The 57,671-nt window shown below is 54.1% G+C and carries 44 protein-coding genes and 1 riboswitch (1 of these 45 only partly in view); of the genes, 6 read left to right on the top strand and 38 right to left on the bottom strand.

The genetic code is table 11. The features are described from left to right. The 5 genes from ltrA to GC101_RS09545 all read right to left on the bottom strand — a co-directional run. Positions 1–1,163, bottom strand: partial view of a group II intron reverse transcriptase/maturase gene (ltrA, locus tag GC101_RS09565; RefSeq protein WP_171717042.1) — the 5' portion only. It extends 166 nt beyond the left edge of the window; only the first 1,163 of its 1,329 coding nucleotides appear in the window; the start codon lies at positions 1,161–1,163; the stop codon falls past the left edge of the window. A gap of 732 nt (positions 1,164–1,895) precedes the next feature. Next, positions 1,896–2,246, bottom strand: a complete 351-nt coding sequence (gene spoVAE / locus GC101_RS09560; protein ID WP_042211352.1) for a stage V sporulation protein AE — start codon at positions 2,244–2,246, stop codon at positions 1,896–1,898. Beyond that, complete coding sequence (gene spoVAD, locus GC101_RS09555; protein ID WP_171717041.1) at positions 2,243–3,277, bottom strand: stage V sporulation protein AD; 1,035 nt, start codon at positions 3,275–3,277, stop codon at positions 2,243–2,245. Before spoVAD ends, spoVAE begins: the two co-directional genes overlap by 4 nt. A gap of 3 nt (positions 3,278–3,280) precedes the next feature. Further along, positions 3,281–3,778: a stage V sporulation protein AC gene (spoVAC, locus tag GC101_RS09550; protein ID WP_171717040.1), complete on the bottom strand. Its 498-nt coding sequence runs from the start codon at positions 3,776–3,778 to the stop codon at positions 3,281–3,283. A gap of 126 nt (positions 3,779–3,904) precedes the next feature. Then, positions 3,905–4,075, bottom strand: a complete 171-nt coding sequence (locus tag GC101_RS09545) for a hypothetical protein (protein ID WP_156118565.1) — start codon at positions 4,073–4,075, stop codon at positions 3,905–3,907. A 333-nt stretch (positions 4,076–4,408) separates the two neighbouring features. Here GC101_RS09545 and GC101_RS09540 point away from each other — a divergent pair, with 333 nt between their 5' ends. After that, complete coding sequence (locus GC101_RS09540; protein ID WP_042211349.1) at positions 4,409–5,482, top strand: M42 family metallopeptidase; 1,074 nt, start codon at positions 4,409–4,411, stop codon at positions 5,480–5,482. A 158-nt stretch (positions 5,483–5,640) separates the two neighbouring features. Here the strand turns inward: GC101_RS09540 and GC101_RS09535 are convergent, their stop codons facing one another. The 8 genes from GC101_RS09535 to GC101_RS09500 all read right to left on the bottom strand — a co-directional run bounded on the left by GC101_RS09535 (position 5,641) and on the right by GC101_RS09500 (position 15,689). Then, positions 5,641–6,786, bottom strand: coding sequence for a mannitol-1-phosphate 5-dehydrogenase (locus GC101_RS09535; RefSeq protein ID WP_171717039.1), 1,146 nt, complete (start codon positions 6,784–6,786; stop codon positions 5,641–5,643). Next, entirely contained in the window at positions 6,786–7,220 is a 435-nt protein-coding gene (locus tag GC101_RS09530) for a PTS mannitol transporter subunit IIA (RefSeq protein WP_039308269.1), read from the bottom strand. Before GC101_RS09530 ends, GC101_RS09535 begins: the two co-directional genes overlap by 1 nt. A 21-nt stretch (positions 7,221–7,241) precedes the next feature. Next, on the bottom strand, positions 7,242–9,308 hold the full coding sequence (locus GC101_RS09525; protein ID WP_171717038.1) for a BglG family transcription antiterminator: 2,067 nt from the start codon (positions 9,306–9,308) through the stop codon (positions 7,242–7,244). A gap of 202 nt (positions 9,309–9,510) precedes the next feature. Next, a complete protein-coding gene (locus tag GC101_RS09520; protein WP_171717037.1) occupies positions 9,511–10,950 on the bottom strand; it encodes a PTS mannitol transporter subunit IIBC in 1,440 nt (479 codons plus the stop codon). Positions 10,951–11,485: 535 nt separating this feature from the next. Beyond that, positions 11,486–12,349: an aldo/keto reductase gene (locus GC101_RS09515; RefSeq protein ID WP_171717036.1), complete on the bottom strand. Its 864-nt coding sequence runs from the start codon at positions 12,347–12,349 to the stop codon at positions 11,486–11,488. Between the two features lie 123 nt (positions 12,350–12,472). After that, positions 12,473–12,787: a DMT family transporter gene (locus GC101_RS09510; protein ID WP_042134787.1), complete on the bottom strand. Its 315-nt coding sequence runs from the start codon at positions 12,785–12,787 to the stop codon at positions 12,473–12,475. A 1-nt stretch (position 12,788) separates the two neighbouring features. Then, the gene (locus tag GC101_RS09505; protein WP_171717035.1) at positions 12,789–13,154 is read right to left on the bottom strand and encodes a DMT family transporter; all 366 of its coding nucleotides are present in this window, start codon (positions 13,152–13,154) and stop codon (positions 12,789–12,791) included. Between the two features lie 57 nt (positions 13,155–13,211). Further along, positions 13,212–13,324: riboswitch (guanidine-I (ykkC/yxkD leader) on the bottom strand. Between the two features lie 82 nt (positions 13,325–13,406). Continuing rightward, positions 13,407–15,689: a glycoside hydrolase family 3 C-terminal domain-containing protein gene (locus tag GC101_RS09500; RefSeq protein WP_171717034.1), complete on the bottom strand. Its 2,283-nt coding sequence runs from the start codon at positions 15,687–15,689 to the stop codon at positions 13,407–13,409. Positions 15,690–15,809: 120 nt separating this feature from the next. On the opposite strand from GC101_RS09500, the gene GC101_RS09495 reads away from it, so the two are divergent. Then, positions 15,810–17,111 carry a helix-turn-helix domain-containing protein gene (locus GC101_RS09495; protein ID WP_171717033.1) on the top strand — a complete coding sequence of 434 codons (1,302 nt, stop codon included), beginning with the start codon at positions 15,810–15,812 and terminating at the stop codon, positions 17,109–17,111. A gap of 148 nt (positions 17,112–17,259) precedes the next feature. After that, entirely contained in the window at positions 17,260–17,658 is a 399-nt protein-coding gene (locus GC101_RS35715) for a hypothetical protein (protein WP_216626532.1), read from the top strand. A 108-nt stretch (positions 17,659–17,766) separates the two neighbouring features. Here the strand turns inward: GC101_RS35715 and GC101_RS09480 are convergent, their stop codons facing one another. From GC101_RS09480 to GC101_RS09400, 18 genes are all read right to left on the bottom strand, one after another. Beyond that, a complete protein-coding gene (locus tag GC101_RS09480; RefSeq protein WP_216626531.1) occupies positions 17,767–18,207 on the bottom strand; it encodes a DUF5680 domain-containing protein in 441 nt (146 codons plus the stop codon). A 548-nt stretch (positions 18,208–18,755) separates the two neighbouring features. After that, positions 18,756–20,510: a prenyltransferase/squalene oxidase repeat-containing protein gene (locus GC101_RS09475; RefSeq protein WP_171717031.1), complete on the bottom strand. Its 1,755-nt coding sequence runs from the start codon at positions 20,508–20,510 to the stop codon at positions 18,756–18,758. 63 nt (positions 20,511–20,573) lie between these two features. Then, positions 20,574–21,272: a hypothetical protein gene (locus GC101_RS09470; RefSeq protein ID WP_246354239.1), complete on the bottom strand. Its 699-nt coding sequence runs from the start codon at positions 21,270–21,272 to the stop codon at positions 20,574–20,576. 3 nt (positions 21,273–21,275) lie between these two features. Continuing rightward, positions 21,276–22,235 (bottom strand): sugar phosphate isomerase/epimerase family protein, encoded by a 960-nt coding sequence (locus GC101_RS09465; protein ID WP_171717030.1) that lies wholly within the window; start codon positions 22,233–22,235, stop codon positions 21,276–21,278. Between the two features lie 37 nt (positions 22,236–22,272). Further along, positions 22,273–23,145, bottom strand: a complete 873-nt coding sequence (locus GC101_RS09460) for a carbohydrate ABC transporter permease (RefSeq protein ID WP_171717066.1) — start codon at positions 23,143–23,145, stop codon at positions 22,273–22,275. 25 nt (positions 23,146–23,170) lie between these two features. After that, positions 23,171–24,115: an ABC transporter permease gene (locus GC101_RS09455; protein WP_171717029.1), complete on the bottom strand. Its 945-nt coding sequence runs from the start codon at positions 24,113–24,115 to the stop codon at positions 23,171–23,173. A 33-nt stretch (positions 24,116–24,148) separates the two neighbouring features. After that, on the bottom strand, positions 24,149–25,762 hold the full coding sequence (locus GC101_RS09450; protein WP_171717028.1) for an extracellular solute-binding protein: 1,614 nt from the start codon (positions 25,760–25,762) through the stop codon (positions 24,149–24,151). Positions 25,763–26,099: 337 nt separating this feature from the next. Continuing rightward, positions 26,100–28,346, bottom strand: a complete 2,247-nt coding sequence (locus GC101_RS09445) for an AraC family transcriptional regulator (protein ID WP_171717027.1) — start codon at positions 28,344–28,346, stop codon at positions 26,100–26,102. Positions 28,347–28,826: 480 nt separating this feature from the next. After that, a complete protein-coding gene (iolE, locus tag GC101_RS09440; RefSeq protein WP_171717065.1) occupies positions 28,827–29,723 on the bottom strand; it encodes a myo-inosose-2 dehydratase in 897 nt (298 codons plus the stop codon). A 99-nt stretch (positions 29,724–29,822) separates the two neighbouring features. After that, positions 29,823–31,856 (bottom strand): 3D-(3,5/4)-trihydroxycyclohexane-1,2-dione acylhydrolase (decyclizing), encoded by a 2,034-nt coding sequence (iolD, locus tag GC101_RS09435; RefSeq protein WP_171717026.1) that lies wholly within the window; start codon positions 31,854–31,856, stop codon positions 29,823–29,825. Positions 31,857–31,878: 22 nt separating this feature from the next. Next, entirely contained in the window at positions 31,879–33,339 is a 1,461-nt protein-coding gene (locus GC101_RS09430; protein WP_171717025.1) for a CoA-acylating methylmalonate-semialdehyde dehydrogenase, read from the bottom strand. A 108-nt stretch (positions 33,340–33,447) separates the two neighbouring features. Further along, positions 33,448–34,464, bottom strand: a complete 1,017-nt coding sequence (iolC, locus tag GC101_RS09425; protein WP_171717024.1) for a 5-dehydro-2-deoxygluconokinase — start codon at positions 34,462–34,464, stop codon at positions 33,448–33,450. A 1,334-nt stretch (positions 34,465–35,798) separates the two neighbouring features. Beyond that, positions 35,799–36,809, bottom strand: coding sequence for a LacI family DNA-binding transcriptional regulator (locus GC101_RS09420; protein WP_171717023.1), 1,011 nt, complete (start codon positions 36,807–36,809; stop codon positions 35,799–35,801). A 308-nt stretch (positions 36,810–37,117) separates the two neighbouring features. After that, the gene (locus GC101_RS36490) at positions 37,118–37,252 is read right to left on the bottom strand and encodes a hypothetical protein (RefSeq protein ID WP_281365825.1); all 135 of its coding nucleotides are present in this window, start codon (positions 37,250–37,252) and stop codon (positions 37,118–37,120) included. A gap of 436 nt (positions 37,253–37,688) precedes the next feature. Then, on the bottom strand, positions 37,689–38,519 hold the full coding sequence (iolB, locus tag GC101_RS09415) for a 5-deoxy-glucuronate isomerase (protein WP_171717022.1): 831 nt from the start codon (positions 38,517–38,519) through the stop codon (positions 37,689–37,691). A 36-nt stretch (positions 38,520–38,555) separates the two neighbouring features. Next, on the bottom strand, positions 38,556–39,605 hold the full coding sequence (gene iolG, locus GC101_RS09410) for an inositol 2-dehydrogenase (protein ID WP_171717064.1): 1,050 nt from the start codon (positions 39,603–39,605) through the stop codon (positions 38,556–38,558). 262 nt (positions 39,606–39,867) lie between these two features. Further along, positions 39,868–41,007, bottom strand: a complete 1,140-nt coding sequence (locus GC101_RS09405) for a glycoside hydrolase family 88/105 protein (protein WP_246354238.1) — start codon at positions 41,005–41,007, stop codon at positions 39,868–39,870. 17 nt (positions 41,008–41,024) lie between these two features. Then, complete coding sequence (locus GC101_RS09400; RefSeq protein WP_171717021.1) at positions 41,025–44,210, bottom strand: alpha-mannosidase; 3,186 nt, start codon at positions 44,208–44,210, stop codon at positions 41,025–41,027. Positions 44,211–44,374: 164 nt separating this feature from the next. On the opposite strand from GC101_RS09400, the gene GC101_RS09395 reads away from it, so the two are divergent. Next, positions 44,375–45,286 (top strand): helix-turn-helix transcriptional regulator, encoded by a 912-nt coding sequence (locus GC101_RS09395; RefSeq protein WP_171717020.1) that lies wholly within the window; start codon positions 44,375–44,377, stop codon positions 45,284–45,286. 381 nt (positions 45,287–45,667) lie between these two features. Here the strand turns inward: GC101_RS09395 and GC101_RS09390 are convergent, their stop codons facing one another. Then, positions 45,668–48,490 (bottom strand): glycoside hydrolase family 3 protein, encoded by a 2,823-nt coding sequence (locus GC101_RS09390; protein ID WP_171717019.1) that lies wholly within the window; start codon positions 48,488–48,490, stop codon positions 45,668–45,670. A gap of 180 nt (positions 48,491–48,670) precedes the next feature. Next, the gene (locus GC101_RS09385) at positions 48,671–49,582 is read right to left on the bottom strand and encodes a helix-turn-helix domain-containing protein (protein WP_171717018.1); all 912 of its coding nucleotides are present in this window, start codon (positions 49,580–49,582) and stop codon (positions 48,671–48,673) included. Between the two features lie 136 nt (positions 49,583–49,718). Here GC101_RS09385 and GC101_RS09380 point away from each other — a divergent pair, with 136 nt between their 5' ends. Beyond that, positions 49,719–50,936 (top strand): sugar efflux transporter, encoded by a 1,218-nt coding sequence (locus GC101_RS09380; RefSeq protein WP_171717017.1) that lies wholly within the window; start codon positions 49,719–49,721, stop codon positions 50,934–50,936. A gap of 14 nt (positions 50,937–50,950) precedes the next feature. Next, positions 50,951–51,370: a response regulator gene (locus tag GC101_RS09375; protein ID WP_171717016.1), complete on the top strand. Its 420-nt coding sequence runs from the start codon at positions 50,951–50,953 to the stop codon at positions 51,368–51,370. Positions 51,371–51,443: 73 nt separating this feature from the next. Here GC101_RS09375 and GC101_RS09370 read toward each other — a convergent pair whose 3' ends face one another. From GC101_RS09370 to GC101_RS09350, 5 genes are all read right to left on the bottom strand, one after another. Continuing rightward, positions 51,444–52,142, bottom strand: coding sequence for an SDR family oxidoreductase (locus tag GC101_RS09370; protein ID WP_171717015.1), 699 nt, complete (start codon positions 52,140–52,142; stop codon positions 51,444–51,446). Between the two features lie 30 nt (positions 52,143–52,172). Further along, on the bottom strand, positions 52,173–52,628 hold the full coding sequence (locus GC101_RS09365) for a VOC family protein (RefSeq protein WP_042140871.1): 456 nt from the start codon (positions 52,626–52,628) through the stop codon (positions 52,173–52,175). A gap of 540 nt (positions 52,629–53,168) precedes the next feature. Then, a complete protein-coding gene (locus tag GC101_RS09360; RefSeq protein ID WP_171717014.1) occupies positions 53,169–55,406 on the bottom strand; it encodes a helix-turn-helix domain-containing protein in 2,238 nt (745 codons plus the stop codon). Between the two features lie 63 nt (positions 55,407–55,469). Continuing rightward, complete coding sequence (locus GC101_RS09355; protein WP_171717013.1) at positions 55,470–56,648, bottom strand: MFS transporter; 1,179 nt, start codon at positions 56,646–56,648, stop codon at positions 55,470–55,472. Positions 56,649–56,662: 14 nt separating this feature from the next. After that, positions 56,663–57,649, bottom strand: a complete 987-nt coding sequence (locus tag GC101_RS09350; protein WP_171717012.1) for an ROK family protein — start codon at positions 57,647–57,649, stop codon at positions 56,663–56,665. Positions 57,650–57,671 lie beyond the last annotated feature (22 nt).

The raw sequence follows: 57,671 nt of genomic DNA, 5'->3' as shown, positions 1-57,671 counted from the left end.
AATTCACGGTGCAGTTTACGGATTTTCCGCCAGCTTCTAAGTTGCACCGCTCTCAGCCTTCGCCGAATCCAACCATCCATCGCTCGGAAGAAGTAGAAGTCTTGGCCATGTCCGTAATAATTGCCCCAGCCGCGCAGGTATCCATTCAGCTTCTTCGCCACTAGCTCCTCCACACTTACCGTCTGGTTTCGGCGCGTAATCTCTTTCACCCGTTCCTTGAACTTACGCTTTGCTTTATCCGAAGGCACCATCCTCGAACCCTTCCTGAACTCATACCCTAGAAAGACAAACGTCTCTTCCATATTGTTCACGATTTTGGTTTTCTCTGGATGTACCTTCAGTCCCAGTTCCTTCTCTAGAAAGCGTGTCACCGAACTCATCACTCTCTCCGCTCCTTTTTGCGACTTACAGCAAATGACGAAATCATCGGCGTACCTTGTTATGCGGTGCCCTCGTTCTGTCATTTTCTTGTCTAGCGGATGCAGATAGATGTTCGCTAACAAGGGGCTTATCACACCGCCTTGCGGGGTACCTTGCTCATTCAGATGGAAGCTGCCGTTTTCCATGACCCCAGCTTGCAGAAAGCGCCGAATCAGTTCAAGCACACTTCCGTCCACCACTTCCTCACGTACCGCTTGAATGAGTTTCTCATGCGGAATCGTATCGAAGTACGCTTTCAGATCCGCATCAATCACGTACACATATCCGTCCGTTAGATCTCTGCGGATGTTCTCTAGCGCCATGTGAGCGCTTCTTTCCGGTCTAAAGCCATAACTGCAGTCCAAAAACGTTTCTTCAAAGATCGGTTCCAGGATACGCTTTACTGCCGCTTGCACGACACGGTCTTCTACGGTAGGAATGCCAAGAGGTCTTAACGTGCCGTCCGCCTTGGGGATATAGACTCTCTTCACCGGCTTAGGCCGGTAGGTCTTACTTCGCAGTGCGTGCTGAAGGGCTTGTACATGGCTCTCCAACCCCGACTCGTATGCCTTTATGGTCACTTGGTCTACGCCTGCGGCTCCCCTATTGCGTTTCACCTCTCCAAAGGCTTCCTCCAAGTTTGGTACTGCCCAGATCTTGTCAATTAGGCTATACCATCTGCGTTTCTTGCCACCTTGTACTCCCTCACGGAAGCGCCTGACGTTTTCCGTCTTTTCCTCCATGCCTCGTCTACTTCCCTTCTAAAACCCAGCGGATTAGCCTTAGCGGCACTATTCCAAGTTCCTTTTTGGTACATCGCCCCAGACGGTCTACCCTTATGTTCGACCCCGGTTCTACGCGCTTCCTGGCTCCCCGACTTCTGTCTGGTACATGGCAGTTTTTTTTTCAGCACTTCTCTTTCACGGTTTCGGGCTTCGCACCAGGTCCCTGCCTTTTCAAGTCAGCGCCTGCATCGGCGACGCTGCGCCGATTCACTTGCCTTTGCGGCCTTTCTGACAAGCTTGTTCACTACTATCCCTACGTCTGACTTCTTACCCTCCGTCCTTCCGTTCTTGACCTCACGATCTTAAACGAAAGTTACCGCTTTGCGGAGAGGATAAGATCTCCTTGGGTCACGTCATCGCACTTTCTCCCGAATCCAGTCCTCTTAACCTCCAGAGCTACGGATGGTATTGGACGTTCCTTTCTTTTGCAAGGTTGTCCTGCTCTGCCGGCCAACTTGGTTCTGCCGCCTGTTCCGGGTTTTGCCTTCTCATCCTCCGCACCCTTCCTCACGGACAGAGCACTATGAGTCAGCTAGGTACTTCCGCCATCTCGCGGTGTACTCGGGACTTTCACCCGTTAGCACGATGCGCTGCCAAGCGCACAAAAGACCGCCAAAGGCGGCCTTCCTAATTTACTTAGTTTTATTTCACTTAGTTTTATTTCACTTAGTTCCACTAAGTTTTGTTACCCTAGCCCTTCGGCCGGACAACAAGTGCCGCCAGGAATGAGAAAACAATCGCGGAGGATATCCCCGCACTCGTTACGTCGAAGATTCCGGTGACCACCCCGACCCAGCCGTCGCGCTCCAGCTCTGTCAGCGCGCCATGGACCAGGGAATTCCCGAAGCTGGTAATCGGAATGCTCGCTCCGGCTCCGGCAAACTTCACCAGCGGATCATAAATCCCAAACGCATCGGCCACCGCACCTAGTACGACCAGCGTACTCATGGTATGGGCGGGTGTCAGCTTGAGCACATCGAACATCAGCTGCCCGATAACGCAAATGGCTCCCCCGACCAGAAAAGCCCACAAATAAATCATGCTCCTTCACCTCCGCTCTCCAGGGCTACCGCATGGGCTACGCACGGAATACTCTCCCCTTGCTGATAAGACAGCGGTGATAGCAGTGCTCCGGTCGCCACAATCAGCACCCGTTTCAATTCGCCCTTTTTCAACCGGCTCAGAATGTGCCCGTAGGTCACTACCGCAGAACAGCCGCAGCCGCTTCCTCCGGCTATGACATATTTCTGCTTGTCCAGGTCATAGATCATAAGACCACAGTCGTTAAAGACTGTCTGCTCCATAGGAATCCCCTCTTTGGCCAGCAGATCTTTGGCAATCGGCAGACCGATGGAAGCAAGGTCTCCCGTCACGATCAGATCGTAATGGCCGGGCGACAATCCCGTGTCCCTGAAATGTGCAGTAATCGTATCCGCAGCGGCCGGGGCCATGGCGGTTCCCATATTGAACGGGTCCTTCAGCCCAAGGTCCATAATACGCCCAAGCGTCGCTGACACCACATAAGGCCCTTTTACAGTACCATCATTAACACCAACCACTGCACAGCCTGAGCCGGTAACGGTATATTGGGCCGTTGGGGGCTTCTGGGAGCCGTATTCTGTAGGATAACGGAATTGTTTCTCCACGGTACAGTTATGGCTTGATGTGCCGGCCAGTGCATACTTGCCGCCGCCGGAGTCGACAATCATGGAGGCGATAGCCAGACTCTCCATGGAGGTCGAGCAGGCGCCGAAGACGCCAAGATAAGGCACGCCGAGCTTCCGCGCGGCGAAGGAGCTGCTGATGATCTGATTCATCAGATCACCGCCGACAAAAAACTCCAGCTTCTCCTGCTCCAGATTCGCGTTCATGAGCGCGAGCTTGGAAGCTTTTTCGAACAATGCGCGCTCTGCCTTCTCCCATGTCTTCTCGCCCATTTCCAGTGAATCGTAGATAAAATCAAAGCTTGAAGCAAGCGGGCCCTCTCCCTCTTCCGGGCCTACCACTGCGGAGGAGCCGAGAATGACCGGACGGTTCGTGAATTCCCAAGTCTGACTGCCGAGCTGCTTCATCGTTTAATGTGCACCTCCCCAGCCCATAACGGCATACACAACACCTACAACAAATGCGGCAACCACACCGAACACAATGACTGATCCGGCCAGCTTGAACATATTGCCGCCAACGCCGAGTACGAGCCCTTCAGCCCGGTGTTCAAGAGCAGCGGAGCACATACTGTTGGCGAACCCTGTAACGGGCACTGCTGTACCTGCACCGCACCACTGGGCCAGCTTGTCATAGACACCGAAGCTGGTCAGAATGACCGAGAGCAGAATCATAATGGCTACCGTTGGGCTTGCTGCTTCGCGGGAAGTCATATCGAATATAGCCATGAAAGCTTCCTGGATGCCTTGTCCAAGCACACAGATCAAACCGCCGGATAGGAAGGCTCGCACACAATTCTTGAATACAGGACGGGAGGGCACATAAGGCTTGGCCAATTCCTGATAATCCTGCGGGGTCAAAGTATCAAGCCGCAGCTTGACGCCTGATTTCTTTGTTTTCGCCGGCAATACAGACACCTCCTGTAGGATACGAAAGGGAGCGGGCTGCGCGTTTCCCGTCCCTCCGGGTTGTGCTTCAATACAATGTTTTTCCTTATTGTTCACTATAGGCGGCCCCGTTATGTCCCCTTAAGCTCAGGAAAAATAAAGCAGCACAACAATCAGCAGCATAAACAGCACCAGTATCAGCACAGCTTCATTGTCCCGCCGGTACCGGCGGGGGTACCGCTTGTGCAGCCCGCGGGCCTGCACCTTCCTGGGCACTCCCCGATTGCCTGCTGCGGCTACACTTCCTGATAGCCACATTCTCCTCGCTTCCTTTCCCGGCTCCTGCCTGCAGAGCCCTTACAACATAGTATTCGCTTCCCGGGTCACTGTGTTCATATGCCCTCCTGCCATGGACAATCGGCGTAACAATGTTCATACTGGGTAAGATGAACAAAAGAAAATAACCAAAAGCGAGAAGGAACTGCAATAACACCTGATCCTGACAAGTGGAAACGGCCTTGCCGTCCTTTTTAGGACGGTACCGTTTCAGCGAGAAAGATAAGGATAATTTATGCGCGGAGCATATAAATTCTTATCTTTTACCGAAACTTAAGTTCATCCTATATAAGTGTAAAAAGGAGCGATATGTATATGAATCCAGAAACACTCGACTTGTTCAAAACATTGACTGAATTCCCTTCAGCCCCCGGCTTCGAGCGTGAATTACGCGCTTACGTCAAAGAGGCGATGACGCCTTACACCGATGAATTCGTGCAGGACCGCCTGGGCAGCCTGTTCGGCGTGCTGCGCGGTGAGGCGAACGGCCCCAAGATCATGGTCGCCGGACATTTGGATGAAGTGGGATTCATGGTTACCGGCATCACGGACAACGGAATGATCCGGTTCACGCCGCTGGGCGGATGGCTTGCTTCGGCTGTGGCTTCGCAGCGGCTGCAGATTATTACACCAAAGGGTACACTGAATGGCGTTGTCGGCAGCACTCCGATCCACCTGCTGAGCGCTGAAGAGCGGGGCAAGACCGGCGATATCGGCAAAATGTACATAGATATCGGCGCGGACAGCCGCGAGGAAGCGCAGAGCTTCGGCGTTGCCCCGGGGCAGCAGGTTGTGCCGGTCTGTCCGTTCACCCCGCTGGCCAATCCGAAGAAGATTATGGCCAAAGCCTGGGACAACCGCTATGGCGTAGGTCTGGCGATTGAATTAATGAAGGAATTGCATGGCAAAAAATTACCGAATACCGTCTATTCCGGCGCCACCGTCCAGGAAGAAGTCGGACTGCGCGGTGCTCGGACCGCGGCCAATCTGCTTCAGCCGGATATTTTCTTCGGCCTGGATGCCAGTGCTGCTGCCGATATGACCGGCGACCGCCAGGCCTTCGGCCACCTGGGCCAAGGCGCGCTGCTGCGCATCTTTGATCCTACGATGATTACCCACCGCGGACTGATTGAATACGTTCAGGATACAGCGGACACTCACCGGATTAAATACCAGTATTTCGTCTCCCAGGGGGGAACGGACGCCGGTCAGGTGCATGTCAGCGGGATCGGCATTCCTTCGGCGGTTATCGGGATCTGTTCACGTTATATCCATACGGCTACTTCCATTATTCATAGCGACGATTATGCAGCAGCCAAGGAGCTGCTGGTCAAGCTGGTTGAAGGCCTGGACCGCACTACACTGCAGACGATTCTGGAGAACAGCTAACCCAGCGCTTTAATTCGGCGGTTATGGTTGTGCAAGCCTTACTTACTACGGTGCCTCTCTTAAAAGGGGGCGCCGTATTTGTTATGCCGTGATTATACGCACCGGAAGCGCAAAAAGCCGCAGGGATAGGTTACCCCTGCGGCTGTACTTCTATAGATTTATTTCAGCTTCGCATATTGCTCCATCGCGGACTTATGAACCGGATGGTCAGCAGCAATGCCGGTGTATTTCGCCAGAGCAGCTTCTGCGCCAAGCTCGGCAATCGCTGCCTGCAGTTCGACCGCTTCCGGGTCATCACTCACATTGAACAGCAGTGCGCCGGCCATAGAGCGAGTCAGGGCAGCATAGCTGAGCCCTCTGTCGTAAGCCTGCAGCGCCGGTGACACGAGACGGTCATTCGGCGACAGCTTGCGCAGCGGCGAACGGCCTACACGGGACACTTCATCGGTCAGCGCCGGGTTGCGGAAGCGCTCAAGGATTTTGTCGATATACTTGCTGTGTTCTGCCTGATCGAAGCCATGCTTCTGGATCAGCACTGCGCCGGTTTCTTCCAGCACTTCACGGACCTGTGCAGTCAAAGCTTCATCTGCCATAGCCTGCTGGATGGTTTCGTACCCGCGCAGGAAGCCAAGATACGCTGCGGAGCAGTGTCCGGTATTCACGGTGAACAATTTACGCTCGATATAAGGCTCCAGGTTATCCACGTAATGCACACCTTCAACCGGTGTATAGCCCGGAATCATCTGGGAGGAATCTACGACCCACTCATAGAATGGCTCTACGACCACCTTCAGAATATCCTCATGCTGCTGCAGTGGAACAATCCGGTCCACAGCCGCGTTAGGGAAGGCTACGGACGCGTCCGCTTTGGCGCGGGCTGCTTCATCAAGCTTGGCATACACCAGCTCCTTGAGCTGAGCACTGCCGCCAATCGCGTTCTCGCAGGCAATCACATGCAGCGGTGCGGAAGAGACCGCTACCCGTCTGCTGATGCCATCAGCCAGCACACCCGCAATATGCTTCAGAATCGACACTCCGACAGCTGTGGTAACCAGATCGGCTTCAGCAATGGCTGCAGCAACTTCTTCACCTTGAGTTACGCTGCTGAGTGCAGTTACATTTTTGACGATTACCGTCTCCTGACCATCACTGGCCAGCGTTACCGGGTATTCGCCGCGCTCCTTAAGCTGGGATACAAACGCCTCATTTACATCCACGAAAGTTACTTCATACCCTGCCTGCGAGAGCAGCAGTCCGATGAAACCTCTGCCGATATTGCCCGCTCCGAAATGGACAGCCTTCATTATTCCATGCCTCCTTCGAAGATCGCGATCACATCAGCAGCCGTTGGTGCATTCATTACGCGCTCAATGGCATCATCTTCTGTGAAAATCATCGCCACGTTGGTCAGGACCTCCATATGCCCGTCGCCTGCGGCAGCAATACCGATCACGATGAATGCCGGCTCATCCCCGCCGAAATCCACACCGTCCGGAAAACGGATTACAGACAGTCCTGTGGATTTGATGAACGGCCGTGCTTCCTTGGTACCGTGGGGAATCGCCAGCCCTCCGCCCATATAGGTGGACACCACTTCCTCGCGCTCCAGCATCTTGGGAATATATTCCTCCGTTACATGTCCTGCATCGACAAGCAGCTTACCCGCCATAGTGATCGCTTCGTATTTATCTTTAGCGGCACCGTGCATAATTACTTTATTTTCTGACAGTATACTCATATGGTTTCTCTCACTTTCAAATTAAATTTTATTTTGGAAAAAATGAAGCAGCTCCGAGGACAGATATCCCCGGATCTCAGGCTCCGTACGCTCCTCCAGCAATTGTACCAGTTCGGAATTAAGCAGCAAAGCGCTGATCTCGCTGAGCACCTCCAGACTCTCCTTGGACAGTCTGCGCGGAGCCAGCATAAGCAGAATCACTCTAACCTCAGTGTCTCCCTCCAGAATCACAGGCTGGCGCAGCCGGTACAACGTAAGCGATGACAGATGAATATGGCTGCTCCGGGTATGGAAAAGCGCCAGCCCCGTGTCCGGTATCACCTGACTGGTCATCCGCTCCCGCTCCAGCAGTCGCTCCAGGACAATGTCCGCATCCCCAATTACGCCGCTTCCATTCAGCATTGCCAGCATTTCCACCAGTGTTGCAGACAAATCCATATCCTTGTTGTCAATGGGATGGAACCGGAACCGCTCCAGCAGGCTGACCATTTCATCAAGAATCCCCTTGTAGCTCTTCAGCCTCTCAAGTGAAGCCTCATCCCGCATAGTCCGGTCCTGCTCACCTAATGGGCCTGATTCCCGCTCACGCAGCGTTGTGTTCTGGATATAATTCAGCAGTTTCTCTATCTCTTCCCCTGTGAGCAGGGGGCTGATTTTGATATAACGTTCCTTATCAATCGGCAGATCAATGGTAGAAATAATCAGGTCGTAGTCCACATCCGGCAGCCGTGCGGCTTCATACCAGGAAATATTGCCGAGAATCTCAATCTGCGGCATTTCTTTGGTCAGCCGGGTGGCCAGCAGACGGGAGGAGCTGAGCCCGCTGGCACAGACCAGAATGGCTCTGACATTACGCCTTAGCTGATTAAGCCGCTCGACGGAAGCCCCGAAGTGCATTACCAGAAATCCGATTTCTTCATCCGGAATTTCAAGCTCAAGCTGCATATCCTCTACGGAGGCACGGACGATGTTGAACAGATACTCATAATCCCGGCGGATCGGCCCAAGCAGCGGATTGCGGATGCGTGTGCCTTCCCGAATCCGCTTCAGGGCGGGATCGATATGCTCCAGCAATCCTTCGCGCAGGGAACGGTCACTCTGGAAAGGAAGCCCTGTCCGTTTGACCACACTCTCCGTCAGCTTGTAGACGATCTCCATTAACTCAATATCACCGTAGGCAAAGCCGGCAGAAGAGAAAGAATCCTGCACCCGGTCGAATAATCCGGCGATATACAAGACCTCTACCCTGGGAATATCCATCCCAAGCGCCGCTCCGAGCTGCTGGACAAAGCTCTCGGCCCCGGCAATGTTGCGGTGATCGGACATTCTGGAATATCCCGCTTCTTCTCCGCTGTCAATGCTCCGGCCGATTTCGATCCGCCTGGTCGTCACGGCAAGACCCAGCAGCATTTCCATGTAGACAATTTCCGGAAGCTCAGCGGTCCATTTCCATTCCATATCCCACAGGGTATTCTCTACCTCCATGAGATTGGATTTCCCAACCGTAGACAGCAGAACACTGAAGACCGGGTTGCTCTCAGCCTGGGAGCCATGGCCAACCAGATCGGACAGATCCAGATGCTCGGCGGCCAGCCGGCCAATCGCCCGGCGCTTATCGATCTCACTGCCGGTGATTTCAACGCCGTAGCCTCTTCTGCGGACCAGCTCCAGGCCGAATTTACGGACCCATTGCTCCAGTTCATCCAGATCGTAGCTTACAGAGGCTACTGTCACCTTGAGTGAATGGGCGAGCGTAAACAGCTTCACCGGCTCTTCCGCCTCCAGCAGGGCGCAGAGTTCATACACCTTGCGGTCTTCTCCAGAATATTCCGCCGGCTTCTCTTCCCGCAAAAACAGGCGCAGCTCCGCAAGACCGGCCTCCGGGCCGTTCAATTGTATGCCTTTCCCCGATTTTTTGATCAGATTCACACCAAAATTCTTCAGCGCAGACTCTATGTCCTCCATCTCCCGGTGAACGGTTCTTACACTCACACCGGTAGCCTCAGCGATTTCAGCAGCCGTAATTTCTCCGCTGACTCCGAGCAGAAGCCATATAATCTGGCGCTGTCTGGCGGTAATTTTCCTCATATTCCGCGAACACCCTCCGCCCTACACCAAGTAGAAACGGCTATGCCGTCCTCTAAGGGACGGCATCCGTTTCAGCAAGAAATATAAGGTAAAGTATAGTGGAACATATACTTTCTTATATTTGGGGACAAACGCTGGCTTTGGCGGCCAGCGTCTCCTTATTTGACATTATGCTTATTAATTTATCTTACACTTCTGCGTCTTACTTCAAACGTTCCACGAGCTCATCGTATTTCGGGCTCTTCAGGAAGTTGTCAATCGAGATGTGCTCTGCGTTTGGATTCACGGCAATGGCACGGTCAGTAAGTGTCTTCTGCGTAACTACGATGTCAGCATCCGCAGGAATTTCACTGACAGCAGAGTTCACAACCGTAATGTTAACTCCGGCACCTTGCAGTTTCTTACGCAGTACGGAAGCGCCCATCGCACTGGAACCCATCCCTGCATCACAAGCGAAGACGATTTTGTTCACACTGCCTTTAGTGCGGACATTAGCAGCTACAGTTGCAGTTGCCGCAGTTTGAGCTGCAGTTCCAGCGGATTTCATGTCTTTAACCTTGGCTGCTGCTTCCTCAATATCCATTTCTTCTTCGTCGTTCTTCTTAACAGTCTTCAGTAACAGGGCCGCAAGAGCGAACGATACGACGGTTGCGACGATAACCCCGGCCAGCATTGGAAGATATCCGCCCTTAGGTGTCATCGCGAAGTATGCAAAGATACTGCCTGGAGAAGGAGAAGCTACAAGACCTGCACCCAGCATTTGGAAGGTGAATGTACCGGATACACCGCCACCGATAACGGCAAGGATCAGACGCGGATTCATCAGGATGTAAGGGAAGTAGATTTCATGAATACCGCCCAGGAAGTGAATGATGATTGCGCCCGGTGCGGAAGATTTAGCAGAGCCTTTACCAACCAGCCAGTAAGCAAGCAGGATACCAAGACCTGGACCAGGGTTCGATTCAAGCATGAATAGAATAGATTTGCCTACCCGTTGTGATTGTTCAAGCGCGATTGGTCCAAGTACACCATGGTTGATCGCATTGTTCAGGAACAATACTTTGGCTGGCTCAATGATAATATTGATGAGCGGCAGCAGATTATGATTTACCAGGAACTCAACACCATTGGACAAAATGTTGGTCAAGCCTTCAACCAGAGGTCCAATACCTTTAAGAGCTCCTACAGATAATACGCCACCGATAATACCGAGTGAGAAGTTATTAACGAGCATTTCGAAGCCGGCTTTGATTTTGCCGTCAACCGCTTTGTCAAATTGCTTCAATACCCAACCAGCCAGCGGACCGACCAGCATAGCTCCAAGGAACATCGGAATTGATGATCCGACAATAACCCCCATGGTAACTACTGCCCCGATAACACCGCCGCGTTTGCCGTGAACCATCTGACCGCCGGTATATCCGATCAGCAGCGGAAGCAAATATTTGATCATTGGATCAACCAGAGCTGCTAGGCTTTCATTTGGATACCAGCCGGTTGGAATAAATAATGCTGTAATTAACCCCCATGCGATGAATGCGCCGATATTCGGCATAACCATACCGCTGAGCATGCGTCCGAATTGCTGGACTTTTACCCGTGCACCACCGGATGAAGTTTGCTGAGTTGCCGTTGTGGCCATTTAAAATGCCCCCCTAATTAATTGAATGAGACCCCTTCGTTTACTTCTTCGTGAAAGGTTATCTCCTATGAACACATCGTAAATCAAAGCGCTTTCTTTGTCACCAAATTGAAAACACGGTTTCGTCATGAATGTTGTTGACATCATTTAAGAGTTCCTGCCAAGGGGCTTAAGTACGGTGTTTTCACTACTCCGAATGACCTATAGCTGGCCTGTTAACAAGGCTACTCCGCTCTGTTGGCAAACTTTCTGTCCGCCGCATTCCCCTTTTAGGATGCACCCGATTACCGTTATTTATCATATCCGCCAGCCTTGCTGTACAAAATAACCGCATAAAGTTGCTGGATTGCCAGTTGCTACTTATGCTCCTCATTTCTTCCAGGGATACAAATTGTATTCGGTTTTTCATATACATTTAGCCCGGTTATCTTTGCCGAATATCATGATTTCCTAATCAAACAAAAAAACTGCCCCCATTAAGAGGACAGCCTTGTCTTGTGATGCTTATCATGCTTATCATGCTTAGTTCACATTCTCAAATCATATCCAGCGGAACCTTCCACGATGGCTGCGGAAAAGCATCGTCCAGCTGCCAAAGCTCATCTGACGTAAGCACAAGCTTGCCGGCGGCTGCATTCTCTTCCACATGCTGGCGGGTGCCCGCCTTGGGAATCGCCAGCACATCCGCTTCACGGATGCTCCAGGCGAGCAGAATCTGCAGCGGAGTCGCTTCATGATTACGGGCAATCCTCTGCACGGTTTCATTCTCCGTCAATCCTTTTCTCAGCGTTCCCGCCTGGGCCAGCGGAGAATACGCCATTACCGGAATCTTGTGTCCGCTCAGCCATGGCAGGAGCTCATGCTCGATGCCTCTGGAGCCGAGATGGTAGAGCACCTGGTTCACTGCGCAGTGATTGCCGCCGGGAATACGCAGTAGCTCCTGCATGTCGGGCGTATCGAAATTGGAGACGCCCCAGCGCGCGATTTTGCCGGAAGCGACCAGAGCCTCCATTCCCTCTACAGTCTCCTCAAGCGGAAGAGTCCCCCGCCAGTGAAGCAGGTACAGATCCAGATGGTCGGTGCCCAGCCGCTTCAGGCTTGCTTCACAGCTGCGGATTAGTGCGGCTCCTGCAGCATTATGCGGATAGACCTTGGAGACCAGGAACACCTTGTCACGGATTCCCTGCACCGCTTCACCGACAAGCTCCTCGGAACGGCCGTCTCCATACATTTCAGCGGTATCAATCAGATTCATTCCCAGCTCAACACCGTGGCGCAATGCAGCAATTTCTTCAGCCCGGTTTGCTGCATGCTCGCCCATGGTCCAGGTTCCCTGGCCCAGTCTGGGCAGCACAGCTCCGTCCGGCATAAGGATAGTATCAGATACAGGTTTGCTCATAATAATGGAAGTCTCCTTATAGGATGAATGGTGTGGCTTGCTACTTACTATACTTACCATATTAACCTTCCCGAAACATCCGGCAAGTGTCCAAATCATAAACTTTCAGCAGAGACGGCGGAATCAGCCGATCAGCTTCAGCCCGGCTACAGCTCCAAGAATCAGCACGATGCAGAAAATACGCCGCGGATCGCGGGCCTCACCATAGAACACCATACCCATAATCGCGGCTCCAGACGCGCCAATCCCTGTCCAGATCGCATACGCTATGCCCATCGGCAGACTCTCCATTGCCAGTGACAGCAGCAGGAAGCTTGCACCAAAACCCAGGACAAGCAGGCCTGCAGACTGCCAGTTGCGGTTCTTATGCAGTTTACCAATCATGGCTACCCCGAACATTTCACATAACCCGGCGGCAATCAACATAACCCATGCCATATTAATTCAGCTCCTTTGCTTGCTTATCCGCACTATCCGCAGGCGTGGCCAGCTTCAGACCGACGACTCCGGCCAGCAGCACCAGTATCAATATCAGCTTCAGCGGACGCAGCGGCTCACCGAACAGGATTCCTCCGGCCAGAACGGTTCCCGCAGTCCCGAGCCCGACAAATACAGCGTAGACTGTACCGACCGGCAGCCTGCCGCTGGCCCATATGAGGGCGTAGAAGCTGACCAATATAGCTACTATCGTTATCGCCCATTCCCAGGGGGCCACAGCGTGCTTCAGCCCGATTACCCATACCACTTCAAAGCAGGCGGCACCTGCAATCATTGCCCATGACTTGCTGTTGTTATTTTTGCTCATTTCTCTTCTGCCTCCTGAAAATAAAATAAGCCCGGAAGGTTATCGTCGTATGACGATACCTCCCGGGCTTTTATCCCTCCGTGTATACACGGCCATGGTTCACTCCGTGCGTTCCCCCTCGGACCAGACCAGCATTGTACAACAGCTGCGGAACCCTAGAGAACATATAAAGCATTATTAAGTTACATCGTATGTTAGCAAATCGCGGTGCGAAAAGCAACCCCTATATTCTTCCGGCACTGCTGCTGCGTCTTACTCCTGTCCGGCCAACACGTTCAATTCACGCAAATCCTCAGCCAGATCGGCTTCGGTATATTTGCCCTGGCCGAAGCCGATCAGCGCGCGCAGCGGCATGTATTTCATCATGGCCAGGAACATTTCAGGATTATCACCCATCGCATCCTCCATCCCGAAGATACTGCCGTAATTCTTGGCTTTGCCCTCAGTCAGCGGATTCGCTAGCAGATCACCAACCGTAGAGTTACGGTTGAACCTTACGGCTAGCTTCGTCGTCGATACTACCTCCAGCTCTGCGGTGAGGCGGATGTCCCGTGAGGATGAGCCTACGGCGATAGTGAACACTCCGCTCTCCACATGCCAGTCGGCCAGCTTCACATTGTAATAGGCAAAGGAGCGCTTGTTCAATGTAAAGGTTATCTCGCGCTCTTCCCCCGGCTGCAGTTCAATCTTGTCGAAGCCCTTCAGCTCCTGCAGCGGACGGATGACACTGCTCTCTACATCGCTGACATAGAGCTGTACGGTTTCTTTGCCTGCTCTGCTGCCGGTGTTCTTAACGGTCACCGATACCTGTACGGTATCCGTATCCTTGATGCTGGTCTGATCCAGCGACAAATTGCTGTACTCGAATTCTGTATAGCTGAGCCCGAAGCCGAACGGGAACAGCGGCTCAATTTCTTTTTTATCATAATAACGGTAGCCTACAAACAAGCCTTCCTTGTACTCCACAGTATCGCCTTCCCCGGGGAAGTTCAGGAATGAAGGATTGTCGCTCAGCTTCTGCGGGAACGTCTCAGCCAGCTTGCCGCTTGGGCTTACTTCACCAAAGAGCAGATCGGCCACCGCGCCGCCAAAAGCCTGCCCCCCGAGATATCCTTCCAGCACGGCCTTCGTCTGCGGCAGCCAAGGCATTTCTACAGGAGAGCCGTTGCTGAGCACCACGATAATGTTACTCTGAACCTCAGCCACAGCATGGATCAGTGCCAGATGGCTCGCCGGAAGCGACAGATGGCTGCGGTCATATCCTTCCGATTCATAGCGGTCAGGCAATCCGAGGAACAGCACGGCAGCATCCGCCTTCCTTGCTGTATCCCGGGCTTCCTGCAGCAGCTCCTCATTAACCTCATCGCTGGCCAGCTCATACCCCTGTGCGTAGAGGAAGCTTGCCGCATCACCGGCAACCGCCTGCATCTCGATGAAAGCATCATCCAGCTTCGTCGGATTCACATGCGAGCTGCCGCCGCCCTGATAGCGCGGTGTCTTGGCGAATTCGCCGATAATTGCCAGGGTACCACTCTTGGCGAGCGGCAGAACACTGTCCTCGTTCTTCAGCAGCACCATGCTCTCCCGGGCCACCTCACGTGCCAGTGCATGATGTTTGTCCTGATCGAAGACGGCCTCTTCGTCCCGGCTGCCCGCACTCTTGAAGATAAAGGCCAGCATCCGCTCTACCGCAAGATCCAGAGTCTCCACGGACAGCTCCCCGTTGTTCACTGCAGCTACGATCTTGGCGTCGCCGATGCCTCCGCTTGACGGCATTTCCAGCTCCAGACCCGCCTGCAGCGCCTTCACCCGCTCATTGACCGCACCCCAGTCGGACACAACAAAGCCTTCAAAGCCCCACTCGTCGCGAAGCACTTGCGTCAGCAGCTTGTGGCTCTCTGAAGCATACTCACCGTTCACCTGGTTATAGGAACACATTACGCTCCAAGGCTGGCTCTGCTTCACCGTGCCTTCGAAGCTGGCCAGATAGATCTCGCGCAGGGTCCGCTCATCAATAACGGCATCCACGGACATCCGGCGGTGTTCTTGATTATTGGCGGCAAAATGCTTCAGTGAAGTGCCGACCCCCTGGCTCTGCACACCCTTCACATGATTCGCGGCCATCTCCGAAGCCAAATAAGGATCTTCCGAGAAATATTCAAAGTTCCGGCCATTCAGCGGTGAACGCTTGATATTATTGCCCGGCCCGAGCAGAACAGCGACATTCTCGACCTGACATTCTGCCCCCAATGCCTCGCCTACCCGGGCAATCAGCTTACGGTCCCAGGAAGAAGCCAGACCCGCTGCAGACGGAAAACAAGTCGCCGGTACGCTGTTATGCAGGCCCAGATGGTCCGCACTTCCCTGCTGCTTGCGGAGACCATGAGGCCCGTCCGTTACCATTAGTGAAGGAATGCCCAGCCGTTCAATGCCTTTGGTATTCCAGAAATCCAGTCCGGAGCAAAGTCCGGCTTTCTCTTCAAGTGTCATTTGTGAAATAAGCTGCCGGATATCCGCTGCTGTTGCCGTTGCCATAGTGTAGCCCTCCTAAGAATGCGTTTTCTTTTCTTTATTTTAAACGACTTGTTCCGGCATTTATGGCATTTTAATTGGATTTTTGGTAATTTGGTTATATAAGAAAAGGAAGTGTTGGTTATGCCCGGAGAAATGGAAGAACGCGAAGGAATAGAATATATCTGCAAGCTGATATATGAGGCTTACCGGGTTCCGGTCATGTGGCTGGATGCCGCAGACACTCCCCGGCTGACCCTGCCTCCGGCATTCGAATGCCGCCCGTCCGTCCAGGGGGCTCACTCCCTGCTTCACGAGGTCATGGATATTGCCCGCAGGAGCAGTCCTGCGGCAACAGCTGCCGGGAAGGCCGCCCGCACGACTGCTCCGCCGTATCTGCATACCACCGGCTTCCTGGAGAATTTCATCATTCTCCAGCTGCCTGAAGCAGATCGCGCCGGCGGAGCCATCGTCATCGGTCCGGTGCTAAGTGCACCGGTCACCGGAGATAACGCGGCCAGCCTGATGCGCGATTACAGCATTCCGCCGGGGGAGCAGGAAGGCTGGCTGCAGTATTACCGCAGCTTGCCTGTGCTCAGCCGGATGCGCTGGTATCATGCCGCGCTGCTGCTCTACACCCTCGCCACCGGTGAGGCATTGTCCATTACGGAGCTGCTGCTGGCTGCGGGCAAGTCGGGGCAGTCTGGCCCGCAGCCGGATGACGGCCCGGATCTGGACCTGTCCTACCGCCGCGAGAACACCTTGCTGCACCATGATCCGATGCTGGAGCGGGAGATGTTCCGCCATATCAGGAACGGGGACAAGGCAGGGCTGCTGCGGACCCAGGCTGCTTTTTCGGAAGAGAGTTACGGACGGTTGTCGAAGAAAAGCCAGCTGCGCAGCAAAAAAAATCTGGCCGTCTCCTCCATTACACTGGCGACACGCGCAGCGATTGAAGGCGGGCTGTTCTGGGAGATTGCCTATACCCTCAGCGACTTTCATATCCAGCATATTGAAGAGCTTCACGATATTCCGGCCGTGGACCGCGCCCAGCTTGCCGCTCTCTGTGACTTCGCCGACCAGGTGCTGGGCAGCCGCAGTTCGAAGCTCTCCCGTATCTCCGCGCTGTGCCAGAATTATATATACAATCATTTATATGAAGAGATTCCGCTCAGCAGGCTGGCCGAATTCACCGGACTGAACGCCAGTTATCTGTCCCAGCTGTTCAAGCAAGAGACTGGAACCGCCATCAGCGATTATATCCGGCAGGAGCGGATCGAAGAAGCCAAACGGCTGATGGAGCTGCCCGGCATTACGCTGTCGGACATCGCCTCCCGTCTGCATTTCAACGACCAGAGTTATTTCACCAAAGTGTTCAAGAAATACACGGGCCTCACTCCCGGACAATACAAGCAGGATTCAGAGCGGTTCTCCCGCTTCACCTAAGCAGACAGCTGAAATAAGCTTCTGATTATTCCGAGTTATTCCGCGCCTGCGCTCTGCCTTTCCGTACAATCACAGCATAGATTTGCAAAATTATGGTATGATCCGGTTAAGGACGCTTTTATACTTTCTTACAAAGGAGCGATTCAGCATGATCGGTAGCATTGTATTTGTTGGAGTAGTTGTATATGTCGCTGTGCTGGGTATTAATCACAGTAATCGTCTTCAACGCAAGAACAGGCATTACGGGCACAGAAATAATTCCGCTGATAATTATTTCTTTCCGGGGCCAGATCTGAACAACCCTGCCGGAGACAGCCGCGGCGATGATCACCGTCACAATGACGGGCACAGCGGAGCCAGCCATCATCACGGGCATCATAATCACAGCCATGGCGGCAGCAGCTGGGATAGCGGCAGCCATCACGGCGGCCACGGCGGCTGGGACAGCGGCGGTCATGGAGGACATGGCGGCGGTGATTTCGGTGGTGGTGGTGGCGATTCCGGCGGTGGCGGTGATTCCGGCGGCGGCGGCGGTGGCGGCGATTGACTGAACAACAGAGTCTCCTCTAGGCCATGAATGGGCTGCTTGGGAGGCTTTTTGTGTATGAGCATGATGGTTCGGGCGGGCGTTTGGCAGGAAAGGATGTTCCGCCTGCTACTCTTTAATTAGGCCGCCATGAAACATACATGTATAGACCATTGTATCTCCGGCCCAAATCACCTCTGACCCGTTGAACCAGGAGAAGTCCCCGTCTACTGAGCATTTATAGATGAGACGGCCATCCGTATAATGCTCCGGCCCGCGGAAGGGTTTATCCTCCGGCACCAGCAGCAGGGCGGCTTTCAGGAAGTCACCGCTGAAGCCTTCCGCAGTCACACGCCCGGCGTAATTCATCGCCCACAGCGGCTGATCATCCTCCCACATGGCTTCCTCTCCGGCAAACTTCTCCGAACCGAGGTAGGTATCTATGTATTTCAAGTTCCCGCGCACAAATTCCAGATCATGAGACGCCGGCCGGGACGGGATTAACTCCGGCCCCTTACCTGCATAAGTTGCTTGCTTGGCCTCTATCAGAAACTTAATCTTGTCCATCATAACTATCATCCTCCCGGAAAGTTAATCCAACCACTCCATAATAGAACATACGTTCTGTACAGTCAGTGACTTATCTCCTAATATATGTATCTAAATTGGGGAGAGTTAAAAATGTACCGGGCATGAGTGACAGGTCACTGGGAAGCAAGGTGTACTTGAGCTGGCACTGCGGAGTGCATAGCGGATAGTTGTATTTCGTACAGCTAAAAACCGGCGAATAACCGAATGAGCAGGAATAACTGCATTCTGTACAACTAAAAAAGGAAAAAGTGTCCTTTTATGGCATAGGAGAGTTAAATAAGTGTACAGAGTGCAATTAAACCTCCGCCTGCACAAAAATAGCCTGCTTTAGTTGTACAAATTACAGTTAAAACTCGATGAGAGTCCTAGAGTAGGCAACGGCCAATGGCAATTTATACGAGGGGCCTTGTGCGACCGGAGGGATGTCCGGTTCAGGCTGTATAACCAGGTATATGCACAAAAACACCAGTATCCGAAGATACTGGCATCTGTAAGGTAACTCCATTTCAACTGCAGTCTCTTATACTTTAATTGCCGCCTCCTATTATAGAAGGAGACAGTGTAAGCGTGAACGTCTTATCAAACGGGGTCATTAGATTGACCAGCACCGCCTTGCAGTTATTCTGCAGCCTCGCCTCGCGTACTGAAGTTGCCCGATGGCCCAACTCTCCGCCTGTCAGCTCGATCCAGTCCCCGCCGTAAGCATACCGGAGATTACCGCCGCTCCATAGATAGCACTCCTCTTCCACCGTCTGCAGTTCGCCTGAAGTGAAGCTTCCTTCCCGGCCAAAAATGAACGACAGCTGTGCCATAACCTCGCCCGGCTCCTCACAATGCAGCCGGATGGTCCAGCCCGTATCCGTACGCTGAACCTCCGTCTCTACGGAGAATGTCTGTTCATGCGTCAGCGCACGGCTCTGGTGCGGCAGCAGATACCAGGGGCTAACCGCTGTCCCGGCTGACGGCGGAAGAAGCGCCTCTTCAACCGGGCCATAGTACCCCTTCTTCTGCTCCCCCTTCAGACGGTAGCCGTCCGGCAGTCTGGCCATCTCCTGCATCGGCACAAATCCGGGATAGAAGTAGGAAGCCAGCTGCACAGCCAGCAGCCGGACAGCACCATGACGGAGCGCAAAGAACGATGGTGTCTCCGTGATCAGTGTCACGCTGGTGTCCTTGTCTCTGATCCGGGCGACGGGTGCCCCGAAATCGGTATGCAGCCGGCTGTGGAAGATCCGGCCCTGATGGCCTGCAGCCTCCATTCCCTGCAGATAGCTGTGCCGCAGGAAATCTCCGTTCAGGATCTTCTCATATTGCACAGGCAGTTCCGCCGTAGCCTCCAGCGGCTGCTGCAGTTCAGGTTCCAGCAGCATGCGCACCAGCACATTGACCGAGCACACGCCCGGGTCAACTAGAGCCCGCCCGGCCCATTCAGCCATCCCCGCGAGTACTTCGTCCTTGTCGGAACGGGCAAGAATGGCATACGGCAAATAATAGGGAGACAGATCATGCACACTCCCCAGATCCTGCCGCCCGGAATAATCGGTCACGACCTCGCCCGAAGGATGGACCAGGTAGACCATCATGTGCAGGTTCTGACGGACCGGTTCCAGCAGCTCCGGCCGGTTCAACAGACGGGCGGCATGAATCAGCATAATGTCGCTGACTGCACTGTAGATGCCGTTGCTCCGCTCCGTCCATTCCCCATCCGGCGTAATATCCATCCCTTCCGCCAGCCACTGGCCGGCACGCTGCACGGCCTCTTCCACGCCGAACAGCTCATGCAGAAACCCAAGTGCGGCGCATAACACCCAGCGGTGATTAGGCGTATGTCCACCGCCAGTGAGCATAACGGGCAGCGTCCGTTCAAGAAACAGGAGCATATTGTCCAGCACAGGCTGAAGCGGAGGCCACGCGTGCTTAGCCAGCAATTGATACAATTGGGCATAGCCTACAACGACGAAGGCCGTATCCGGCGGGGAATGATAGTTCGTCCAGCCGGGGGAAATGGAGCCGTCCTCATGCTGGAAGCGCAGGACAAATTCCGCCGCCAGCTTCAGCCGGTCCAGAAGCTGCTCATCCCGGTAGTATTTAGAATCGGGGTTTACTAGTGCTGCCCCCCAATAGCACATGTCTGTCGGCGTGCCGGTTGTATGATTGACCCAGGCTACACCCGTATAGGGATCAATGGTTCCTCCATAATAACGGTTCTGCGGATCAAGCACCTGCCGGGCTATGCCTTGTTCCACTGCTATGTCATTGCTGTCCACCAGCTGCTTATACATTGTGGTTCCCTCCATTACACTTTTTGCGCAGTGTTATACCCTAACCATGGATGACATGCACGTCTAGAGCCGCTCCAGTTCGCTGCGGACACGTCCGGGAATCTCCGCCAACAGCTGGCTCCAGGACACGAGCAGCTCTTCCCGCCCGCTATACTCCCACTCACTGTAAGAGAGGGAAGGCGTGAACCGGCAGGTCTGCAGATACCGCCGGACCTGCCAGTCAGTATCTTCATCCGCTGCCAGTATTCCGCGGAAGAAATCGCCATAGATCAGCCCGTCCGCCCCAGCCTCCTCCTGCGTGCAAGACGCGAAGCCCGGCAGCAACGCGAAGACTTCGGGAAGCGGCGAAAGCGCATGTTTGCCAGGCTGGACATACAGCGCTGCCCGCATTCCGCTCAGGTTGCTGCGGCCGGGCAGCAGCCCCTTCAGGTATTTGCCGTGAAAGCTGGCTTCCACATCTGCAACCTCACCATTCTGGCCGATATACACCCACATATGCTCCAGATCATAGAGATGCTGAATATCATAATCGTAATACATCGCGTATTCAATAACCGCTGCGGTCTCCGGCCGGCTGACGCTCAGGTTGCGCCGGAAGGAAGGGGATGCCCCGTCCTCCCGCAGCACTGTTACTCCGATGCGTACCGGAAAGAACGGCTCGTTCTGATCGAAGAACAGCCGTGGAGCGTATAGGGCCGCCAGCTTGCAGTCTTCATTGCTTAGCATCCAAACCGCCCCTATCCGCCAGCTTGCAGTCTTCATTGCTTAGCATCCTGCCTGTTCCCTCCCCGCCGCCAGCTTGGCCGTAAGCAGGCGGTGGCTTTCATGAATCTCTTCCGGACGGCAGGCCGCCTTCAGTTCATACACCTTAACCTGTGCCCGTTCAATCATCGGCAAATAGGCATCATAGAAATTGGGATTCCCGCTGTTCACATAAGGGCACCAGTGGTCAGAGAGGCCGATGGTCTCATGAATGTGGACACCGACAATATCGTCCATCAGCCCTGCCATTTCCCCCACACTGTCGTACAGACCGAGCCGATCCATCATAATCGCATGGCCGGTATCATACCAGATGCCGACAGGCGCTCCCTGCAGCGCATTTATAATGGTCTTGGCTTCCGCGAGCGTCGGAATCTGCTGCGGTCTGGAGCGTGTCTCGATGCCGAAGCGGACATTCAGCCCCTTGGACACCGCGCGGTTGCACACTTCATCCAGACTTTCGATAATAGTCTGTACATAACCTGCACTTTGCGCTTCCCGCCGTTCCAGCAACTCTGCCCATTTACGGCGGTAAGCCTCCGAATCCTTGCCCTGCCCGCTGTAGATTTGCTCCAGTTCCTTACCGAACTCATCCGGAAAAGGCACTTCGCCAGGATGCACCACCACGGCTTCACCGCCGTAGCGCCGGGCGTATTCAGCCGAGCGGACCAGCAGGTCCACCGCGCGCTTACGTTTCTCCCTGTCCGCGAAGCCGAGCAGCACGGAATCCGTGCCATAGTCAGGATCGGGAACATGCGGGAAGGTGTTGTGGACACTGGATACGCCAATCTCTCCGCGCTCAATCATCGGCTCAATCGTAGTCAGCATTTCTTCCGTCACATTATAGTTCAGCTCTACCTGCCGGAAGCCGAGTTCCCGGATTTCCTGCAGCATTCCGCTGCCGGTGGTGTGGCGCTTAATATTCCAGCAGGTTGAGAATGAGAATTCTCCTTTGTCCTCCATATCCACTTCTCCTCTCTCTGCACATTCAGTCCGCTGCTTAACCCTTGACGGCACCAAGCATAACGCCGCTGACGAAATACTTCTGCAGCCACGGGTAGACCAGCAGGATCGGCACCGTAGCAAATATTACCGTAGCCGCCTTGAGACTCTCCGGTGTCAGCGCTGTCCTGCTCGCGCCCTCCATCTGTGTCAGCTCGGAGACCATATTGTTCTGCACCATCTGGAACAGCTTGAGCTGGAGCGGATACAGATCCGGATTATTAATATACATCAGTGAATCCTGGAAGCCGTTCCACCGTCCGACTGCATAGAACAGAGCCAATGTTGCCATAACGGGCATGGATAACGGCAGTACTATGCTCATTAAGGTGCGGAAATGTGAGCTGCCGTCGATTTCGGCCGATTCTTCCAGGCTCGGCGGAATATTGTTGAAGAAGGAGATCAGGATAATCAGGTTGAAAGGACTAACCAGGCCGGGCAGGATAAGCGACCAGACCGAATCAATCATATGCAGGTCACGGATCAGCAGATATTCGGGAATAATCCCCCCGCTGAAGAACATGGTAATGATGATCACATACATAAATAACATGCGGCCCTTTAGTTTGCTTTTGGTCAGCGGATAAGCGGCGGCGATTGTAAAGAGCATGCACAGCACTGTGGTAGCAACCGTCAGGATAATCGTGAAGATTAGTGAGCGGATCATCGCGTTGTTAGTGAACACCTGTATATAGGCATTCCAGTTCACTTCAATTGGAAAAATCGTCACTTCCCCGGAGGTGATTGCCCGGTTGGAGCTGAGGGACACCGCGATCACATGTAAAAACGGAGCCAGACAAAACAGCACGAACAAGGTGACACAGGCAATGTTGACGATATCGAATATCCGGTTTGAGGTACGTTCACTCATCATACTCCGCCTCCTTCCTTCATTATCATAGAATGCCGTTTCCGGTCACTTTTTTCGAAATATAATTAGAGCCCAGGATGAAGATCAGCCCCACTACCGCTTGGAATAATCCGACTACGGTAGCCAGCGTATATTGGCCCGATTCCAGACCGATCCGGTAGACGAAGGTACTGAGCACATCGGAATATTCACGCACCGCTGTATTACCGATAATGTAAGGACGGTCAAAGCCGATGCTGACCATTTTTCCGAGATTAAGAATCAGCAGGGTCACAATAGTTGGTTTAATACTCGGGAGCGTAATGTAGCGGATCTTCTTCAGCCTGGTTGCGCCATCGACCTCAGCAGCTTCAAACAGCTCGCGGTTAATTCCGGTGAGCGCCGCCAGATAGAGGATGGTTCCCCAGCCGGCACTTTGCCAGACGCCAGTGAACAGGTAGGTAATCAGCCATGGATTCTTCTCAGTCAGAAACGGTATTGTATTCAGCCCCATACTCTCCAGTACACCGTTCACCATACCGGACTGGTTGCCGAATAATTGGTAGACGATCCCCCCGATAATCACCCAGGAAATAAAGTGGGGGATGTAGAGAATAGTCTGCGATATTTTTTTGAACCATACCGACTTGATCTCATACAGCATAATCGCCAGAATGATCGGGGCCGGGAAAGAAATAATTAAATCCAGAAAATTCAGCATAAATGTATTGCGCAGGGTGCTGTAGAACTCCCTCATGCCAAAGACTTCACGGAAGGCGTCGAAGCCGATCCACTCACTGCCGCCGATCCCCTTGAAGAGGTTGAAATCCTTAAAAGCAATCTGCACCCCATACATAGGACCGTACCGGAAAATCAGGAAATAGATAAGGGGCAGAGAAAGCAGTGCGTATAGCTGCCAATACCGTCTGAAGTAGGACGCTTTGCTCAAGGTCAGTCTCCTCCTATGGAGAAAAACCGGGCAGAGCAGCATGCCAGCTCCCCCCGGTTTTCACTTTATATTTGTTTATTGCGCCGGAATCTCGGTAAGTGCCTTCTCCAGCTCTGCCTTCAGCTTGTCTCCGCCCAGAGACATGTAATCCTTCATTTCCTGCTCGTATACAGTTTCGAATTGATCCGGCTTCACCATCGCTGTCTTAACGATAATTACAGCCAGCTTGTCATTCAGCGTGGTGCCGTACTGGGATTCTGCTTCGATCGGTTTGCCGAAGACAATCGGGCCGATGGTGTCGGTGTTGGCAATCGCAATGGACTGCTTAAGTGCTTCCTGGTTGCGTTCCGGGAAACCGCTGATCCAGGCCTTCTCGTTCGTGGCCTGATCACCTAGGTTCTTGCTGTTGGAGATGATTGCCGTGTCTCCGGCGTTGAACAGCCGGTCAGCGAATTCCTGGGCAACATCAGCCTTAACCACTGGAATTCCGTCGATCAAATCATAGTTCTCGCCTTCAACTCCGCTGTAGATATCAATCAGATTGTTGCCTGTAGCCATCCAGTCCAGATACTTCACAGCTTCCACCGCACGTTTGCTGCTCTTCGGAATCATGATGTACATGCCGTTTGAAGCATAACGCGATTTAATATGCTTGTTGTCAACGTTGGCGTTGGTCAGAACATCCACCGGCTGGACCTTGCTTCCCTGCACATTTTTGTAGAGATTATCAAGTGTGCCGTCGGCATAGAACAGCACGTCCACATCCTCCGACCAGTAGCCGACATTGCCGTTCTGAATATCCTTGGCCAGCTGGGTTTTGTCTTCATCCAGACTGAAGTCCTTACTGATTAGCCCTTCATTGTAGAGCTTGTTGAGGAATTGCATCGCATCCTTGAAGCCCTCATGCAGCGGCAGCTCGTAGCGCTGGCTGTAGGTCAGTTCCCCGCTGATCGGCTTCATGAAGGAATAGATCAGGGTCTCGAACTGGGCCGGAGCGAGCGCCATGCCCATCGGAATGTTTTTGCTGCCCAGACCGCCCGGGTCCTTCTCTTTAAACGCTTTCAAAGTGGTGTACAGCTCGTCGGTCGTTGTCGGCACCGGAAGACCCAGTTTATCCAGCCAGTCCTGGCGGATGTAGGAGCTGTAGCGGCCCGTGATCGCCCGTTTGCCTGGAATGGAGAACTGCTGCCCGTCAAGCTGGCCGAATGCCAGCGTATCCTCGCCTATGAACTTCTTCAGGTTCGGGCCATATTCATCGATCAGTGCGCCGACATCCGTCAGGCCGCCTTGCTGCGCATAGCGGTAAAATACGCTGGAATCATAAGTAAAAACAATATCTGGCACATCGGTATTACTGGCCATCAGTACATTCAGCTTCGTAACTTCCTCTGAGCGCTGAACAGGTACGAATTCGACATCAATATTATTCGGATCACCGAAATTGGTCTGAATCAGCTGGGACAGATAGTTGTTAGTAATGGTATAAGGCGCTGGGCTATTGCCCCGGTCAAAGATTTCAACTTTCAATGTAACGCGCTCGGCACTCTCTGTTGGAGATGCTGTACTTCCGGTTGCCGTATTTGTCTTGGAATCAGAGGAGCAGCCCGCCAGCAGGCCAACCCCCATCACTGCGGTCAATCCAATTCCTACTGCCCTCTTCAGAACTCCCTGGTTAACGTTTACTGTCATTGTTCCATCTCCTTCGCCTCTGCAGGCTATAATGGTGACTTTATGATACCCCCGAGCCTTAACTCTGACCTTACCTTTGCAGCGTCCCGTTCCAGCGAGTGTTGCCGCCAGCGTTCCTGGCTGCCTGATGTTCCGGGATGCCCACAGTATTCCATAACATTCAGGGGTCTGACAATAAACCTCTTTCGGATATTCCCCTTGCTGCAAATTCGGACTTCCGGTTTATCGGACCAACTATTTTCGTATGATAAACCGCTTTCATATCAGGGTAAAATAGAGGCCACATCACTGTTTGCATGCTCCTTGCGGAGGTTTGCGAGCAGGGATGCGGCCTGGGCTAACGGGAATAGGTCTGGCGTTTCGAAGAGCGGTAATCCCCCGGTGTGATACCGGCAATCCGTTTGAATACCCTGCCGAACGTTATGGCATTCGCGTATCCTACTTGAAGCGCAATATCCTGCAGTGAAGATTCAGTCTCCAGCAGCAGCTGCTCGGCTTTCTTCATCCGCAGATCCGTGAGGAAATCCACAAACTTCATTTTGAACTCCGTCTTGAACAGATAGCTGGCGTATTTACCGGATACCTGAAACCGGTCGCTTAAATGCTTGAGAGAAAGATCCGGATTGGTAAAATTCTCTTCGATGTAGTTCTTCATCTCATTGACCATGGCCCGGTAGCTCTTGGTCTCGCTGACAGAGACATAGGTGCGGAACACATCGGTTAAGTATTCGAACAGAATATTCTTCACTTCATGGATAGATTCGGCCTTGTCCAGTTCGTTCAGCCGGATCAACGCATTCTCCGCCGACAGCTCGTCCTGCAGCTGCTCCGACATGACGGCCACTTCCCGGCCCAGCATCTGCAGCATCGCCTGAATTAAGGAGCGGATATCATCGTCCTGCAGAAAATCCTGCTCAAACGCTTCGAAGATCCGCTCGAGCTGCTCCCGCCATTGCCCGCTCGACATGCGGAACTGCTTCACGAATTCAGCGATCATCTGCAGATATTTGTACGTTTCAAGCAGCGGCTGGCGCGCTTCCCCGCATTCCGCCAACGCGATATCCTCGTGGATCAGCAGCTTATGCTGCATGACATATTCGGCAGCGGCAAAAGACTCCCGGACCGCGCCCGGACCGGCAGCTGCAGAACCGATTCCGAAGCTGAGCGAGATCCGCAGATTCTGCTCTACCCAGGACCGGCAGTCTTCCGCGAAGATGCGGATCTTCGCCGCCATCTCCCCATCGCTGCCGGTTGCCACGAAGAGAATGGCTGCCCGCTCGGTCCCTACCCACTCCGCCCATCCCTGCAGCTCGGCATTCCGTGCCAATTCCTGAAACACATTCATCAGGGCAAACTTGAGGGTGTTCTGATCGCCCCGGGTATAGCGGTCCTCGAATACCTGCTCATAGCGGTTAATTTCGCTGAGTACAACCATGAAGCGGGATGATGAGTTGGCACCGGTAAGCGGGGACAGCTCCTCCAGCCGCTGGATCACATGGTCCAGCCGCTCGCTGTACAGCAGATCGGTGAACAGCTTGCTGCGCTGCAGCAGCAGGTTCTCCCTGCTTTTGGTATCATAATCGGTCATATGGTTGATCAGATCCTCCAGCACCCCGTCAATGAGCATCATTTCGTCCGGCCGCTCGGTCGACTGGTCCATCCTGCGGATCTGATGGCCTTCAATCCGGTTCATGATCACCTGGATGGGTTTATAATTGCGCCGGGTCACATAGACCAGATACAATATCGCACATATCACTGTCCCTATGGCAATCGCTACCCAGAGGTAGGAAATCACAGAGACCCAGCTGAACAGGTTCCCCGCCTTGATACCGCTTGAGAATGTCCAGCCGTTCCGCTCCAGATACAGCGTGTTCAGCTGCTTGCCGCCCGCGGCTCCTTCGCTGTCTGAATGTGCCTGGTATACTATATTCCCCCCGCTATCCAGAATGGTCATGAAAGAGAGCTGCTGGTTGACCATACTGTCGACGAGCTGTTCAATCCCGCTCATTTTGATATTGATGACCAGTACACCTTCAGATCCGAAAGGGAGCGGCATAGCTTTATTTATAGTGAGCACGCGTATGGGTGTACGCTGCACAAGTTCATATTTATATTCCCGGACAGGCTGCCAGCCTTCCGGTACCGGACCGGAGGTTATTGCTCTAATCCAGTCTTCGTCGATGAATCCGGTAAGCTCCTTCAACCCTGTCTCTGTTAAAACGCTTCCATTTGTCCGGTCATACAAATAAACCGATTGGATGTAGGAGGATTCATGGATCAGATTGCGCAGACTCTGGGCAACCGCGTAGATCGTCCCTGTATCTGTCTGGCCCAGATTATTAAAATACCGCTTGTAGGCATCACTTCGTTCAACCGCGTCCAGCACCGACAGCTCAACTTCCTTAATCGTCCGGTCCACACTATCCTTGAGATAGCTGGCAGAGATGCGGTCTGCTTTCTTCGTTTCCATCCGGGAAATATCATTGATAAACACAAATGAGGCAAAGATCAGGATCGTCACGGTCAGCAAAAAAATGGGGAAATACGATAGCAGCAATCGGCGATACCAGGTACGGAACAATAGACAACCCCCTTCACAACCGTTAAGATCCCGGGCCGCAGTCCGCCCGCTCAATATTTATGCTGCTCTGAAGCTCAGCTGCACTAACCACTCTCACAAATATAACTTCCGTCCGAATTGCTGCCATTATAGCACACGCGCTCCCGGTCCAGCCAACCAGGCAAAGATTGGTTCCTGTAACACCCTTTCCTTCTCTCTAGGGGATCTTCGGGGGCGTTTCAAATCCCCGATGAATCAAATTTGCATTTAGCACGTCTCGCACGTTCTCTGCGGGTGCTTGACGGGGCTTATCATAGCCCATCTGGATCATCAGCTAGTCAGAAGGACTGAAATGAGTCCGCTTCAGTCTACTGATGGTATGCTCATTTGCTATTCCAACAGCTGCTTGGCTAGGACAATAAAAAAGCGGAGTTTACTCAGCCGTAGCCGCGCAACCCCGCCCACCTTCCAGGCACAACCACAAATCAGCTGCCCAAGTCGTTATAAACCGCAGAGTTCCCGGATATAACGCCGCGCCTTGATAGCATATTCCAGCGGATCTGCAAGCGCCGGGTCCTGCTCCGCTTCCACTACGAACCATCCCGTGTAGGCGGATGCGGCCAGCTCGGCAAAAATCTCCGTAAAGTCAATGCAGCCGTCACCCGGTATGGTGAACGCGCCCGCTTTTACCGCCTGCAGGAAGCTGAGTCCCTCCGCAATCACCTGCTGCACAACCGCAGGGCGGATGTCCTTCAGATGTACATGCTTAATCCGCGGCAGATGGGTACGCAGCACCTCCAGGGGATTCTCACCGGAAAAGGCAAGATGTCCGGTATCAAACAGCAGGGATACCTCGCCGGGTTCCGTCAGCTCCATCAGTCTGGCAATTTCAGCGGCAGTCTGCACGCCGGTTCCCATATGATGGTGATACACAAGCTTCATGTCCTTCTCTGCAGCCAGCCGTCCCAGACCGCCCAGGCCAGCCGCGAGCGCCGCCCATTCCCCGTCAGTGAATATAGGCTTGCCGGCGAACAGCGGTGTATCCATTTGCCCCTGGATGCTCCGCCCCTGCTCAGAGACGACAATGACCTTGGCGCCCATCTCATGCAGGAAATCACGGTGCGCACAGAAGGCTTCAGCTGTCTCTTGGTACGGCCGCACCGTCAGGTGCGCACTGAACCAGGCGCTGGCGATCTGCAGGCCGCGCAGCTCCAGCGCCCGGTGCAGCTGTTCCGGGGAACGGGGGTATTTGTTGCCCACCTCGCTGCCCTGATACCCGGCAAGCGCCATTTCGCTGATGCACTGCTCGAAGGTGTTGTCACGCCCCAGCTCGGGCATATCATCATTAGTCCAGGCGATCGGAGCAATCGCCAGCCGGACCGCATGTTCTTTGAATATCATCTTGTTCTCCCCCTTCCATAATCGCAAGTATGGCAGGCACATTTATACGGCTGTTAGCCGGGCGGCCCGGCGGCCTTCCGCAGGACACCCGGGTCCTCAGTAGCTGCGGGCCTTCTCCAGCTGGCTGGTCTTCTGCCCGTAAGCGGCCTGCACCGCTTCACTGCCGGACACTTCGGCTACACCGACATTCCACCAGGCTCCATAACCGTGGGTCATCGTCTTGGGCAGCACCTTGATGTCGATCAGCGTAGAGCGTTCCGACCTCCGGGCCGCCGCCAGCGCACGATGTAGCTCCTCTACTGTCGCCGCACGGAACGTCTGAACCCCATAACCGGCTGCGCTCGCCGCATAATCGATACGCATCAGCTCACCGCTAAGCATGCCGTCCGTCCCCCGGCGGCGGAATTCCGTCGCCATGCTGTCCAGCCCCTGCTCCATCTGCAGGTTATTGATACAGCCAAAGCCTGCATTATCGAGCAGAAGGACGTTAATCTTCTTGTTCTCCTGCAGGCTGGTCACCAGCTCCGAATGCAGCATCTGATAGCTGCCGTCGCCGACCAGCGCGTATACTTCCCGCTCAGGCTCAGCCAATTTCACGCCGAGCGCACCGGAGATTTCATACCCCATACACGAGAATCCGTATTCCATATGGTAGGTATCCGGCACAGCCGAATTCCACATCCGCTGCATATCTCCCGGAAGACTGCCGGCGGCTCCAATGACGATCGCATCCTCCGGAATCATGTCATTAATGATTCCAAGCACCTGCGTCTGGGTTAGTGAGGTGTTCAGCACCTCCGCATACTCAGGCAGCTTCTCATCGAGATGCCCGGCAACCTCGGGTACGAACACTACCGGTACAAGCGGATCTGGGGGGCTGTTCGGCTCCGTCTCAACGCTGCCTTCCTTCACCCCACTACCCTGCATGCTGTCTCCATTCCCGGATTTGCCGGTATTCCCCGGATACTCCACATTGGCCAGCCTGCTTCTTTCCGCAGCCCATGCCTTCTTGGCCTCAGCGATTTCATCCGTGTAAGCTGAGCGGTAACCCCGCTCCTCCAGAGCAGCGGATAATGCTCTCAACCCATCGGCTGCATCGCAGACCACGGCAAGCGCGTCCAGCTTGGCCGCGTGATAAGGCGAGGCATTGAGCGTCAGATACTCCACCTCAGGATGGCCGAACAGGCTCTTCGAGCCTGTGGTGAAATCCGTAAACCGGGTGCCAACGCCGATCACCAGATCAGCAGCCTGAGCCAGCGAGTTGGCGCAGCCGTTGCCGGTGACGCCGATGCCGCCAAGGTTGTACTCGAAGCTGCCCGCTACCGCGCTTTTTCCGGCCTGTGTCTCCCCGAACGGGATGGCGAATTTCTCTGCAAAAGCGCGCAGCGCCACTCCGGCATCACTATACCGGACACCTCCGCCGCAGATCAGCAGCGGCCGCTGTTTGCCTGCGATAAGCTCAGCGGCAGCAGCGATCTCATCCGGGTGCGGAATCCGGGGGGTGACCCGGTGGACCCGTTTGCGGAAGAAATCAAGCGGATATTCCCAGGCTTCGCCTTGCACATCCTGCGGCAGCGCGATAGTCACCGCCCCGGTATCCGCCTGATCTGTCAGCACCCGCATGGCACTCAGCATGGCCGACATCAGCTGCTCCGGCCGGTAAATCCGGTCCCAGTATTTGCTCACAGCCTTAAAAGCATCATTGACTGTAATCGACAGATTATAGGTATGCTCCATCTGCTGCAGCACCGGGTCAGGCTGGCGGGTGGCAAAGGTATCCCCGGGCAGCAGCAGCACCGGAATCTGATTCGCCGTCGCCGTCGCGGCAGCCGTCAGCATATTGGCCGCCCCCGGCCCGACTGAAGCGGTACAGGCCATAATCCTCCGCCTACGGCTCTGCTTGGCGAACGCGGCCGCCGCATGAACCATCCCCTGCTCGTTCCTCCCCTGGTAGACCGTAAGTTCACCCGGCGCTTCCTGCAGCGCCTGCCCGAGTCCGAGTACATTGCCATGTCCGAACACGGTGAATACACCATGCACGAAGCGTTCCGGCCCGCCGCCAAAATCCACATATTGCTGATTCAGAAATTTAACCAGCGCCTGCGCTGTTGTTAATCTGATGCGTTCCACAGGATCTCCTCCTTCCTCTTGTCTACTGCCAGCGGGCGGTGACGACTTTTTTGCGTGTATAGAATTCCACCCCGTCGCTTCCGTTCGCATGAAGATCGCCGTAGAATGAATCCTTCCAGCCGGAGAACGGGAAGAAGGCCATCGGTGCAGGTACGCCAACATTGACACCCAGCATCCCGGATTCGATATGTTCACGGAAATAGCGGACTTTGCCGCCATCATTGGTAAAAATACAAGCCCCATTAGCAAACCGCGAACGGTTCGCGATCTCCACCGCCTCATCAACATCCTTAACCCGGATCACCGACAGCACCGGCGCAAAAATCTCCTCCTGCCAGATCCTCATCTCCTGCGTTACGCCGTCAAACAGCGTCGGCCCGATAAAATAACCCGCACCCTGCACCGCAGCGTCCTCCCGCCCGTCCCTGAGCAGCTTCGCCCCTTCGGCGATGCCCTGTTCGATATAGGCAGCGGTTTTATCCTTATGGCCTTGGCGGATCACCGGTCCAAGAAATGTATCTTCATCCATACCGTTCCCGATGGTCATCTGATTGCATTCCCGCAGCAGGATGGAGATCAGCTCATCAGCCACTTCCTCCTGCACGGTTACCACAGAGCAAGCCATGCAGCGTTCGCCGGCTGAGCCGAAGGCTGCATTCACAATCTGTGCTGCTGAAGCCTCCAGGTTCGCATCCGCCAGCACGATCGAATGGTTCTTCGCTCCTGCCAGCGCCTGAACGCGCTTCAAGTGCTCCGTTCCTTTTTTATAGACATACTCTGCCACCGGCTGCGATCCGACAAAAGAAATCGCCTTCACATCGGGATGCTCCAGCAGACCGTTAACCACCTCGTGCGCACCGTTCACCACATTCAGCACCCCCTTAGGCAGTCCCGCTTCCGCCAGCAGTTCCACGAGACGTGCTGCCAGCAGCGGTGTGCGTTCTGAAGGTTTAAGTACAAAGGTGTTGCCACAGGCAATCGCCAGCGGGAACATCCAGCAGGGCACCATCATCGGAAAATTAAACGGTGTGATCCCGCCGACCACCCCGATGGGATAGCGGTACATACCCGACTCGATGCCAGTCGCAATATCCGGCAGCTGCCGGCCCATCATCAGCGTCGGGGCTCCCGCCGCGAATTCTACACATTCGATGCCGCGCTGCACTTCGCCGTAGGCTTCTTTGAAGCTTTTGCCGTTCTCCAGTGTGATCGTCTGCGCCAGCTCCTCCCAATTCTCCACCAGCAGCTGCTGGTATTTGAAGAGAATCCGTGCTCTGCGCGGTACCGGAGTCTTGGACCAGCCGGCAAAAGCAGCTTTGGCCGCCGCCACAGCCCGCTCTACATCGGCCCGGCCGGATAGCGGAACTCTACCCAGCTCTTCACCCGTAGCCGGATTATACACTGCCTCCGTCAACTTCGTATCTGCATCTGTCCATTCCCCGTCAATATAGTTCTTCAGTATTTGTCTGACTGGCTCTGCCATGCTGTCACTCCTTCGGCTCTATTGGTGTAATGCTGCTATTGAATCGCTGCCTGGCGGCAGGGTCTAAGTCTTGCCTTGGTTTGATTGCTCCGGCCATCATCGCCCCGCTTATTGAGCGCCTGAAGTGAGCTTGATCTCCTCATTCGTCCGTAAGAACGCTCCCAGTTCTTCCAGGGTCGGCATTGCGTCCGAGCAGCTGTGGCGGGAGATAACGATGGATGCAGATGCACTGCCGCGCCGCATAGCTTCGCCGACACTGTCCCCGTTCATCAGACTGTGGATGAAAGCCGAGGCATAGGAATCGCCTGCACCGAACGTCTTAAGTACCTTGGCCGGATAAATACCACTTCTGTGGCTCTGCCCGTCCGCTGTGTAGGAGATCGATCCGCTGCCGCCATGCTTGATAACCACCAGCTCCGCCTGGTGCGAGAACCAGCGGGCTGCCGTGGCCTGATCATCAGCGCCTACCAGATTATAGAGACCTTCCATCATATCGAATTCGTCCCGGGTACCGATGATGCAGTGGCATTTCTCGGCAGCCAGGTTATAGTAGACAGCCGTCTCTGCGGCCGATGTCCAGGTATAAGGGCGGTAATCGAGATCAAAAAACACCGTAACCTTGTGCTTGCGGGCAAATTCCAGCGCCAGAAATACCGCTTCACGGGAAGGACTTTGCGCCAGGGCCGTGCCGGAGATCAGCAGCGCCTTAGAGCTACGGATGTAATCCTCCGAGATCTCCTCGGTATTCAGCAGCAGATCGGCCACATGGTCCCGGTACATCAGAATGCTGCATTCCTGCGGACTTTTAATCTCTGTAAAAGCCAGCCCCGTCACCGCACCGGTCCGGTCCACGCTCACTTGACTGTCGTCTATGCCGTTCTTCTGCAGATAGGTGCGGATGAACCGCCCCATCTGGTCATCGGCAAGCTTGCCGATGAAGCCCGTGCGCATTCCCAGACGCGCTGTACCGATTACGATATTGGCCGGGGAACCGCCGACATATTTGGTGAAGGTCATTGTTTCTTCCATCGGTCTTCCGGTTTCATTGGCATTCAAATCAATACAAAGCCGGCCAACAGCAATTAAATCCAGCGGCCGGGCAGGGTCAAACTGCAAACCGTTCATAGTGACGCCTCCTTGATCAAGGTTAGAGAAAAGATAAGTGAATGACCGGCGGGTTAGTGGATGGATTGATTGATTGATTGATTGATTGATTGATTGATTGATGGATTGATTGATGGATTGATGAATGATAGATAGATAATTTAATTGGATAATCTGTTGGCAGAGTGATTGATCTTGTCGGTTGACCAGTAGTCTGTTGATGGATCTGTTGATCGTTGATGGATCGGTTAGTACGTTGATTGATCGATAGATCAATTGAAGGTTGGTTTAGTTAATTAGTAAATTAGCTGATTGGTTGATTGGTTGCTGGCCGGTTCGTTCGTTGATAGATCAGCTGATTAATTGTTTGGTTGGCTGATTGATTGGTTCCTCGGTTAACAGATTAGCTGATTAGTAGAGCAGCTAGTTAATCGGTCGGTTCATTTATGAGCTGATTGGATAGTCGGCTGGCAGGCTGGCAAGAAGTCAATAATGTCTCTAATATTTCTTAGAACAATATTTCTATTGGGGGGAGGGTAAGCGCTTAACCTTATTTTCTCTTTCAGTATAGATTAGAACAATACATTTGGCAATCCTCAATTTGAAAGCGATACCACTCGGAGAAATGCAAGCCAAACTGAAACGGTATCATCTTTTGAAAGGACAGTATCGTCTCAGGAAATGTGCGGATGCTCAAGGGAATTTGACGGACGCTGAAGGGTAGGCTGAGAGAACGCCTGGGGTTACTGAGAGGGACCGGGGGGAACTGAGAGAACGCCGTGGTGGCTGTGAGGATGGGAGTGACTGAGAGGATGCCGGGGGTGGTTGTGAGGACGGGAGTGACTGAGGGAACGCCGAGGGAATACCTCCCCCCACAGAAATAAGTGGAAAAAAGTATATTAATTCGCCGGATTCACAGCATATTTCGGAAATAAGTGGAAAAACAACATCTACTATGCGTCAATTTCGTTACTTGGGTTAAAAAGGGAGGAATTAAGTGCTGTTTATCCAACTGTTATTGGAGCAGGGGGCTATCGTTCATCAGCAAGTGGATAAAATCCAACTATTTCCGATTGCCATAACATCCGGGCCGGCCAGTCCCGTTCGTATTATAGCCGTCTCTGGTTGCCACTTTTGCCCTCCCCTCCTTTGCCCTTCCGCCTTCCACTCTCCGCCCCTCGCCCCTCGCCTTTGGCTTAGCCCCTTGAGAGTGCCACTTCTCACCCGATTCATTAACATTCTCCAACCTGTCCCCTCCATTCCCTTAAGGAAAGCATCCATTTCATCAAAAAAAACCCACAAAGTCGGGTCTATCCTTGAGGGTTATTCTGGTGCCATCCAGGCGTATGAATATCTTATTGCGGAGCCGGCCCCGTAGAATGACGAATCACCAGCTCCGGCATCAGCATAATCTTCCGCTTGGGGCTGGCCGGATTGCTGATCGATTCATTCAACAGAATCATCGCCTGCTCTGTCATCTCGCGCAGGGGCTGGGCAATACTGGTCAAGGAGGGATGACAAATTTCAGCCAGCATCGTATTGTCGAAGCCTACTACAGACAGATCACGGGGAATGGACAGGCCTGCTCCGCGCGCCTCCTTCAGTACCCCGATCGCGAGCAGATCATTGCAGGCAAAGATGGCAGTAGGGCGCAGTTCCTCCGCCTGATTCAGCATCGCCGCTGCTGCTGTGCGGCCATTCTCCAGCGTAGCCGAAGTGTGCGTCATATTCGCCGGATTGTCAAAAGGGACAGCCGCAGCCTTCAGCGCATCCAGGAAACCTTCCGCACGCAGCTTGCTGCCCGGCAGGTTGTCCGAGATAATGCCCAGCCTGCGATGCCCGAGGGACAGCAAATATTCCGTTGCCTGATAGCCGCCCTTATAATCATCCACCGTGACACTATTGCTCTCCATCATGCGGATATCCGCCGAGAACAGCACGAGCGGCACATGGTCGGCCAGCAGACCGCGGATCAGCTCAGGATTTCCGGGGTGTGAGGCAATAATCAGGCCATCCACCCGTTTGCGCAGCAGCAGCGAGATGTACCGGGCGGCCTTCTCATCACTGCGGTCCGTACTGCACACGATTAAGTCACTGCCCTGTTCCTGGGCGTAATCCTCGATCCCCCGTGCTGTCTCCGCAAAAAAAGGATTGGCAATGTCGGGAATCATCAGCCCGATTGTTCCCGTCCGGCGGCTCGTCAGGGCAGATGCCACCAGACTCGGCTGATAATTCAGCGCCTCCATGACCCGGCCCACCTTCTCCCGTGTCTTGTCACTGATCCGTCCGCTCTTATTCAATACCTTGGACACGGTAGCGATTGAGACTCCCGCTTCCCGTGCCACATCATAGATCGTAGGTTTCATCGTATTAAGCCCGCCTTTGCGTTCATGCCTTCTTATAACTCGATTATAGGGAAGTCCTCCCGTGGTGTCTATTCAGCGGAGACCGCATGGTGCCCGCTGCGGCGGAAATCAGACGGACAGGTACGGGTACGCCGAGCGGAAACGACAACTCCTGCTTTAAGAGGACGATATCCGCTTCACCGAGAACTATATGGGCACACCTTAATATTTCAACAAACGATCCAATCTTCCCCTGCGACTATTCCGGCTTCCGTTTGGCTGCTGTTGCCGCAGGATTTTCCCTATTCATCCGCTCTTTGTGCCAGAACTCAGGTAACTTTTTCAAAATCCTGCACATAATACAACATTTTTCCGATTATATCTCCCCAAATCCAAAATTGTTGTACAAAATGCAGCATTTCACCTTTTCCGAGCGGCTTAGCGGGAGAATTGTTGTATTTCATACAACAATTCTCCCAAACACCCGGCTATCTATGAACCAAAGTTGCAAAACGTACAACATTTATGTCTACCACGCTACAAAGAAGCTTCGATACTGCCGGCAACAAGTCAAAAGTAAGGAATAGACGTTTTCCACTAGCCCCACCACGATTTACCAGTAACTTGTGTGGCGTTTGTCCAAATTCCGGTTTAATTAGAATGACAATTTACAGCGTAAGTCTATATGTATTTTTATAATTGCAGAAAAAGGCCTCCGCTACGCGGAAGCCTCCTGAATTAACTATTAGATCTAGTCTGGTCTGGCCTGGTCTGCCCTGGTCTACCTGGCATTGCTTTTACTTTGCCCAACCTTGCCCAACCTTGCCCAACCTTGCCCAGCCTTGCCTAGCCTCGCCCAACTTTACCTTACCTTGCCTTTGCCCAGCTGTCGGACTAAGTTCATTCCTCCCCCGCAGGTTTATGCGCCCCCGCTTCGAACAGCCACTCATGGTCCGGATCATTATGGAAAACCCAGGTGCGGACCGGACCTGCCATCACGTTGAGGTAATACGAGTCATAGCCCGGCGGCGCTGAGACCGGATGATAGCCTTCCGGAACGAGCACAATGCTCCGGTCAGGCACAGCCATGGTCTCATCGAGGCTGCGGTCGTCATTATACACCCGCTGCACCACAAAACCATGGGCGGGGTTCACCCGGTGGTAATAGATCTCCTCCAGATAAGACTCCTCCGGGAGATTATCCCGGTCATGCTTATGCGGTGGATAACTCGACCAGTTGCCGCCGCCCGTGCGCACCTCAACCACGAGCAGACTTTCCGCCTCACTCTGCTCAGGCAGAATGTTAACGACCCGGCGCGACATGCTGCCATACCCGCGGTCCTCAACTGCTGCATCGGACGGAGTGATGAGCCGCGCGGGGTATTTGCCCGTTCCCGGAGCAAGGCAGACCGCAATCTCCAGCTCTGTAAGCGCCGTAACCTCATAATGCGCTCCGGCCGGAACATATACGGCATAAGGAGCGTTATCTTCAAAGACAGACATTCGCGCGCCGATTCCGGCGAACAGCCGGCCGTCCACCCGCACATCTGCCTTGCCTGCCAGCAGCACCAGACAGATCTCGTTCGCTTCTGCACTGCGGTTCAGCGTATTCCCGGCCTGCAGCTCATACACCTCAAACCCGACATACTTCCATCCGGCGCTTTCCTTGCTGAGCGCAGACACCAGCCCATCCCTGCCTGGCGTTCCGGCCTTAATGATTAAATCGGACATCTTGCCGTCCTCCTCCGCCTTAAGATATGCATCCGCTTACATAGTTCGCATCTCCGATACTCTTGCCCCAGTCCCGGTAACGGCAGTCAGCTTGACCGGAAGCCCGGTCAGATGGGATTCCCTGGCAGCTTCGGCAATCAGCTGCGCCTGCTGGCCGTCGCGTCCGCTGCAGATCAGCGGCTCCTGCAGACGTACCGAACGGGCGAACGCGGCGATCTCGTCTATGAACGCTTGATTGTAGCGCTCCAGGAAGAAATGCTCCGGCTGGTCGCGGGTGACCGACGTAGCAGTGGATACCTCCACGGTCGTCGGGCGGCAGTTATCAGCCGCCGCCGAGCCGAGCGGGCCGAATACCTCGACCCGCTGATCATAGCCGTAGACAGCCTTCCGGCTGTTATCAATGACACAGATTGCTCCGCTGGCGAAGGTCAGCGTGATGACGGCTGTGTCGACATCACCGCAGCGTCCGAACATCGGATCAACCAGGTTGGCGCCCCGGGTATAGACTTCTGCCACCTCTGCGCCTACCAGATAGCGGGCCATATCGAAATCATGAATCGTCATGTCCATGAACATGCCGCCGGATGAGCGCACATAAGCCTCACCGGGAGGCTGCGGATCACGCGAGGTAATCTTCACAATATGCGGGCTGCCAAGCTCCCCGGACCGGACCAGCTGCTGAAGCTTGCGGAAGCTCGGGTCCATCCGGCGGTTGAAGCCGATCTGAAGAAGCACACCGGCTTCCTCTGCAATCTGCAGCGCCGAAGAAGTCTCTTCAGAGGAGAGGCTGACCGGCTTCTCGCAGAAAATATGCTTCCCTGCGCGCGCAGCACGCCCGATCCAGGATGCATGCGAATCTGTCGGTGTACAGATGAACACCGCTTCAATCTCAGGATCATTCAGAATATCTTCACCCTCGGCGAACACGGAGGCCAGTCCCCGGCTCTCTGCCCACGTCAGCAATTCCTCGCTCATCATAGCCTCTGCAATGGATTTCAGCTTAAAGCACGGCATCACACGCAGATTATCCGCGTGCAGGCGGCCGATTCTTCCGGCGCCGATAATGCCAACTACAATTGGTTTTATCATGTTTGCTTATCCTCCCCATAGGGTAAGCGCTTAACCATCCCGAGAACAGTATACTCCATGCTCCCGGAAGCTTCAAGACAAATCTTTGGCAGGATAGAATGCAGCTATACACACCAATCCCTGCTGTAAAGCCGCTGTCCCTTTTGGCAGCCCTCCAGGTCAAGCCCGGACTTTATCACAGCAGCTTTGCACCCCAGACCAAGCCCGGACTCAATCTCAGCAACTCTGCTCCTTCATAGGCCAACTCCGGACTCCTTTCTCAGCAATAATGCAGAGCTTCACCGAGCGCAACCAGAGCCAATGCCTGGCCATAGGCCATAGGGGCAATAATGATCCCTTTGTAATCTTCCTTGGCTGCACCGATTGGAGTACCGCTTGATACGCCAAGCACTGTGCCCTCACCATCGATTCTGTCCAGCACAGCCCGGATCGCTCTCAGCGCCGGTTCTGCATACGTCTCCGGCAGCAGTCCCCCGCGTACGCCGCTTAGAATACCAGCCGCAATGGCTGCCGACCCGGATGTTTCGGTATAACTGCCGGGATCATCCAGCAGCGTATGCCACAGTCCATCTGCGCTCTGGCAGGCTAATAAAGCATCTGCCTGTGACTGCAGAATCTGCTGGAGATAGGCGAAGATTCCGTCCTGCAGATACGGGCGCATCAGCTCCAGATATTCAGGCAGGCCCAGTGTGAACCAGCCGTTGCCGCGGCACCAGAAAGCCTCACTGAAGTTATGCTGCTCTGCAAAATGCCAGCCATGGAAGAACAGCCCGGTTTTTTTGTCATACAAATATTTAATATGCAGCAGCAGCTGATGCAGCGAGGTTTCCCGCCACTGTAGATTGTCATATTTCACACCCATTTTTGCCGTGAACAAAATAGCCATGAACAGGGTATCAATCCAGATTTCATTATCATGGAGTGATACCTCATGTTTGTCCGCACCGGTTGTGACATGCTGATAGCCTTGCTCCAGCGTCCGCGGCAGGCCATGCATCAGCCAATCCACCCATTCGAGGCTCAGTTCCCCGGCCTCCTCCAGTTCCATCAGCGACAGCAGCGGAGCTGTCGTATTAATGTTCCGGCTGGGCAGGCCTTTCTCCAGCTGCCGGGCCATCCACGGCTTGGTGTATGCCTGATAACGGCCGTCGCCGAAATGCCTGTCAAGCTTTTGCAGACCATACAGCCCGACACCCTGCGGCCAGTCCCATTCCTCCATGCCGAAATCACGGGCAAAATATCCCCGCCGTTCCGCATCCTCCCCCAGCTTCTGCAGTTCTGATTCGTTGTCCGGCCGGCTCAGCTTCATCAGCTTCCCCGTGACAAGGCCCAGCTTCCCGAGCACCTCATCCTTATTCAATCCGCTTACGTTCACCATATGCTTCTCCCCTGTTCCCATCTCACCTGGCTCCCCTCTCATGCTTGCGCCCCGCGCAGCTTAATTCTGAAAGTCCTGATTTCATACGGCTTAATCCGGAAGGCCAGTTCAACTTCCTGCCATTCTCCCAGCGGCTCCTCCAGCAAATTGCATTCCTGCCAGAACGCAATGGAGTAAACACTCTCCACATGGATCTGCGTCCGTGAACCGGCATACTCATGCAGGCGCAGCACCACATCATTACCGTCTTCCGAGCGTTTGACGGCATCAACCAGAACATGTCCGCCCCCGACGGAGAACAGCGGCGCTCCTTCCAGCCTTCCCGGTACGGTGCGAAGCGGATTATTCAGCTCCCAGGCCTCCTGGACCACTCCGCATTCCACGAAATCACCCGTATGCGGATAGAGTGCATATGTGAAGGCATGCTGTCCCTGATCCTGCTCCGGATCGGGATGGACCGCCGACTTCAGCAGTGTCAGCCGCAGCACACTGTCCTTGATGTCATAGCCGTATTTGCAGTCATTGAGCAGGGCTACACCATACCCCTTCTCGCTGACATCCGCCCACTGATGGCCTACCGTTTCGAAGCGGGCATAATCCCAGCTCGTGTTCCAGTGCGTCGGCCGCTTCACATTGCCGAACTGAATATCGTAAGTCGCCTCCAGCGCATGGATATCGGCCGGAAAGGCAACCTTCAGCAGCTGATTATGTCCATGCCAGTCGAGGGTTGTGCGGAAATCAACCCGGGCTGTATCCCGGTAGAAGATAATGTCCTGGGTAACCGCTGAGCGGTGATACGTCCAGGCCATGCGCAGCACCGCCCGCAGCGGGCCATTCTCGGCCAGCACACAGTCTGTCAGCTGAGCAATCTCCGTCATTTTCTCCTGATAGAAAATATCGATATCCCAGGCCTCATAATCCAGCGGCTTATCCTCGAACACTTGAAGTACATTGCCGCGCTGCCCCGGCACCAGAAGCTCGCGGTTGTTGCGGCGGTCGCGCATGGAAGTGAACTGTCCCTGTTCGTTCCACACCACTTCTATAAGCGGTGTCGTCAGCCTGTTGCCGCCGGATACCACCGCGAGCCGCTGAACCGCCTCCTCCGGAGCAACAGCTTCCGCAGCCTCCGCTTGCCCGCGGACAACCTGCAGCACCGCCGTGCCCAGTGCAGGCACAGAAGGAACATACACTAGCACTCCGCCGTCTGCCGTCCGCTGCTGCTGCAGCCTGTTCCCGGCGGCGTCGTGAATCCAAACAGATTCTTCAACGTCTCCGGTCATTTCTGCATAACGCGGCCGGTCCCAGGTTGAGCTGTTCAGCAAGGTATACGATTCTTCCTGCCGTCCTTGTTCTTGCCCTCCGGAAATGGAATTACTCCCGGTCTCTCCTTCAGCCGCTGCACTAATCAGGGCAAGTGACCGTGCCTCCCCTTCCGCGTATTCAAGATCACTATCCTCGTAGACCTCTTTAATGGAAGAACCGGGGATGATGTCGTGGAACTGGTTGCGCAGCAGAATCTCCCAAATCCCCCGCAGCTCAGCCGCAGGATAAGCGGTTTCAAGATTCCCCTGTCTCACACCGGTCAGCGTGTGCAGCCACTCCGCATCACGCAGCAGGAGCTCAAGGCGGCGGTTATATTTCTTGTTGCGGGCCTGCGAGGTATAAGTCCCCCGGTGGCATTCGAAATATAACTCACCGTTCCAGGTATGAACATAAGCCTCAGAACTTCCGATACGCTCATGCAGTCCGGTGAAATATTCCCCTGCGCTGCCCATCTTCAGCTTCGGCATTCCCGGAAGCTTATCGAAGCGCCGCCGGAGCTCCAGCATCTCCCGTGTAGGCCCGCCGCCCCCATCGCCCCAGCCGTAAGCAAACAGCAGGTGGTCATTGATCTCCTTGTCCTGGTACGAATTCCAGATTCCGCGCAGCAGCGCTGCAGTCATCCGGCCGTTATACGTATACGCATCCCCGTTCTTCTCTGAGGTTGTGATGAAATGCGTAAGAACCTCCGAACCGTCCATCCCCCGCCACCAGAAGGTGTCATGCGGCATCCGGTTGAACTGGTTCCAGCTGATTTTGGTCGTCATAAATGTATCGATGCCTGATTTGCGCAGAATCTGCGGCAGCGCCCAGCTGTACCCGAACACATCCGGCAGCCATAGGTACTTGCTCTCTATGCCGAATTGTTCACGGAAGTAGCGCTTGCCCGTCATAATCTGCCGGACCAGCGACTCACCGGACGGGATATTGCAATCCGCCTCCAGCCACATCGCCCCCTCCGCTTCCCAGCGTCCTTCCTTCACCTTCTCGGCAATCCGCCTGAACAGCTCGGGATAATCCTGCTCCAGATAGGCATACAGCTGCGGCTGTGTCTGCAGGAACTGATATTCCGGGAATTCCTCCATCAGCCGCAGTACGGTGGAGAAGGAACGGGCCGTCTTTTCACGGGTATGCTTCAGCCTCCACAGCCAGGCGACATCAATATGGGTATGGCCTATAGCTGTAATCGTCATGTCAAAAGTTTTCGGCATTCCCTCTACCGCCTGGTTCAAGCTCGAGCCTGCCCGGTACAGCGAGGTAATATGCTCTTCCGAACCGGGCTCCGACCAGTCGATCAGACGGAACGCGTCGTTCAGCGCTTTCCTCAGCCACTGCTTCTCCGGCTGTTCGCTGCCCAGATAACGGAAGGTGTCCAGCGCCGCCTGCGACATATAGAACAGGTCATCAACCTTATCGTCCAGATAGCCAATCATAGCTTGGCTAATCCGGTGCTCCTGCAGGACAGGCGGACCTCCGCCCTCCAGACCTGACCACAGCCGGAAGACCAGCTCTACCCTCTGCCCGCCTAATTCATCGCCAAAAATAACCTCCTGATGATTCGTATCCACTCCCTGATAAGGAACCCCGTCCACAAACAGCAGCGATTCAAAGCCGGAGTTATTGAAGCTCCCCGATTTCCCGAAATCAAATCTGCCGGCGATCCGGAAGCCCGCCTTCCTTGGAGGCAGTACTGCCACTGCGCGCAGCCAGACATAACGGTCACGCCCGCGCCAGTGCTCCTTCAGCCTGATTTCGCTTTCAAAGACCACCGCTTCCGGATACAGACCGTTTGCCCCGTCTTCATCCTCTGCAAGCGCAAACTCCGTAAGCTCCAGAATTTGGAGATACCTATATTTGCCGATTTCGGCCTGGCGCCGGATCAGCTTTTCTTCTGTCAAAAACATGCCCTCACCCCTTGTATCCGCTTTCACATTGCCACTATAGCAAATCCCCCTCTTCAAAAACTAGTTTGCTTTTGCTGTAATTCCCCATCTTTATTGCACATTTTGCTTTTTTGGACCTATAATAAATAAAAATCATTAAACAAGCGATAGTGAGGTGAGGGCATATGCTAGAAAGTGACCTGATGTATGAGCAAGGCTATAGCGTACGCATCAATACTCCGGCTGATCCGCTGTTTTATTATTTTGACTACGATCAGCGCTCCCACGATATCAACATGGAATTCCAGCATGATCATGACTTTTACGAAATTCACATTCTGCTTGATTCCAGCGCCACCCATATTATTGAAGGCAATGTGCATGCCCTGCAGCAATATGACATTGTTCTGCTTGCTCCGTACCGTCTGCATATGACCCAGTATCCGGTTGGCCCGCCGCATAAACGGCTGATCATCAACTTTAACATGCCTAAGAACATACCCGGACTCGAAACCGCTTACAATAAAATGCTGCACCCGTTCGCCGGGGAAGTCCCGATCTACCGGTTAACGGGCGGACCGCGCAGTGCCGTATTCGAGCCGCTTAATGCCATCTTTACCCTGTCACACAGCGCCTCACCGCTGAATCCGGTGCTGATTCACAGCCTGTTCCAGCAATTCCTGTGCACCTTATCACAACAGCAGGACATGAACGCTTATGTGCTTGAGGAGATCGGAAACGCAATGATGCAGAAAATCTATTCGATTACCGCACACATTCACAGTAATTACAGCAGCGAGCTGTCCCTTGATTCTATCTCCAAAGAATTCTATATCAGCCCCTATTATTTATCGCATCAGTTCAAAGCAGTCACCGGCTCTACCCTGACGGAATACATCCAGATGACCCGGGTCCGCAAAGCCCAGCAGCAGCTGCTTCATACCCGGCACAAGATTTCCGCCATCGCCGGGCAATGCGGCTTCAACAGCTTCTCGCAGTTCAACCGTATCTTCAACAAGCTCAGCGGCATGTCCCCGTCCGCGTTCCGCAAGCAGCAGAACTTATCCGGCACAGCTTCGGCCACACTTTCCTACTAATTGCACTTTCTGCAATAGATCCTGCGTGATCGTGTGCTAAAACCATTTCTGTTGTATTTCATACAATAGATTTCTTGATATCTGCTCAAATTTATTCATTCCGCGGAATTCTACTGTATAAAGTGCTACAGATTCTATTTTCCGGCGGATTTTAGAGCCATCTGCTGTACAAAGTACAATAGGAATAGCATTCATCCATTCCTGGTGTTTGAAGATGCTTGTGGTTTCAAGCCTTCAGGAGAACTCCCCTCCATCCAGTGATTCTCAGGATAAAGTCAAAGCCCCTGACCATAAAGGCCAAGGGCTGAAAATTCTTAATGTCATGCGGTTTCTTAACGCTGCAAAAAACATGCGGCAAGGGTTGCTGCTAACCGCTACCTTTTACAAAGTAAACTGAAAGCGGCTGAGCAATACCTCACCAGTAAATACCAGGTACACATCATCGGTTCCGGCATCCACGCCCGCAATCGCAGACTGGCTATGCCATTTCTGGGCTTCGCCTGCCGGGATCTCCAGCGTTGCTGCCAGCTTGCCTGAAGGGCTTCCGGTTCTGACTTCAATGCTGCCGCCCTTCACGGAGGACACGAGCACTTCGACGCCAGCTGCGCCTTTGGCAAACTGTACATTATTGAAGGCAATCCAGGCCCCATCCTTCACCGGATGTACCGAAGCTCCGCCTGCCTTGCATTCATCCAGGAATACCGCTTCATAATCATCGTAGTTCTCGGCTTTGACGGCTGTGTACAGGTTACGCGCCGGTACAGTGTCGCCGTGTACTCTTATCTTGGCCGACAGCTTGATGTCACCGGAGGAACGGCCCACAAGAATGTTGTATTCTCCGTCTTCTACACAGTATTGCTCACGGCTTACATCCCAGAAGGCGAGATCAGACACCGGCAGAGTAAAGGCTACGGTCTGCGATTGTCCTGCGGCCAGATGAATTTTGTCGAAACCCTTCAGCTGCTTGAGCGGACGTCTGATCCGGGTCGACAAGGACTGCACATACACCTGAACCACTTCAGCGCCGTCTACGCTGCCGCTGTTCTCCAGCTCTACCGTCAAGCTGATCGTGCCGTCCTCCTGCACTTCTTCTGCTTCCAGCGACAGCTTGTTGTAAGCCACCTGTGCATAGCTCAGACCATGGCCGAACGGATACAATGGCTCCCCGTCGAAGTACAAGTAGGTTCTTTTGCCTTTGATGATGTCGTAGTCCATGAATTCCGGAAGCTGATCCACAGAGCGGTACCAGGTCATATTCAGTCTGCCGGACGGGCTGTAATCGCCGAACAGGACATCTGCCACCGCATTGCCGAGCTCTTGCCCGCTATGGGAGGTGTACAGCACCGCCGGGATATGTTCATCGATCCAGGTGGAAGAGATCGGGTAGCTGCCGACAATCACAACTACTGTATTCGGATTGGCGGCATAGACGGCCTTAACCAGGTTCTCCTGTTCTACGGGCAGCACGATATCCGGCCGGTCGATCTCTTCCTTCCCGTTCAGCAGCGGGTGGTTGCCGACGAATACGACTGCAACCTCGGCGGCTTTGGCCGCTTCTACCGCAGCTTCTACGCCGTTCACTACAACGTTCTTATGGAATAACTCAGCTGCGGCAGATGTTTCTTCTTCAGCTGCGCGGATGGTTCCGTCCTCGGCGCTAATAAACAGCGGCTTATTATTCCAGGTCCGCAGGGATACTGCACCCTCTGTTTCCGGCACCAGATTCAGCGATTCCTTCACATACCAGCCGTAGATCTCATCAGCGGAAGCTGCCAGTGTACCGGCATCCGTCAGGGTGACATATTGTCCCCGGCTTGTAGCCTCCAAGGTATTAGCAGTCCAGCCCCAAGCCGTATGACGGAACAATTCACCGCGCTCCGGCTTGTCATGCAGCGCCGCCAATCGTCCGTCTTCACCGGTGATGCCCACCGTCCGGCCGCTGGCCGCTGAGGTTAAGAGAATCCGGTCACTGCCGCTCTCGAAGGAGACCTGCTTGCCTGCCAGCTTCTTGGTCACTCCCTGCAGAGGTGTCACCGCATAAGGCAGTGTGCCGGAATACCAGTCTCTGAAGGCTTCGTCCCCAAGCGGGCCGATTACGGCTACCTTGGACAGCGCGGATGCACTCAGCGGGAGCGCTACGTTGTCATTCTTCAGCAGGACAATGGATTCCTTGGCCGCTTCAAGAGACAAGTCGCTATGCGCTTTACTGAGAATGACGGAATCATCAATTGCCGCATAAGGATTACCTTCCTCCGGATCGAACTCACCCAGCCGGAAGCGGATGCGGAAGGTGTTCGCCAGCGCACGGTCCAGATCCTCCTCGGTCAGCAGGCCTTCACGGAGCGCCTCATGAATGACTTTAATGGTCTCCTCCGTCTCTTCGGTTACACTGTCAATCCCGTTCTTGATCGACTCGGCCATCGACTGGGCGAATGAATCGTAATATTTATGGTCCTTCACAATCCCGAACAGGTCCCCGGCATCGCTTACAATGAACCCGTCCATTTCCCATTCGCCCTTCACAATCTCCATCACGGCCGGGTGCAGGATTACCGGCACGCCATTCACGGAGTTGTAGGCGGTCATCATGGATTGTGCTCCGCCTTCCTTGAAGGCCGGCTTGAAGGCTTCCAGATAATATTCACGCATGTTCCGCGGATCAATGCTGGATGAAGCCACACCGCGGTCAATTTCATTGTTATTGCCGAGGAAATGCTTAAGGGTTGCTACCGCTTTCAAATACACCGGATGATCGCCCTGGATGCCTTTGACAAGCGCGGTGCTCAGCTGGCCCGTCAGCTCAGGATCTTCCCCGTAGGCTTCCTCGGTTCTGCCCCAGCGCGGGTCCCGCTCCATGTCCACGGTCGGTGCCCATAGGGTCAGGCCGTTAACGGTTGGATTCTTCCGGTAGAACGCTCTCGCCTCATCGCCGATCGCTGAACCGATCCGCTGCAGCAGCTCCGGGTTCCAGGTGCAGGCCAGTCCGCTTGGCTGCGGGAATGAGGTTGCTTTGCCCAGCCACGAAATCCCGTGCGCCCCTTCTGTACCATGCTTGTAACCGCCTACACCAAGACGGTCAATCGCCGCCTGATATTGCGGCATCAGACTTACCTTCTCCTCCAGCGTCAGCCGGGAGAGCAGATCCTGAACACGTTCATTCAGCTGTACTTCAATTTGCTTAAACGGATATGTAGCTGTTTCCATGAATAATCGCTCCTTTAATCTTTATGATAACGGTTTCATTACATCCAAAGCCAGGCGTTCACATTCCTCCGCACAGCCCGGTTGTTCTATCCTTCCTCATCATAAAAGATTAGCGCTTACAGCAACACCTAAACAATTAACATAAAAATCAGTTCATAATTAGAGAATCCTCAGCTGAAATCAGGAGTTGCCGGGCTGCGGGGGATCTCCGTGCGGATAATGAAACCTCAGCGCATCAGCCGACAATCCGGTAAATTTAAGGTCTCCGCTCGTAATTACATAATCCCCTTCCGGCTTGTTCTCCAGCGGCCGCTTGCGGATCTCTTTGGGGGAGATGCCGTACCTGGCCTTGAATACTTTGTGGAAATAGGAATAGGTCGCGAAGCCGCAGGCATTCGCAATATTCTCCAGACTGAAGTCGGTATAGCGGATACGCTCCAGGGCGTTCGACAGCCGGATTTCCTGCGTGTATTGAATGATGGTATATCCCGACAGCTCTTTGAAAAGATGCACGGCACGCGATACGCTGAGCCCGGCATGATCCGCAACATCCTCTACCCGCAGCGGACTAAGCGCATACTCGTTAATGTAGCGGCGCATTCTCATCACCATTTCATTGGACCGCTTCGGCGCATCCTCAACAGAGACGGCTTCCACCGACAAGCGGTCAAGCGACAGGCAGAGCGCGCAGAGCAAATGGCGGATCAGCTCGGGGCTGTCCTGGACGATCCGGTGCTGCTCCATGCTGAGCTGCTGCCACAGGGACAGCATGCCGGCATCCAGATGGATCCGCTGATGCAGCAGACGGGGCCGCGATTCCCACCACTGCTGAATCCACGAGCCTTCACAGAGCAGGTAATAATCGCCGCTCTCAATCCTGCCGTCCATTTCCTCCACCACCAGATGATAGGGCTCCCCGGGCTGGTAGATCAGCAAATCGCCGGGTTGAATTCTTGTCATTCTCCCGTTGACCAGCGCCTTGCAGCTCCCCACCACCTGCAGCCGGAAGAGAAAGAACGGCGGGGGAGTGAAGGAGGTTTTGAAGGGCAGCGTATGAAAAGAATACGCGCAGGCATGCAGTCTCACGTCCACAATCGTCACCATCCCAGCCAAATAGTATATTTTTATGATCAGATAAAACATTCAATATTCCCAAATAATTAACTATACTATAACCAAATCAAAGATAAGTCTGCAAGCTTATGCCGAAAGGAACTTCACTGCCTCTATGTTGAAAAGAACCTATGCCCTGCTTCTGATTCCAACCTATCCGATATTCATGCTCTGCATGCTGCTGCAGGGAATGGCCATCTCGATCAGCGCCCCATTCCTGGCTGTCTACTTCACGGAAGAGCTTGGCGTATCCGCCGGAACCTTCGGAATCTTCACTGCCGTGACGCTCATCAGCGGTGTCGCTATAAGTATGTTAATTGCCAAACGCTCGGATACCGGCCTGAGCCGCCGCAAGCTTATGGTCATCTGCATGACGTTTAATGCCATCGCTTTTGCCGGATATATATTTATCCATGACTTCTATCCGCTGCTGATCTATATGACTGTGTTCACCGCAGCCGGCGCTCCGGCGATGCCGCAATTATTCGCTAGTAGCAGGGAAGCTGTGAACGCCAGCGCGTCCGCTGACCATGCCTTTGCCAATTCTACCTTACGCTCTATGTTCTCACTCGGATTCATTAGCGGTCCGCTGGCAGGAGCCGTCCTGCTGGGCCATTTCGGATATCAGGGTGTGTTCCTGTCTACCACCATAATTTTCTTACTCAATGCGCTGCTTGTATTTAGTTTCGTACGTTCATCCGCAGCCGCAGCCGTCAGACAGGTCAGCAAAAGTGGACACAAGCCGGTACGGCTGCACCGGAATACCCGGGTGCTGGTGCCTTTTCTCGTCCTGACCCTGCTCTATGCCGGACACTGGGCCAATAACCTGAACATTTCACTCTTCATCATCAATACGCTTGGAGGCAATACGCAGAATGTGGCTTCGGTTGCGAGTATCTGCGCACTGCTGGAAATCCCGTTCATGTTCATGCTTGGCTTGTTATCCGCCAAATATTCTAACAAGCTGCTGATGGGCTGGGGAATCGTGCTCGGTGCAGTCTATTACCTGCTGGTGCTTGGAGCTGGAGAGCTGTGGCAGCTCATTGCCGGACAGGTGCTGCTGGCTTTCTTCGTAGCCGTAATCTCAGCGATTGGAATCAGCTATATCCAGGACCTGCTGCCGGACCTCCCGGGCTACGCATCAACGCTGTATACCAATGCTACAACGATCGGCAGATTGACCGGAAGCCTGGCAGGCGGAGCAGCCGCACAGTGGGTCGGCTACCGGCATTCTTACTGGCTGTGCCTGGTCCTTATTGTAGGTTCACTGGGACTGCTGCTATGGCCGCAGCGTTCCCCGGAAGAGAAGATTACCCATCAAATGGCATCCTGACAGGAGGCATTCCTATGCAAATACTACTTATTGACGATAACCCTCATGTACGTGATCGCCTGAAGCACATGCTGGGGCAGCTCTTCCCCGAAGCGGCGGATATTCTGGAATCCGGCTGCGAGCCTTCTGCCCTGCGGCTTATTCAGAAGCATAGACCTGAACTCATTATTACAGATGCCAGGCTGCTGCTGCTGAGCGAAGCCATGCCGCTGGACCAGTGGTATGATCAGCATACTCACGGCAGAATCATCGTCACCAGCAGCCATGAATTTGTCCTGAAGGCCTTCTGCCAGGGGGGCATCGATTCTCTGCTGAAGCCTATTGAACTTGGTGCGCTGGAAGAGGTGCTGCTTGGATCAGCAGGCATGAGCGGCGGTTATGATCATCCCTATCTCGAACAAGCGGAGCTCCAGCGCTCAGACCAGATGATATGACCTATAATTACGGCAGCACGCAAAAAGAGACCGGCGGTGAACGATCCGCTGATCTCTTTTTCAATATATACGACTAAATCTCCATATCCTTACCCGTGTAATCCACGAACATGAAGTGCCCCTCCGGCGCGGTGCGCTGCTCAATCAGGCTGATAATGCCTTCGGCACTGGTGCGCGGGCTCGTTGGCGCTTTCGCTCCGCCCATATCAGTGGGCATCCAGCCGGGATGCACGCTGAGCACATGTACACCGCGCTCCTTCAGGGTAACATGCAGCTTCTGCGAGAACATATTAAGTGCTGTCTTGGAGATGGTGTACGGGTAGCTGCCCGGGTAAGCATTCGTAATGCTGCCTGCTTCGGACGAAATGTTGATGATCGACGCATCCGGCTCTGTAAGCAGCGGCAGGAAGTGCTTGACCACCCGCATCGGCCCATACAGGTTAATATCGAGCGCAAGCTGCATCTCGGCAATATCCAGCTCTTCAAGCGGAGTATCCGAGGCATTCAGCACGGCAGCATTATTAACAATGGAGCCCAGCGTCCGCCCCTCTTCCTTCAGGCTGGCCGCAAGCGCCGCGATCCCCGCTTCGTCCGTAACATCGAGCGCAGCCACCGTCAGCTTGTCTCCATAATCTGCGCTAAGCCCGGACAATGCGTCCTGCCCCCGGCTTAAGTCACGCACACCGGCAATGACTGAATGTCCGCGTTCCAGCGCTATCGTAACCAGATCCAAACCCAGTCCCCGTCCGGCCCCGGTAATCAGTATATTCATATGATCGTTCCTCCTCTATAACACTCTTACTTATTTATCGTTCTCCAGCAGCTCCAGGATCACCTTCAACTCCTTGAACGTATCCATATAAGCATAACGTCCTCCGGTGTACTCCCCCTTCTGTTGAAGCGGGAAGCCCTTGCCTTCGAGCAGCATAATCTTCTCCTTCATTCCCTCCACTGCAAAAGCAATGTGGTGAAGCCCTTCTCCGTGCTCATTCAGATAGTCGCGCCATGTGCTCGGCTGATGATCCGGTTCAATCAGTTCCAGCTGCAGTGAGCCCATATCGAAAAAAGCAAGCTTCGCCCGAGCCTCCGTCGCCCCGCCATTATAGTTAGTCTGAGCAATATCTGCCGTATCTGTAATGCCGATCTCCGGTTTCTCGATGCCAAAGAAGTCCGCATATGCCGCGCTTACCTTCTCGATATCATTCACCAGAATTCCAATCTGCGTAATGAAGTGATTCCCAAGCAATCCTGACATCAGGCTATACCTCCTTCTATTCTGACCAGACTACCATACCCAAACGATGAAAGGGCTGTCAAGCCTGGCACAGAGATGACTCCCCGTAAAAGACAACAGATTCTGCTCTTCAGAGCAGCAAATCCTTGCACTTCAGGTAGACTGTGCCGCAAGAATCACCGGCTTAACCCTCCTGATGTGCCGGAGACCCGGTGACTGCCGACAAAAGTAATGAGCCAATCTGAATTCCTGCACAGAATACAACATTCTGCCCGTCAATACGGCCGTAAGCAGGAATTGTTGTACGAAATGCAGCAATTCTCGCCATCCAAGCCGATTATTGGAACAATTCTTGTATTTCGTACAACAATCTGCTCAAATACTCCGGCATCTGCGGACTAGAGTTGCAATATATACAACAATTCTCCAGTCGTCAACTTGAGAGGCCCTCATTATAAGCTAATTAGATGCCGGCACACGACTTCTCCCATTCCCTATGGATTGGCACTTGGCTGGCTGGTTATAGTCTTAAGTGTTATGCACCAGACACCCTCATCCGTTGTCTTAATCCTCCGCTCCCGGCTTCATCCGGTGCTTGCGGTAGTCACCCGGTGTAACCCCGACGACCCGCTTGAAGACACGGCCGAACGTGATCGAACTGGTATAGCCCAGCTTCAGGGCAATATCCTGCAGATTATCGCTGGTTGTCGCGAGCAGATATTCCGCGCGCTGCATCCGCAGCTGAGTCAGGAAATCGACGAATTTCATATCGAATTCCTCTTTGAACAAATGGCTGGCATATTTGCCCGAGATCTGGAACCGGTCGCTTAGATGCTTAAGCGAAAGATCGGGATTATCGAAGTTCTCTTCTATATATACCTTCATCTCGCTGATCATTGCCCGGTAGCTCTTCGATTCATTGACGGAGACATAGATCCGGTAAATTTCCGCCAGCCACTTCAGCATTACTGTATGAACCTGCTCCAGCGTGGCCTGCGCCTCGATCTCACTGTAATACCCCTGTAGACTCGGCCCGGCAAAAATCCGCCGCAGGCTGTCCGACAGCTGCCCCAGCTCCCGGTCAAGCATCTGGATCAGCATATGCAGCAGCATATGAATCTCTTCATCCCTGATCTGATCGCCGCTGAACCAGACGAACAGCTCATCTACCCGCTTCCGCCAATTCTCATCGGCGATCCGGAATTCACGGACAATCTCGCTTAGCATCTGCAGGTACTTGTAGGAATGCAGCGTGGAACGGTCCGGCAGGCTGTCACTCAGCACCACCATATCTTTGCCGAGTGACAGCTTATGCTGCAGTGCCGTTTCCGCTGCCTTGCAGGAATCCGAAATGGCCTCCAGTCCGGTAACAACCGGACCTACTCCAATCGCCAGCGACAACCCCAGGTTGTCACTGACCCAGCGTAGATAACGTTCCGCGAGTTTACGCAGAGTAATTTTGTCATCCTTCAGACTGTCATCACTGCCGATAATGAGTCCAATCCGGTTGCCGCTCACCCACTCGGCCCAGCCCTGCAGGCCTTCTTCCGCCGCCAGCTCCTGGAACAGGTTCATCAGCGTCAGCTTGAGCATATTCTGCTCCTTGGCCGGATATTTGCGGCGGAACCCGTCATATTGGTTCATCTCTGCGGCAATGAACGCATAGGCTTCAGCCTCTTCCGTGAACGGCTTGAACCGCTCCAGCTTCCCGTCCGGGGAATCGCCCCGCTCACCTTCCATCAGATCCAGGAACAGCTGGCGGCGCTGCACCAGCAGGTTCTCGTCATATTGCTCCTGATAGCTTACCGTCTGGTTAATCAGCGTCTCCAGCGCCTGATCAATCAGCACAAGCTCGCTGCGCGACTTGCTGTCCAGACTCTCCTCGCGGAACTGCAGCGCCTGAATCCGGTTCATCATGGCCTGGATCGGCCGGTAGTTTTTGCGGGTGATATATAGAATATAGAGCGTGCCCAACACGACGGTCAGGATGCCGATAATAATCCAGACATACGACACGACCGACATCCAGGCGAAGAGCTCGCCCGCACGGATGCCGCTCTCAAAGGTCCAGCCTGTATTATCCGAATGGATGCGGGTGAGCACGCTGCCTTCCTGCATATTATTGTCCCCATGCGCCGTATAGATCAGCTGACCCTGTCCGTCTACCACACGCATGAAGGACACCTGGCTGTTCGTCATGCTGTCAATCATCTGTTCCAGCCGGTACATGCTTAAGTTGACGACGATCATCCCCTCAGCTCCGAAGGGAAGCGGCAGCTTCTTCGGCATACTGATCACCCGCACCGGCTGGTCAGAGCTGAATATCCGCAGCGTACGCACATCACTCCAATTCCGCTCACCGCTGCCCGCCAGCGCCTGGTTCAGATATTCCCGGTCTGCGAACACCTCCCTGTCCACCAGGCCGCTGAGTGTCAGCACCTTATCATCCCACTTACGGTAAATATAGATCGAGTCAATCAGCTGATTGCGGTAGAGGACAGCACTCATATCTTTTACAGTATTATAGAGCCGGGTCCGGTCGCCTTCATCGCTCAGCCCGTTCAGGAAATCGCCGTAATCATGATTGGTCTCCATCTCCTGGAGCACAGATATTTCCACATCACTCAACGCATTCTGCAGGGAATCTACTACGTAGCCGGTAGAGATGCGGTTGGCTTTGTCCGTTTCACTGCGTGAAAGCTCGCCCACAATCAGGAACGACAGGAAAATCAGGATCGACACGGTTAGCAAAAAGATAGGGAAATAGGAGAACATCATTCTGCTCGACCAGTTTCGTTTCATATGTACTCCCGCCCTTCTTGAAATGGAATCCGAAGCCTTCTGCCTGCGGGATGAAAGAAAAGCTTACACAGGTGCCTTGGTCATTCGGTTTATCCAATATAGCATGCCCGCGCCGATAAGCGCACTAACCGTGCAGGCCAGATACATCATCTGTGCACCGCCTGAATAGAACAAATAACCGTTTAAGAGGTTCCCTACAATCCCGCCCAGTCCGGAAAAAACCATGTTGAACAGGCTTTGGCCGGTCGCCTGCATTTTTTTGCCGGAAGCCTCTGCCACATATTCCACCGCAGCCACATAGAACAGCCCGAAGGACAATCCATGCAGCACCTGAATCCCGACCATGACCGCCGGCACCGGGAACAACCACTGAATCCCCCAGCGCAGCGCATAAAAGAAGGCAGCCAGCAGCAGCGTCCGTTCATGTCCGATCCGCTTCAGGATTCTGGCGGCCAGCAGCATCGAAGGGATATTAGTTAATGAAGCCAGCAGCAGCGCTGTCCCGACCAGGGAGTAGCTGCCCCCGGCTTCCTGAAAGGCCAGGACGAAGAAGGAATTATAAGCCGTAAGCGTCTGGTTTACGAAAAAGCAGGCCATCAGAAACAACACAAACAGCCGGTTCCCCAGCAGCTCCTTCATTCCTTGCGACAGTGATATGGCCGCTGCTGTCCGCTCCGTACTGCGTGACAGTGTTAGGACTGTTGCCGCCCCGCCCAGGCTCAGGAACAGAAACGGCATCCAGAGCTGAGTAATTTCAAAATGCGAAAGGTAGAATCCTCCGGCATAACCGCCTATTGCCGTGCCCAGACTGCCCAGGCTGCGGATTGTCCCGTAGGAGGTACGTCCTTTGCGGGCTGCAGTAACGGCATAGGAGTCCGCCACCGGGCTTTGGGTAGCCTGAAAGACTATAGAGAGTATATAGACCATTATAATTACCGCAGTGTACTTGAAGCCGTATAGGCAAGACAAAACAGCCGGTACAGAAATACTCAGCAACAGCACGAGCTTGGTCTGGCGGTACCTGTCGACCATCAGCCCCCATAACGGCTGAACTACGATGGCCAGCAGTGTGCCGATGGACATAAGTACCCCCACGACATTGGCTCCGATGCCCTGATGTACAAACAGGGTCGTTAGATAGGGATTAAAGAGTCCGCCAGCAAGACCCGAGAGCAAATATAATAAGCGGAGCTTCAGCAGCTCGGTCCTGGCTTCCAGAGGTATGATCGCCGTATTATCCATGATGCATTCTTCCTTTACCACAAGATGGCCGCAGCAGTTGCCGCAGCTCCAACCGCCCCTGCCGTGTTGCCCAGCCTCGCCTGTTCGATATTGACCGGAAAGGGCAAATATTTGCCGGCCCGTTCACGGATTTCCTTCATATAATATTCGCCGGATACGGCAACCCCGCCGCCAAGCACGACCAGCTGCGGATTCAACAGCACGGCTGCGCTGGCTATTGCAGCCGCCAGATGCTCGAGCGGCCGGTCCATAAGACTAAGGGCAGCGGGATCACCTTCAGCTGCTGCCTGAAGCACATGACGGGCATCGACGTTCTCCCCGCCGCCTCCGGCCAGCTCCAGAATCCGCGAGGCGGAGCGTGCCTCCGCCTCGGCGAGCCACGCCCGGGCCAGCGCCGTGATGCCGCTGCCGGACGCTACTGCTTCGAGCGGCCCGAAGCCCGCGCCTGAGGCCGGCAGGCGATGACGGTCCTGACCGGCATCAACGATCATGTATCCGGCCTCACCTGCCGCAAAGTCCGCCCCCTTATAGAGCCGTCCGTTCAGCAGCATCGCACTGCCGATGCCTGTGCCGACCGTGATCATCAGTACATGCTCTTTCCCCTCCGCAGCGCCCTTCCAGCATTCACCAAGCAGAGCCAGATTCACATCATTGTCCAGATAGATCCGTCCTGCATAATGACGGCGGATCAGCGGGCGGATATCCTCCGCCGGCCAGGGCAGCGATGGAGCCTGAGTCAAACAGCCCTCCGTATCGCCTATAACACCTGGGAAGCCGATGCCGATGCCCGCAAGCTGTGGAACCTCCAGTTGAATCCCCGCCAGCAGCTGAGCTAATTCAGCAAACAGCCAAGCCATAAAGGACCCGGGGGCTTCATGCGCCGCTGTACTTCTCTGCTCCAGCAGCAGAATTTCTCCGCTGCCGCCGGTGACGCAGAACATCGTCTTGGTGCCGCCGACATCAATACCAGCGTAAATCCGGTTTACTCTCGCCTCTGTCATCGCTGTATGCCACCTTCCAGAT

The organism is Paenibacillus phytohabitans (assembly GCF_013141775.1).
GTDB lineage: Bacteria > Bacillota > Bacilli > Paenibacillales > Paenibacillaceae > Paenibacillus_AQ > Paenibacillus_AQ phytohabitans.
Note: the sequence above shows the minus strand (reverse complement) of the source record. Positions and strands in the feature narration are given on the sequence as shown.

What these genes read in the sequence shown, in the direction of transcription:
- GC101_RS09355 (WP_171717013.1), bottom strand. Translation starts at nt 56,648, where the DNA reads ATGGATAATACGGCGATCATACCTCTGGAAGCCAGGACCGAGCTGCTG.
- GC101_RS09395 (WP_171717020.1), top strand. Translation starts at nt 44,375, where the DNA reads ATGCTAGAAAGTGACCTGATGTATGAGCAAGGCTATAGCGTACGCATC.
- spoVAD (WP_171717041.1), bottom strand. Translation starts at nt 3,277, where the DNA reads ATGAAGCAGCTCGGCAGTCAGACTTGGGAATTCACGAACCGTCCGGTC.
- GC101_RS09380 (WP_171717017.1), top strand. Translation starts at nt 49,719, where the DNA reads ATGTTGAAAAGAACCTATGCCCTGCTTCTGATTCCAACCTATCCGATA.
- GC101_RS09390 (WP_171717019.1), bottom strand. Translation starts at nt 48,490, where the DNA reads ATGGAAACAGCTACATATCCGTTTAAGCAAATTGAAGTACAGCTGAAT.
- GC101_RS09465 (WP_171717030.1), bottom strand. Translation starts at nt 22,235, where the DNA reads ATGGAGGACAAAGGAGAATTCTCATTCTCAACCTGCTGGAATATTAAG.
- GC101_RS09470 (WP_246354239.1), bottom strand. Translation starts at nt 21,272, where the DNA reads ATGAAGACTGCAAGCTGGCGGATAGGGGCGGTTTGGATGCTAAGCAAT.
- GC101_RS09505 (WP_171717035.1), bottom strand. Translation starts at nt 13,154, where the DNA reads ATGAGCAAAAATAACAACAGCAAGTCATGGGCAATGATTGCAGGTGCC.
- GC101_RS09545 (WP_156118565.1), bottom strand. Translation starts at nt 4,075, where the DNA reads ATGTGGCTATCAGGAAGTGTAGCCGCAGCAGGCAATCGGGGAGTGCCC.
- GC101_RS09405 (WP_246354238.1), bottom strand. Translation starts at nt 41,007, where the DNA reads ATGGGAACAGGGGAGAAGCATATGGTGAACGTAAGCGGATTGAATAAG.
- GC101_RS09360 (WP_171717014.1), bottom strand. Translation starts at nt 55,406, where the DNA reads ATGAAACGAAACTGGTCGAGCAGAATGATGTTCTCCTATTTCCCTATC.
- GC101_RS09420 (WP_171717023.1), bottom strand. Translation starts at nt 36,809, where the DNA reads ATGAAACCTACGATCTATGATGTGGCACGGGAAGCGGGAGTCTCAATC.
- spoVAE (WP_042211352.1), bottom strand. Translation starts at nt 2,246, where the DNA reads ATGATTTATTTGTGGGCTTTTCTGGTCGGGGGAGCCATTTGCGTTATC.
- GC101_RS09455 (WP_171717029.1), bottom strand. Translation starts at nt 24,115, where the DNA reads ATGCTGCTCTGCCCGGTTTTTCTCCATAGGAGGAGACTGACCTTGAGC.
- GC101_RS09540 (WP_042211349.1), top strand. Translation starts at nt 4,409, where the DNA reads ATGAATCCAGAAACACTCGACTTGTTCAAAACATTGACTGAATTCCCT.
- GC101_RS09520 (WP_171717037.1), bottom strand. Translation starts at nt 10,950, where the DNA reads ATGGCCACAACGGCAACTCAGCAAACTTCATCCGGTGGTGCACGGGTA.
- GC101_RS09350 (WP_171717012.1), bottom strand. Translation starts at nt 57,649, where the DNA reads ATGACAGAGGCGAGAGTAAACCGGATTTACGCTGGTATTGATGTCGGC.
- GC101_RS09430 (WP_171717025.1), bottom strand. Translation starts at nt 33,339, where the DNA reads ATGGCAGAGCCAGTCAGACAAATACTGAAGAACTATATTGACGGGGAA.
- GC101_RS36490 (WP_281365825.1), bottom strand. Translation starts at nt 37,252, where the DNA reads ATGAAATACAACAATTCTCCCGCTAAGCCGCTCGGAAAAGGTGAAATG.
- GC101_RS09515 (WP_171717036.1), bottom strand. Translation starts at nt 12,349, where the DNA reads ATGAGCAAACCTGTATCTGATACTATCCTTATGCCGGACGGAGCTGTG.
- iolB (WP_171717022.1), bottom strand. Translation starts at nt 38,519, where the DNA reads ATGTCCGATTTAATCATTAAGGCCGGAACGCCAGGCAGGGATGGGCTG.
- GC101_RS09375 (WP_171717016.1), top strand. Translation starts at nt 50,951, where the DNA reads ATGCAAATACTACTTATTGACGATAACCCTCATGTACGTGATCGCCTG.
- GC101_RS09370 (WP_171717015.1), bottom strand. Translation starts at nt 52,142, where the DNA reads ATGAATATACTGATTACCGGGGCCGGACGGGGACTGGGTTTGGATCTG.
- GC101_RS09525 (WP_171717038.1), bottom strand. Translation starts at nt 9,308, where the DNA reads ATGAGGAAAATTACCGCCAGACAGCGCCAGATTATATGGCTTCTGCTC.
- GC101_RS35715 (WP_216626532.1), top strand. Translation starts at nt 17,260, where the DNA reads ATGATCGGTAGCATTGTATTTGTTGGAGTAGTTGTATATGTCGCTGTG.
- GC101_RS09460 (WP_171717066.1), bottom strand. Translation starts at nt 23,145, where the DNA reads ATGAGTGAACGTACCTCAAACCGGATATTCGATATCGTCAACATTGCC.
- GC101_RS09400 (WP_171717021.1), bottom strand. Translation starts at nt 44,210, where the DNA reads ATGTTTTTGACAGAAGAAAAGCTGATCCGGCGCCAGGCCGAAATCGGC.
- GC101_RS09530 (WP_039308269.1), bottom strand. Translation starts at nt 7,220, where the DNA reads ATGAGTATACTGTCAGAAAATAAAGTAATTATGCACGGTGCCGCTAAA.
- GC101_RS09475 (WP_171717031.1), bottom strand. Translation starts at nt 20,510, where the DNA reads ATGTATAAGCAGCTGGTGGACAGCAATGACATAGCAGTGGAACAAGGC.
- iolC (WP_171717024.1), bottom strand. Translation starts at nt 34,464, where the DNA reads ATGAACGGTTTGCAGTTTGACCCTGCCCGGCCGCTGGATTTAATTGCT.
- GC101_RS09450 (WP_171717028.1), bottom strand. Translation starts at nt 25,762, where the DNA reads ATGACAGTAAACGTTAACCAGGGAGTTCTGAAGAGGGCAGTAGGAATT.
- GC101_RS09500 (WP_171717034.1), bottom strand. Translation starts at nt 15,689, where the DNA reads ATGGCAACGGCAACAGCAGCGGATATCCGGCAGCTTATTTCACAAATG.
- GC101_RS09510 (WP_042134787.1), bottom strand. Translation starts at nt 12,787, where the DNA reads ATGGCATGGGTTATGTTGATTGCCGCCGGGTTATGTGAAATGTTCGGG.
- GC101_RS09495 (WP_171717033.1), top strand. Translation starts at nt 15,810, where the DNA reads ATGCCCGGAGAAATGGAAGAACGCGAAGGAATAGAATATATCTGCAAG.
- GC101_RS09480 (WP_216626531.1), bottom strand. Translation starts at nt 18,207, where the DNA reads ATGATGGACAAGATTAAGTTTCTGATAGAGGCCAAGCAAGCAACTTAT.
- GC101_RS09535 (WP_171717039.1), bottom strand. Translation starts at nt 6,786, where the DNA reads ATGAAGGCTGTCCATTTCGGAGCGGGCAATATCGGCAGAGGTTTCATC.